The organism is Streptomyces sp. NPDC059832, from assembly GCF_042731715.1.
Classification (GTDB): Bacteria; Actinomycetota; Actinomycetes; order Streptomycetales; family Streptomycetaceae; genus Streptomyces.
Map to the genome: position 1 here is coordinate 172,613 of NZ_JBHWIY010000011.1, position 55,741 is coordinate 228,353.

Annotated in this window: 54 protein-coding genes (1 of these 54 only partly in view); 33 read left to right on the top strand and 21 right to left on the bottom strand. The window is 70.7% G+C overall.

The window, feature by feature from the left end:
• The first annotated feature begins 424 nt into the window (after window positions 1-424).
• The 18 genes from ACFV8T_RS21360 (at window position 425) to ACFV8T_RS21445 (ending at window position 16,903) form a co-directional block, all read left to right on the top strand.
• Window positions 425-1,528, top strand: coding sequence for an LCP family protein (locus ACFV8T_RS21360; protein WP_385329597.1), 1,104 nt, complete (start codon window positions 425-427; stop codon window positions 1,526-1,528).
• Between the two features lie 142 nt (window positions 1,529-1,670).
• A complete protein-coding gene (gene rpmE / locus ACFV8T_RS21365) occupies window positions 1,671-1,895 on the top strand; it encodes a 50S ribosomal protein L31 (protein WP_019764351.1) in 225 nt (74 codons plus the stop codon).
• 155 nt (window positions 1,896-2,050) lie between these two features.
• Entirely contained in the window at window positions 2,051-3,127 is a 1,077-nt protein-coding gene (gene prfA, locus ACFV8T_RS21370; RefSeq protein WP_266426485.1) for a peptide chain release factor 1, read from the top strand.
• A 40-nt stretch (window positions 3,128-3,167) separates the two neighbouring features.
• Complete coding sequence (gene prmC / locus ACFV8T_RS21375) at window positions 3,168-4,013, top strand: peptide chain release factor N(5)-glutamine methyltransferase (protein WP_189542181.1); 846 nt, start codon at window positions 3,168-3,170, stop codon at window positions 4,011-4,013.
• 64 nt (window positions 4,014-4,077) lie between these two features.
• A complete protein-coding gene (locus tag ACFV8T_RS21380) occupies window positions 4,078-4,725 on the top strand; it encodes an L-threonylcarbamoyladenylate synthase (protein ID WP_385329601.1) in 648 nt (215 codons plus the stop codon).
• A complete protein-coding gene (locus ACFV8T_RS21385; RefSeq protein ID WP_266426498.1) occupies window positions 4,722-5,363 on the top strand; it encodes a protein-tyrosine-phosphatase in 642 nt (213 codons plus the stop codon). Before ACFV8T_RS21380 ends, ACFV8T_RS21385 begins: the two co-directional genes overlap by 4 nt.
• 170 nt (window positions 5,364-5,533) lie before the next feature.
• Window positions 5,534-6,799, top strand: coding sequence for a serine hydroxymethyltransferase (gene glyA / locus ACFV8T_RS21390; RefSeq protein WP_385329605.1), 1,266 nt, complete (start codon window positions 5,534-5,536; stop codon window positions 6,797-6,799).
• Window positions 6,800-6,927: 128 nt separating this feature from the next.
• Window positions 6,928-8,313: an MraY family glycosyltransferase gene (locus tag ACFV8T_RS21395; RefSeq protein ID WP_385329607.1), complete on the top strand. Its 1,386-nt coding sequence runs from the start codon at window positions 6,928-6,930 to the stop codon at window positions 8,311-8,313.
• Window positions 8,314-8,574: 261 nt separating this feature from the next.
• On the top strand, window positions 8,575-9,012 hold the full coding sequence (locus ACFV8T_RS21400; protein ID WP_385329610.1) for a hypothetical protein: 438 nt from the start codon (window positions 8,575-8,577) through the stop codon (window positions 9,010-9,012).
• Between the two features lie 210 nt (window positions 9,013-9,222).
• Window positions 9,223-10,059 (top strand): F0F1 ATP synthase subunit A, encoded by an 837-nt coding sequence (gene atpB, locus ACFV8T_RS21405; RefSeq protein WP_385329874.1) that lies wholly within the window; start codon window positions 9,223-9,225, stop codon window positions 10,057-10,059.
• Window positions 10,060-10,131: 72 nt separating this feature from the next.
• Window positions 10,132-10,365, top strand: a complete 234-nt coding sequence (locus tag ACFV8T_RS21410) for a F0F1 ATP synthase subunit C (RefSeq protein ID WP_072483720.1) — start codon at window positions 10,132-10,134, stop codon at window positions 10,363-10,365.
• A 37-nt stretch (window positions 10,366-10,402) separates the two neighbouring features.
• A complete protein-coding gene (locus tag ACFV8T_RS21415) occupies window positions 10,403-10,948 on the top strand; it encodes a F0F1 ATP synthase subunit B (protein ID WP_385329613.1) in 546 nt (181 codons plus the stop codon).
• The gene (locus ACFV8T_RS21420; protein WP_385329616.1) at window positions 10,945-11,760 is read left to right on the top strand and encodes a F0F1 ATP synthase subunit delta; all 816 of its coding nucleotides are present in this window, start codon (window positions 10,945-10,947) and stop codon (window positions 11,758-11,760) included. The genes ACFV8T_RS21415 and ACFV8T_RS21420 overlap by 4 nt, the downstream gene beginning before the upstream one ends.
• Window positions 11,761-11,898: 138 nt before the next feature.
• Entirely contained in the window at window positions 11,899-13,470 is a 1,572-nt protein-coding gene (atpA, locus tag ACFV8T_RS21425) for a F0F1 ATP synthase subunit alpha (RefSeq protein WP_385329619.1), read from the top strand.
• Between the two features lie 3 nt (window positions 13,471-13,473).
• Window positions 13,474-14,388, top strand: coding sequence for a F0F1 ATP synthase subunit gamma (locus tag ACFV8T_RS21430; RefSeq protein ID WP_385329622.1), 915 nt, complete (start codon window positions 13,474-13,476; stop codon window positions 14,386-14,388).
• A complete protein-coding gene (gene atpD, locus ACFV8T_RS21435) occupies window positions 14,388-15,830 on the top strand; it encodes a F0F1 ATP synthase subunit beta (RefSeq protein WP_385329625.1) in 1,443 nt (480 codons plus the stop codon). The genes ACFV8T_RS21430 and atpD overlap by 1 nt, the downstream gene beginning before the upstream one ends.
• A 110-nt stretch (window positions 15,831-15,940) precedes the next feature.
• Window positions 15,941-16,315: a F0F1 ATP synthase subunit epsilon gene (locus ACFV8T_RS21440; RefSeq protein ID WP_093898532.1), complete on the top strand. Its 375-nt coding sequence runs from the start codon at window positions 15,941-15,943 to the stop codon at window positions 16,313-16,315.
• A 141-nt stretch (window positions 16,316-16,456) separates the two neighbouring features.
• Window positions 16,457-16,903 (top strand): DUF2550 domain-containing protein, encoded by a 447-nt coding sequence (locus ACFV8T_RS21445; protein ID WP_266431277.1) that lies wholly within the window; start codon window positions 16,457-16,459, stop codon window positions 16,901-16,903.
• Between the two features lie 126 nt (window positions 16,904-17,029).
• On the opposite strand, the gene ACFV8T_RS21450 is transcribed toward ACFV8T_RS21445, so the two are convergent.
• The 3 genes from ACFV8T_RS21450 to ACFV8T_RS21460 all read right to left on the bottom strand — a co-directional run bounded on the left by ACFV8T_RS21450 (window position 17,030) and on the right by ACFV8T_RS21460 (window position 20,988).
• A complete protein-coding gene (locus ACFV8T_RS21450) occupies window positions 17,030-18,907 on the bottom strand; it encodes a glycosyl hydrolase family 18 protein (protein ID WP_385329628.1) in 1,878 nt (625 codons plus the stop codon).
• A 237-nt stretch (window positions 18,908-19,144) separates the two neighbouring features.
• Entirely contained in the window at window positions 19,145-19,795 is a 651-nt protein-coding gene (locus ACFV8T_RS21455) for a response regulator (RefSeq protein ID WP_385329631.1), read from the bottom strand.
• The gene (locus ACFV8T_RS21460; RefSeq protein ID WP_385329633.1) at window positions 19,792-20,988 is read right to left on the bottom strand and encodes a sensor histidine kinase; all 1,197 of its coding nucleotides are present in this window, start codon (window positions 20,986-20,988) and stop codon (window positions 19,792-19,794) included. The genes ACFV8T_RS21455 and ACFV8T_RS21460 overlap by 4 nt, the downstream gene beginning before the upstream one ends.
• A 151-nt stretch (window positions 20,989-21,139) precedes the next feature.
• Between ACFV8T_RS21460 and ACFV8T_RS21465 the strand changes: the two genes are divergently transcribed.
• Window positions 21,140-21,670: a hypothetical protein gene (locus ACFV8T_RS21465; protein WP_385329636.1), complete on the top strand. Its 531-nt coding sequence runs from the start codon at window positions 21,140-21,142 to the stop codon at window positions 21,668-21,670.
• Window positions 21,671-21,721: 51 nt separating this feature from the next.
• Here the strand turns inward: ACFV8T_RS21465 and ACFV8T_RS21470 are convergent, their stop codons facing one another.
• The 3 genes from ACFV8T_RS21470 to ACFV8T_RS21480 are packed head-to-tail and all read right to left on the bottom strand — an operon-like array spanning window position 21,722 to window position 23,844.
• On the bottom strand, window positions 21,722-22,294 hold the full coding sequence (locus ACFV8T_RS21470) for a cob(I)yrinic acid a,c-diamide adenosyltransferase (RefSeq protein WP_385329639.1): 573 nt from the start codon (window positions 22,292-22,294) through the stop codon (window positions 21,722-21,724).
• Between the two features lie 9 nt (window positions 22,295-22,303).
• Entirely contained in the window at window positions 22,304-23,053 is a 750-nt protein-coding gene (locus ACFV8T_RS21475) for an ABC transporter permease (RefSeq protein WP_385329641.1), read from the bottom strand.
• Window positions 23,053-23,844 (bottom strand): ABC transporter ATP-binding protein, encoded by a 792-nt coding sequence (locus ACFV8T_RS21480; RefSeq protein WP_385329878.1) that lies wholly within the window; start codon window positions 23,842-23,844, stop codon window positions 23,053-23,055. Before ACFV8T_RS21480 ends, ACFV8T_RS21475 begins: the two co-directional genes overlap by 1 nt.
• 82 nt (window positions 23,845-23,926) lie before the next feature.
• Between ACFV8T_RS21480 and ACFV8T_RS21485 the strand changes: the two genes are divergently transcribed.
• From ACFV8T_RS21485 to ACFV8T_RS21500, 4 genes are all read left to right on the top strand, one after another.
• On the top strand, window positions 23,927-24,568 hold the full coding sequence (locus tag ACFV8T_RS21485; protein WP_385329644.1) for a TetR/AcrR family transcriptional regulator: 642 nt from the start codon (window positions 23,927-23,929) through the stop codon (window positions 24,566-24,568).
• A gap of 165 nt (window positions 24,569-24,733) precedes the next feature.
• Entirely contained in the window at window positions 24,734-25,582 is an 849-nt protein-coding gene (locus ACFV8T_RS21490) for a 3-hydroxyacyl-CoA dehydrogenase family protein (protein WP_266426553.1), read from the top strand.
• Between the two features lie 235 nt (window positions 25,583-25,817).
• Complete coding sequence (locus ACFV8T_RS21495) at window positions 25,818-26,141, top strand: STAS domain-containing protein (protein ID WP_072486732.1); 324 nt, start codon at window positions 25,818-25,820, stop codon at window positions 26,139-26,141.
• A gap of 273 nt (window positions 26,142-26,414) precedes the next feature.
• Window positions 26,415-28,904, top strand: a complete 2,490-nt coding sequence (locus ACFV8T_RS21500) for an ATP-binding protein (protein WP_385329647.1) — start codon at window positions 26,415-26,417, stop codon at window positions 28,902-28,904.
• 73 nt (window positions 28,905-28,977) lie between these two features.
• Here ACFV8T_RS21500 and nucS read toward each other — a convergent pair whose 3' ends face one another.
• A complete protein-coding gene (nucS, locus tag ACFV8T_RS21505; RefSeq protein WP_385329649.1) occupies window positions 28,978-29,649 on the bottom strand; it encodes an endonuclease NucS in 672 nt (223 codons plus the stop codon).
• A 270-nt stretch (window positions 29,650-29,919) separates the two neighbouring features.
• On the opposite strand from nucS, the gene ACFV8T_RS21510 reads away from it, so the two are divergent.
• Window positions 29,920-30,312, top strand: coding sequence for an SCO5389 family protein (locus tag ACFV8T_RS21510; protein ID WP_072486734.1), 393 nt, complete (start codon window positions 29,920-29,922; stop codon window positions 30,310-30,312).
• A gap of 74 nt (window positions 30,313-30,386) precedes the next feature.
• Here ACFV8T_RS21510 and ACFV8T_RS21515 read toward each other — a convergent pair whose 3' ends face one another.
• Complete coding sequence (locus ACFV8T_RS21515; RefSeq protein WP_385329652.1) at window positions 30,387-31,424, bottom strand: LLM class flavin-dependent oxidoreductase; 1,038 nt, start codon at window positions 31,422-31,424, stop codon at window positions 30,387-30,389.
• A 211-nt stretch (window positions 31,425-31,635) separates the two neighbouring features.
• On the opposite strand from ACFV8T_RS21515, the gene ACFV8T_RS21520 reads away from it, so the two are divergent.
• Window positions 31,636-31,965, top strand: coding sequence for an ATP/GTP-binding protein (locus ACFV8T_RS21520; RefSeq protein WP_266426571.1), 330 nt, complete (start codon window positions 31,636-31,638; stop codon window positions 31,963-31,965).
• A 21-nt stretch (window positions 31,966-31,986) separates the two neighbouring features.
• Here ACFV8T_RS21520 and ACFV8T_RS21525 read toward each other — a convergent pair whose 3' ends face one another.
• The 7 genes from ACFV8T_RS21525 to mce all read right to left on the bottom strand — a co-directional run bounded on the left by ACFV8T_RS21525 (window position 31,987) and on the right by mce (window position 41,593).
• Window positions 31,987-32,859 (bottom strand): ABC transporter permease subunit, encoded by an 873-nt coding sequence (locus ACFV8T_RS21525; protein WP_385329655.1) that lies wholly within the window; start codon window positions 32,857-32,859, stop codon window positions 31,987-31,989.
• Window positions 32,856-33,977 (bottom strand): ATP-binding cassette domain-containing protein, encoded by a 1,122-nt coding sequence (locus ACFV8T_RS21530; protein WP_385329657.1) that lies wholly within the window; start codon window positions 33,975-33,977, stop codon window positions 32,856-32,858. Before ACFV8T_RS21530 ends, ACFV8T_RS21525 begins: the two co-directional genes overlap by 4 nt.
• 145 nt (window positions 33,978-34,122) lie before the next feature.
• Window positions 34,123-34,902: an ABC transporter permease subunit gene (locus ACFV8T_RS21535; RefSeq protein ID WP_385329659.1), complete on the bottom strand. Its 780-nt coding sequence runs from the start codon at window positions 34,900-34,902 to the stop codon at window positions 34,123-34,125.
• A 5-nt stretch (window positions 34,903-34,907) separates the two neighbouring features.
• Window positions 34,908-35,900 (bottom strand): ABC transporter ATP-binding protein, encoded by a 993-nt coding sequence (locus ACFV8T_RS21540; RefSeq protein ID WP_385329661.1) that lies wholly within the window; start codon window positions 35,898-35,900, stop codon window positions 34,908-34,910.
• A gap of 116 nt (window positions 35,901-36,016) precedes the next feature.
• On the bottom strand, window positions 36,017-36,955 hold the full coding sequence (locus tag ACFV8T_RS21545) for a cellulose-binding protein (protein ID WP_266426585.1): 939 nt from the start codon (window positions 36,953-36,955) through the stop codon (window positions 36,017-36,019).
• Between the two features lie 184 nt (window positions 36,956-37,139).
• Window positions 37,140-41,000: a polarized growth protein Scy gene (gene scy / locus ACFV8T_RS21550; protein WP_385329663.1), complete on the bottom strand. Its 3,861-nt coding sequence runs from the start codon at window positions 40,998-41,000 to the stop codon at window positions 37,140-37,142.
• A gap of 164 nt (window positions 41,001-41,164) precedes the next feature.
• Window positions 41,165-41,593 (bottom strand): methylmalonyl-CoA epimerase, encoded by a 429-nt coding sequence (mce, locus tag ACFV8T_RS21555; protein ID WP_124716340.1) that lies wholly within the window; start codon window positions 41,591-41,593, stop codon window positions 41,165-41,167.
• Between the two features lie 134 nt (window positions 41,594-41,727).
• Between mce and ACFV8T_RS21560 the strand changes: the two genes are divergently transcribed.
• The 4 genes from ACFV8T_RS21560 to ACFV8T_RS21575 all read left to right on the top strand — a co-directional run bounded on the left by ACFV8T_RS21560 (window position 41,728) and on the right by ACFV8T_RS21575 (window position 48,945).
• The gene (locus ACFV8T_RS21560) at window positions 41,728-42,930 is read left to right on the top strand and encodes an acetyl-CoA C-acetyltransferase (protein ID WP_385329666.1); all 1,203 of its coding nucleotides are present in this window, start codon (window positions 41,728-41,730) and stop codon (window positions 42,928-42,930) included.
• Between the two features lie 61 nt (window positions 42,931-42,991).
• Window positions 42,992-43,951: a methylmalonyl Co-A mutase-associated GTPase MeaB gene (gene meaB, locus ACFV8T_RS21565; protein WP_385329668.1), complete on the top strand. Its 960-nt coding sequence runs from the start codon at window positions 42,992-42,994 to the stop codon at window positions 43,949-43,951.
• A gap of 181 nt (window positions 43,952-44,132) precedes the next feature.
• Window positions 44,133-46,604: a protein kinase gene (locus ACFV8T_RS21570; RefSeq protein ID WP_385329671.1), complete on the top strand. Its 2,472-nt coding sequence runs from the start codon at window positions 44,133-44,135 to the stop codon at window positions 46,602-46,604.
• Between the two features lie 31 nt (window positions 46,605-46,635).
• Window positions 46,636-48,945, top strand: a complete 2,310-nt coding sequence (locus ACFV8T_RS21575) for a protein kinase (protein WP_385329674.1) — start codon at window positions 46,636-46,638, stop codon at window positions 48,943-48,945.
• Window positions 48,946-48,968: 23 nt separating this feature from the next.
• Here ACFV8T_RS21575 and ACFV8T_RS21580 read toward each other — a convergent pair whose 3' ends face one another.
• A complete protein-coding gene (locus ACFV8T_RS21580; RefSeq protein ID WP_385329676.1) occupies window positions 48,969-49,571 on the bottom strand; it encodes a PepSY domain-containing protein in 603 nt (200 codons plus the stop codon).
• 119 nt (window positions 49,572-49,690) lie between these two features.
• Between ACFV8T_RS21580 and ACFV8T_RS21585 the strand changes: the two genes are divergently transcribed.
• On the top strand, window positions 49,691-50,353 hold the full coding sequence (locus tag ACFV8T_RS21585) for a response regulator transcription factor (protein ID WP_385329679.1): 663 nt from the start codon (window positions 49,691-49,693) through the stop codon (window positions 50,351-50,353).
• Window positions 50,350-51,828, top strand: a complete 1,479-nt coding sequence (locus ACFV8T_RS21590) for an ATP-binding protein (protein ID WP_385329681.1) — start codon at window positions 50,350-50,352, stop codon at window positions 51,826-51,828. Before ACFV8T_RS21585 ends, ACFV8T_RS21590 begins: the two co-directional genes overlap by 4 nt.
• An 18-nt stretch (window positions 51,829-51,846) precedes the next feature.
• On the opposite strand, the gene ACFV8T_RS21595 is transcribed toward ACFV8T_RS21590, so the two are convergent.
• The 4 genes from ACFV8T_RS21595 to ACFV8T_RS21610 form a co-directional block, all read right to left on the bottom strand.
• Entirely contained in the window at window positions 51,847-52,323 is a 477-nt protein-coding gene (locus ACFV8T_RS21595; RefSeq protein WP_385329684.1) for a MarR family winged helix-turn-helix transcriptional regulator, read from the bottom strand.
• 125 nt (window positions 52,324-52,448) lie between these two features.
• The gene (locus ACFV8T_RS21600) at window positions 52,449-53,213 is read right to left on the bottom strand and encodes an AIM24 family protein (RefSeq protein ID WP_385329687.1); all 765 of its coding nucleotides are present in this window, start codon (window positions 53,211-53,213) and stop codon (window positions 52,449-52,451) included.
• A complete protein-coding gene (locus ACFV8T_RS21605; protein WP_385329689.1) occupies window positions 53,210-53,860 on the bottom strand; it encodes an AIM24 family protein in 651 nt (216 codons plus the stop codon). The genes ACFV8T_RS21600 and ACFV8T_RS21605 overlap by 4 nt, the downstream gene beginning before the upstream one ends.
• The gene (locus tag ACFV8T_RS21610) at window positions 53,860-54,492 is read right to left on the bottom strand and encodes an AIM24 family protein (RefSeq protein WP_385329881.1); all 633 of its coding nucleotides are present in this window, start codon (window positions 54,490-54,492) and stop codon (window positions 53,860-53,862) included. The genes ACFV8T_RS21605 and ACFV8T_RS21610 overlap by 1 nt, the downstream gene beginning before the upstream one ends.
• Before the next feature lie 259 nt (window positions 54,493-54,751).
• Here ACFV8T_RS21610 and ACFV8T_RS21615 point away from each other — a divergent pair, with 259 nt between their 5' ends.
• On the top strand, window positions 54,752-55,102 hold the full coding sequence (locus ACFV8T_RS21615) for a DUF3817 domain-containing protein (RefSeq protein ID WP_266426613.1): 351 nt from the start codon (window positions 54,752-54,754) through the stop codon (window positions 55,100-55,102).
• Window positions 55,099-55,392 (top strand): MTH1187 family thiamine-binding protein, encoded by a 294-nt coding sequence (locus ACFV8T_RS21620; protein ID WP_030971479.1) that lies wholly within the window; start codon window positions 55,099-55,101, stop codon window positions 55,390-55,392. Before ACFV8T_RS21615 ends, ACFV8T_RS21620 begins: the two co-directional genes overlap by 4 nt.
• 117 nt (window positions 55,393-55,509) lie before the next feature.
• Here the strand turns inward: ACFV8T_RS21620 and ACFV8T_RS21625 are convergent, their stop codons facing one another.
• On the bottom strand, window positions 55,510-55,741 hold the 3' portion of the coding sequence (locus tag ACFV8T_RS21625) for a DUF5937 family protein (protein ID WP_385329692.1). Its footprint extends 767 nt past the window's final position; the window shows 232 of its 999 coding nt (coding positions 768-999); its start codon lies beyond the right edge, outside the window — the gene reads right to left on this strand; the stop codon is at window positions 55,510-55,512.

Genomic DNA, 55,741 nt, shown 5'->3' on the forward strand with positions numbered 1-55,741 from the left:
GGTTTCTTTTCCAGGTCCAGAGGGAGGATTTCGCCTCGGGGAAGGGGAAAGGGTGGTTGTGGGCAGGGGGGGGGGAAACCGGGGGCCCCCCCTGGTGGTTGGGGGGAGGGGTTCGGCCCTGTGCCGTGCGCAGGCTACGCAGCCGACCCGGTCGCCGTGGTCGATCCGAGACCTTTGCCACATGCCGGACGTGCCGCCGGGCCCGTCGCGATGCCTGTACCGGACAAGAAACCGCAGGTGAGCGGGGAATCACCGGCTGTTCACCAAGGTCGGGTGTCCGTTTCGTCCTCACATGGAAACAACAGGTGGCTGTGCAACCCTTCTTCGTGCCGAGGCGTCGTACGCAGTACCGACAAATCGACGATCCAGTGCCCGAACACCGCTGCTGGGGGTAGCCGGGGAAGCTGACGACCGAAGGAGATCCATGACCGAGCAGAACGGGAGCGGCGGCCGAATACGCCCCACCGGCAAGCGCCGGAAGAAGCCTTCCCGTCGCCGCAGGGCGACGGTGATCGCCGCCTGGACCGTGGCCGGTGTCGTGGTCGTCGGCGGTGCCGGACTGGGATACGCCTACGTCAAGCTCAACGGCAATCTCAAGGCCGTCGACATCAACGCCGCACTCGGCAAGAACCGCCCCGACAACGTCGACAACGGCTCCCAGGACATCCTGGTGCTCGGCTCGGACTCCCGGTCCGGCGCGAACTCCGAGTACGGCGCCGACGAGGGCGCGGCCCGCTCCGACACCGCGATGGTCCTGCACGTCAACAAGGGCCACAAGACGGCCTCCGTCGTCTCCATCCCGCGCGACACCCTCATCACCCGCCCCGACTGCACCAGCGACACGACCGGGCAGACCGTCGCGGGCCAGCAGCGCGCGATGTTCAACACGGCGTACGAGGTCGGCGGGCCGGCCTGCGCGGTCAAGACCGTCGAGGCCATGTCCGGCATCCGCATGGACCACTACCTCGAAGTCGACTTCACCGGCTTCAAGAAGCTCATCGACGAGCTGGGCGGCGTGAAGATCACCACCACCGAGGCGATCGACGACCCGAAGAGCCATCTGAAGCTCGCACCCGGCACCCACACCCTCGACGGGGAGCAGTCGCTGGGGCTCGTCCGTACCCGCAAGAGCGTCGGCGACGGCAGCGATCTCGGCCGCATCCAGCTCCAGCAGGCCTTCATCAAGGCGCTGATGGAACAGGTCAAGACCGTCGGGGTGTTCTCGAACCCGAAGACCCTCTACGACCTCGCGGACACGGCCACCAAGACCGTCACCACCGACTCCGACCTGGGCTCGGTCACCGAACTCACGTCCTTCGCGAACGGTCTCAAGGGGCTCGGCTCGAAGAACGTCCACATGGTCACCCTGCCCGTGCAGTACGACCCGGCCGACCCGAACCGCGTCGTACCGCTGGAGGCCGCCGCCCGGCAGGTGTGGGACGCGCTCGCCCAGGACAAGGCCATCCCCGCCTCCGCCACCGAGAAGTCGGCCGGCGACAAGGGCGACGCGGGCAGCGTCGTACGGTGACCGGGCGGGCCGGGAATAGTTGCGGCCCGCCCCCGGTTTTGGGAGATACGGCCGGTCCTGGCAGACTGGTACGTCGGCCCCGGTTCACGGACGCGCAATCCGCGCGTACGACCCGGCGCCCTCCCGAACCGAGGAGAAACCCTTGAAGCGCGACATCCACCCCGAGTACGTCGAGACGCAGGTCAGCTGCACCTGTGGCGCGTCGTTCACGACCCGGAGCACCATCGACGGCGGCACCATCCGCGCCGACGTCTGCTCCGAGTGCCACCCGTTCTACACGGGCAAGCAGAAGATCCTCGACACCGGTGGCCGTGTGGCCCGCTTCGAGGCCCGCTTCGGCAAGGCTGCCGGCTCCGCCAGCAAGTAGCGAGCCACTGCGCCGGTTCCTGGCGCCCTCTTCCGGGGGCGTCGGGACCGGCGTTTTTTCCGGCCGGGGGTACGCGGCCCCGTTCCGTATCCCCGCCCGGCCGGCATCACGCCGTCCAGCAGGCACGCCCGAGTGAAGAAACCAGGAGCCCGAAGATGTTCGAGGCGGTCGAGGAACTGATCGGCGAACAGACCGATCTGGAGAAGAAGCTCGCTGACCCGGCGGTCCACGCCGACCAGGCCAACGCGCGCAAGCTCAACAAGCGCTACGCCGAGCTGACCCCGATCGTCGCGACGTACCGCTCCTGGAAGCAGACCGGGGACGACATCGGGACGGCCCGCGAGTTCGCCGCCGACGACCCCGACTTCGCCGCCGAGGTCAAGGAGCTGGAGAAGCAGCGCGAAGAGCTCACCGAGAAGCTCCGCCTCCTGCTGGTCCCGCGCGACCCCAGCGACGACAAGGACGTGCTCCTGGAGATCAAGGCGGGCGCGGGCGGCGACGAGTCCGCCCTGTTCGCCGGCGATCTGCTGCGCATGTATCTGCGCTACGCCGAGCGCGTCGGCTGGAAGACCGAGATCATCGACTCCACCGAGTCCGAGCTCGGCGGCTACAAGGACGTCCAGGTCGCCGTGAAGACCAAGGGCGGCAACGGCGCCACCGAGCCCGGCCAGGGCGTGTGGGCCCGGCTGAAGTACGAGGGCGGGGTGCACCGCGTGCAGCGGGTGCCGTCCACCGAGTCGCAGGGCCGCATCCACACCTCCGCCGCCGGTGTGCTCGTCACGCCCGAGGCCGAGGAGGTCGACGTCGAGATCCACGCCAACGATCTCCGTATCGACGTCTACCGCTCCTCGGGTCCCGGCGGCCAGTCCGTCAACACCACGGACTCGGCGGTCCGCATCACCCATCTGCCGACCGGCGTCGTCGCGTCCTGCCAGAACGAGAAGAGCCAGCTCCAGAACAAGGAGCAGGCCATGCGCATCCTGCGTTCGCGACTGCTCGCCGCCGCCCAGGAGGCCGCCGAGCAGGAGGCCTCGGACGTACGGCGCAGCCAGGTGCGCACGGTCGACCGTTCCGAGAAGATCCGTACGTACAACTTCCCGGAAAACCGGATCTCGGACCACCGCGTCGGCTTCAAGGCGTACAACTTGGACCAGGTGCTCGACGGCGACCTGGATTCCGTGATCCAGGCGTGCGTCGACGCCGACTCCGCCGCCAAGCTCGCCGCCGCGTAAGCAAAGCCCGCCCAGCCCGTAAACCGTACGGAGAACCGCGATGAACCTGCTGCTCGCCGAGGTGGCCCAGGCCACCCAGCGGCTGGCCGACGCCGGTGTGCCCTCGCCGCGATTCGACGCGGAGGAACTCGCCGCGTTCGTGCACGGCGTCAAGCGGGGCGAGTTGCACCGGGTGCCGGACGCGGACTTCGACGCCCGCTACTGGGAGGCCATCGCCCGCCGCGAGGCCCGCGAGCCGCTCCAGCACATCACCGGCCGCGCCTTCTTCCGCTACCTGGAGCTCCAGGTAGGACCCGGTGTCTTCGTCCCCCGCCCGGAGACCGAATCGGTCGTCGGCTGGGCGATAGACGCCGTGCGCGCGATGGATGTCGTCGAGCCGGTCGTCGTCGACCTGTGCAGCGGATCGGGCGCCATAGCCCTGGCCATGGCCCAGGAGGTGCCGCGCTCGCGCGTGCACGCGGTCGAGCTCTCCGACGACGCCATCGAGTGGACCCGGAAGAACGCCGACGGATCCCGGGTCACCGTCCACCAGGGAGACGCGCTGACCGCCCTCCCCGAGCTGGACGGCCAGGTCGACCTGGTCATCTCCAACCCGCCGTACATCCCGCTCACCGAATGGGAGTACGTGGCACCCGAGGCCCGCGACCACGATCCGGAGATGGCCCTCTTCTCCGGCGAGGACGGCCTCGACACCATCCGCGGCATCGAACGCACCGCACACCGCCTGCTGCGCCCCGGCGGCCTCGTCGTCATCGAGCACGCCGACACCCAGGGCGGCCAGGTGCCGTGGATCTTCACCGAGGAGCGCGGCTGGGCGGACGCGGCCGACCACCCGGACCTGAACAACCGGCCGCGGTTCGCCACGGCCCGCAAGGCCATGCCGTGACCGGCGGCCACCACGCGCACGACCCGTACCCGTCATACCCGTACACGCTTGAGGAGGCCGGCTGATGGCACGGCGATACGACTGCAACGACGCGACCGACCGCACGACGGGTCTGCGTGAGGCCGCGTCGGCCGTCCGCCGCGGCGAACTGGTCGTGCTGCCCACCGACACCGTGTACGGCCTCGGTGCGGACGCCTTCAGTGCCGAGGGCGTCGCCGATCTGCTGGACGCCAAGGGCCGCGGCCGCAACATGCCGACCCCCGTCCTGATCGGCTCCCCGAACACCCTGCACGGCCTGGTCACCGACTTCTCCGAGCAGGCCTGGGAGCTCGTCGACGCCTTCTGGCCCGGCGCCCTCACGCTCGTCGCCAAGCACCAGCCGTCGCTCCAGTGGGACCTCGGGGACACCCGCGGCACCGTCGCCATCCGGATGCCGCTGCACCCGGTCGCCATCGAGCTGCTCACGGAGGTCGGCCCGATGGCCGTCTCCAGCGCCAACCTCACCGGCCACCCGGCCCCCGAGGACTGCGACGCCGCCCAGGAGATGCTCGGCGACTCCGTCTCCGTCTACCTGGACGGCGGCCCGACGCCCGGCATCGTGCCCTCGTCGATCGTCGACGTGACCGGCAAGGTCCCCCTGCTGCTGCGCGCCGGTGCGCTCTCCGTGGAGGAGCTCCGCAAGGTGGTACCCGACCTCGAGGTGGCCAATTGACCGCCCCTGAGGGGCGTGGCATAGCGGGGCGGGCCGACTCTTTCCGCATCCTCCACGTCAGCACCGGCAACGTCTGCCGCTCACCGATCACCGAGCGGCTGACCCGCCATGCCCTGGTGGACCGCCTGGGCGATCCGCTCAGCGGCGGACTGATCGTGGAGAGCGCGGGCACCTGGGGCCACGAAGGCGCCCCCATGGAGGCCAACGCCGAGACCGTCCTCGCCGACTTCGGTGCCGACACCACCGGCTTCGTCGGCCGGGAGCTGCTCGACGAGCACGTGATCCGCGCCGACCTGGTGCTCACGGCCACCCGCGACCACCGTGCGCAGGTGATCTCGATGGGGCACTCGGCCGGCCTGCGGACGTTCACCCTCAAGGAATTCACCCGGCTGGTCCGGGCGATAGACCCCGCCACGCTGCCCGACCCGCGGGACGAGGGCGTCGTCGAGCGCGCCCGCGCCCTGGTCCGCGCCGCGGCGGCGCTGCGCGGCTGGCTGCTGGCCCCCACCGCCGAGGCGGACGAGGTGTTCGACCCGTACGGCGCCCCGATCACGTTCTTCCGTTCCATCGGCGACGAGATCAACCAGGCCCTCGACCCGGTCGTCACGGCCCTGACCGGCGTACCCGCACCGCACTGACGGGCGCCCCCGCGCCATCGCGTCAGCGCCACTCCGACGGGCGTACGCACCGGCCGGGCACCCAGGGCCCAACGGGTGCACCACGGCGCCGCACAGCAGGCAGGAGGCCCTTCGCGGGCCTACATTGGAGCTGACGCCAGCGCACCCCTCCCCAGGCCCGGAGCCCATCGATGCCGGTCACCACTCCAGCCGCACCGCCCTCCGCCCCCGGGTCCGCCCTGCCGCAGGACTTCGACGCCCTGCTCCGGGAGGATCCGGAGATCGCCGCCGTGCTGCTCGGGGAGCTGCACCGCCAGTCGAGCACCCTGCAGCTGACCGCCGCCGAGAACTTCACCTCGCCCGCGGTCCTCGCCGCCCTCGGCTCACCCCTCGCGAACAAGTACGCCGAGGGCTACCCCGGTGCCCGCCACCACGGCGGCTGCGAGCAGGCCGACGCCGCCGAGCGCATCGCCTGCCGCCGCGCCACCTCGCTCTTCGGCGCCGAGCACGCCAACGTCCAGGCGCACTCCGGCTCCTCCGCGGTCCTCGCCGCGTACGCCGCCCTGCTCCGCCCCGGCGACACGGTGCTCGCGATGGGGCTCCCGTACGGGGGACATCTCACCCACGGTTCGCCCGCCAACTTCTCCGGCCGCTGGTTCGAGTTCGTCGGCTACGGGGTGGACTCCGAGAGCGGCCTGATCGACTACGAACAGGTGCGCGCCCTGGCCCGTGCCCACCGCCCCAAGGCGATCGTGAGCGGCTCCATCTCGTACCCCCGCCACCCCGACTACGAGCTGTTCCGGGAGATCGCCGACGAGGTGGGCGCGTATCTCATCGCCGACTCCGCGCACCCGATGGGGCTGATCGCCGGGGGAGCGGCGCCGAGTCCGGTGCCGTACGCCGACGTGGTCTGCGCGACCACGCACAAGGTGCTGCGCGGTCCGCGCGGCGGGATGATCCTGTGCGGTGCGGAGCTGGCGGAGCGGATCGACCGGGCGGTCTTCCCGTTCACCCAGGGCGGTGCGCAGATGCACACGGTCGCCGCGAAGGCCGTCGCGTTCGGGGAGGCGGCCACCCCGGCGTTCACGACGTACGCGCACCGGGTGGTCGCGCACGCCCGTGTGCTGGCGGCGGGTCTGGAGGCGGAGGGCTTCGAGGTCACCACGGGCGGCACGGACACCCACCTGATCGTCGCGGACCCGGCCCCGCTGGGCGTCGACGGACGGACCGCCCGCGCCCGCTTGGCGGCGGCGGGCCTGGTGCTGGACACCTGCGCGCTGCCGTACGGGGACGCCCGGGGCATCAGGCTCGGTACCGCGGCCGTCACCACCCAGGGCATGGACGACGGCGACATGGCCCGGCTGGCGGTGCTCTTCGGGACGGCGGTGCGTGAGGAGGACGACATCAGCGCGCAGGTGCGGGAGCTGGTGGAGAAGTATCCGCCCTACCCGGGGTAGCGGCCCCGGCGTACGGTGCGGAACCGATCGGCCCGCTCACTGTGTCTTCGGTCATGAGGCCCGCGCAGCGCGACCGTCCCTGATTGCCGGACGGTTTAAGGTGTGGGCTGAGATGGCCGGCGAAATCTATGGGGCAGCCCGTGCGTGATTACCTGCTGACGCTCTGTGTCACGGCCGCGGTGACCTATCTGCTGACCGGTCCGGTGCGTAAGTTCGCCATCGCGATCGGGGCGATGCCCGCGATCCGTGCGCGTGACGTCCACCGAGAACCGACACCGAGGCTCGGTGGCATCGCCATGTTCGGCGGGCTGTGCGCCGGACTGATCGTCGCGGCCCATCTCCACAACCTCGACTGGGTCTTCCAGCTCTCCACCGAGCCGCGGGCGCTGCTCTCCGGCGCCGCGCTGATCTGGCTGATCGGTGTCCTGGACGACAAGTTCGAGATCGACGCCCTGATCAAGCTCGGCGGGCAGATGATCGCCGCCGCGGTCATGGTCATCCAGGGTCTGACGATCCTGTGGCTGCCGATCCCCGGTGTCGGCACCGTCGCGCTCACCCAGTGGCAGGGCACGCTGCTCACGGTCGCCCTGGTCGTCATCACCATCAACGCGGTCAACTTCGTCGACGGTCTGGACGGTCTCGCGGCGGGCATGGTGTGCATCGCCTCCGCCGCGTTCTTCCTCTACACGTACCGGCTCTGGTACGGGCACATGATCGAGGCGGCGGCCCCGGCGACGCTCTTCACGGCGATCCTGATGGGCATGTGCCTGGGCTTCCTGCCGCACAACATGCATCCCGCGCGCATCTTCATGGGTGACTCGGGCTCGATGCTGATCGGCCTGGTGCTCGCGGCCGGGGCGATCTCCGTGACGGGCCGGGTCGACCCGGACACGATGACGCTCTTCGCGGGCAGCGAGCGCGAGGCCACCCACGCGATGCTGCCGGTCTTCATCCCGTTGCTGCTGCCGCTGACGATCATCGCGATCCCGGCCGCGGACCTGGTGCTGGCGATCGTGCGCCGCACGTGGAACGGCCAGTCGCCGTTCGCGGCGGACCGCGGCCATCTGCACCACCGGCTGCTGGAGATCGGCCATTCGCACAGCAGGTCCGTGCTGATCATGTACTTCTGGTCGGCCCTGATCGCCTTCGGGGCGGTCGGCTACTCCGTGCACTCGGCGTCCCTGTGGATCGTGCTGGTGATCATGGGGATGAGCACGCTGGGTCTCGTACTGCTGCTGATGCCCCGTTTCACCCCCCGGGCGCCGTACTGGGCGGAACGCTTCGTACCGCCCCGCTACCGCCGTAGGCGTGGCAAGGGCCAGGCTCCCGAGGCGGAAGCCGCATCGGCGTCCGAGGCCCAACAGGGGCCGCTGGAAAGCCGGATGGGGCAGACGGGACCCGAGTCGCAGGAGCGCGACCCGGTCGTCGTGGGAGTCTCCGGCGTCAACGGGGCGACTGCCATCGGCCCTCGTTCGCGTTTTTCGGACAGAGACCGGGCTGAATCCGCACGCTGAGAACCGGGCATCAAGGGGCATTACCAGACAACGAATTGAGTTGCCTTGCTCACATGCGCGAATTCACTCTCACGTGTGACAGTAAGCACACTTTCTTGGTAAAGACCTCATCAAATAGTTTGTGATACCGTTCACGAAGCCCGGTGACGGAGCCGAAGGACCTGAGTAGCACGGTCCATTGGCGTGAGGCATCGACTCAAACCGGGCCTACGCTCGTCCATGACGACACACTGCCCACCCCCAGCAAGCGGAGCTGCCGCCATGCCGTCCAACGACGCCCGGACTCTCCTTCAAGCCGCCGTACCCACCGCTGTCGCCGGTGCTGTTGCCACCGCCGTCAGCGCTGGCGTAGCCGGCGGCAAGGGAGCTGTGGGCGCGGGCGTTGCGACGATCGTGGTGATCGTCTTCATGGGGATCGGACTCGTGGTCCTGCAGCGCACCGCGCGGTCCCTGCCCCACCTGTTCCAGGCGATGGGGCTGATGCTCTATGCGGCTCAGCTTCTCCTGATGTTCATCTTCGTCGCCGCATTCAAGAACACGACGATGTTCAACCCGAGGGCATTCGCGATCACGCTGGTCGCGACGACTCTCGTGTGGATCGGCGCACAGACGCGTGCACACATGAAGGCCAAGATCCTTTACGTCGAACCCGAGTCCGACAAGGCGGAAAAGCCCAAGAACACGGGCTCGAAGCCGTGAAGGGTAGGGGCGGGATAAGTGCAGGTTCGAGACCCTGCTATCGTCCGGTTCCAACTGCGGCACTGCGGGCGCGGGCATGTGAGCTGACGCCTGCTCGATCGCGAGGCTCAATGCCTGACTGCCGCTCACACATCCGTAACACCAGTCCAGTGCCGAACCGCGGCTGCGCGCCGCGCCGACACAACGAGGTTGCCGTACCTATGCGCCACGCTGAAGGAGCCCGCGGTGAGTGCTGACCCGACACAGGTGCTCGCCTTCGAGACCGATTGCCACATCTTCTCCGGTTGTGGTTTCCCGGGTCCTGGCTTGCACTCTTTCCTGTTCGAGCCGATCTTCGGTGACGCGGACAGCAACATCTACTTCAACAAGACGATGCTGCTGGCGCTCCTCGGTACGGTCATCATCGTCGGCTTCTTCTGGGCCGCCTTCCGTAAGCCGAAGGTCGTTCCGGGCAAGCTGCAGATGGTCGCCGAGGCCGGATACGACTTCGTCCGCCGCGGCATCGTCTACGAGACGCTCGGCAAGCGCGAGGGCGAGAAGTACGTCCCGCTGATGGTCTCGCTCTTCTTCTTCGTGTGGATGATGAACCTCTGGTCGATCATTCCGCTCGCCCAGTTCCCGGTGACGTCGATCATCGCGTACCCGGCCGCTCTGGCGCTGACCGTCTACATCCTCTGGATGAGCATCACCTTCAAGCGGCACGGCTTCGTCGGCGGCTTCAAGAACCTGACCGGCTACGACAAGTCGCTCGGCCCGGTTCTCCCGCTGATCATGGTCATCGAGTTCTTCTCGAACGTCCTGGTCCGGCCCTTCACGCACGCGGTCCGACTCTTCGCGAACATGTTCGCCGGTCACACGCTGCTGCTGCTCTTCACCATCGCCAGCTGGTACCTGCTGAACGGCATCGGTATCGCCTACGCGGGCGTCTCGTTCGTGATGGTCCTCGTGATGACGGCCTTCGAGCTCTTCATCCAGGCTGTTCAGGCGTACGTCTTCGTGCTCCTGGCGTGCACCTTCATCCAGGGCGCTGTCGCCGAGCACCACTGATCGCGCCTCCCATACCCCCAGTCGTCCGGTGGCCAACCCCCGCCGGTCCGTGAAAGAGAAGGAAGAACTGGCATGTCCCAGACCCTTGCCGCCGTCACCGGTTCCCTCAGCTCCGTCGGTTATGGCCTGTCCGCCATCGGCCCCGGCGTCGGCGTCGGCATCATCTTCGGTAACGGCACCCAGGCTCTCGCCCGTCAGCCCGAGGCTGCCGGCCTGATCCGCGCCAACCAGATCCTCGGCTTCGCCTTCTGTGAGGCGCTCGCCCTGATCGGTCTGGTCATGCCGTTCGTCTACCCGACCTCCTGACTGGTCGGGAACAGACCATTCGACGGAAGGCACTGACGTGAACCCTCTGGTTCAGCTCGCGGCGGAGAAGCCGGAAAACCCGCTCGTCCCGCCGATCCCTGAGCTCGTCATTGGCTTCATCGCCTTTGTCATCGTCTTCGGCTTCCTCGCCAAGAAGCTCCTCCCGAACATCAACAAGGTTCTGGAAGAGCGTCGCGAGGCCATCGAAGGCGGTATCGAGAAGGCCGATGCGGCCCAGACCGAGGCCCAGAGCGTGCTTGAGCAGTACAAGGCTCAGCTCGCCGAAGCCCGCCACGAAGCCGCGCGCCTGCGCCAGGAGGCGCAGGAGCAGGGCGTTGTGATCCTGCAGGAGATGCGGGCGGAAGGCCAGCGGCAGCGCGAGGAGATCATCGCTGCCGGCCACGCCCAGATCGAGGCCGACCGCAAGGCCGCGGCCTCCGCGCTGCGTCAGGACGTGGGCAAGCTCGCCACCGACCTGGCCGGCAAGCTCGTCGGCGAGTCCCTCGAGGACCACGCCCGGCAGAGCGGCACCGTCGACCGTTTCCTCGGCGAGCTCGAGGCGAAGGCCGAGGCTGTCCGATGAACGGCGCGAGCCGCGAGGCACTGGCTGCCGCACGTGAGTCCCTCGACGCGCTGACCGACAACACGTCGGTCGACGCGGCGAAGCTCGCCGAGGAGCTGGCCGCCGTAACGGCGCTGCTCCAGCGCGAGGTCTCACTGCGGCGGGTCCTGACCGACCCGTCGCAGCCCGGCGAGGCCAGGGCGGAGCTGGCCGGACGACTGCTGCGCGGTCAGGTGGGCGGCGAGACCGTCGACCTGATCTCCGGCATGGTCCGCGCCCGCTGGTCGCAGTCGCGTGACCTGGTCGACTCGGCCGAGGAACTGGCGAACATCGCAGACCTCACCGCCGCCCAGCGCAGCGGAGACCTCGACGACGTCGAGGACGAGCTGTTCCGGTTCGGCCGGATCGTCGCCTCCGACAAGGAGCTGCGCGCCGCGCTCACCAACCGGTCCGCGTCCGCGTCCGCCAAGAGGCAGCTGTTGCACAGCCTGCTCGGCGGCAAGGCACGGCCCGCCACCGAGCGCGTCGTCACGCGGCTTGTCACCCAGCCGCGTGGACGTAGCCTGGAAGAGGGACTCGAGTCCCTCTCCAAGCTGGCCGCGGAGCGCCGGGAGCGGATGGTCGCCGTGGTCACCTCGGCGGTTCCGCTGAGCGATCGGCAGAAGCAGCGCCTCGGCGACGCACTGGCGAAGATCTACGGCCGCCCGATGCACCTGAATCTCGATGTGGACCCCACGGTCCTCGGCGGGATCGCGGTGCGGGTCGGCGACGAGGTCATCAACGGCACCATCTCGGAGCGCCTCGAAGAGGCGTCCCGTCGCATGGCCGGCTGACCAGCGCCGAGCAGCAACAGAACAGAGCAAGACCAGCGGCCCGGTTGGGCCGTGCAGAAATTGCAGAAGATTCCTGGGGGTCGGCCCCCAGACCCCCTTAAGAAACTTCGGGCCCAACAAGGAGAGCAGGGAACCCAGATGGCGGAGCTCACGATCCGGCCGGAGGAGATCCGGGACGCGCTGGAGAACTTTGTCCAGTCGTACAAGCCGGACGCGGCCTCGCGCGAGGAGGTCGGTACGGTCAGCGTTGCCGGCGACGGCATCGCGAAGGTCGAGGGTCTTCCCTCGGCCATGGCGAACGAGCTGCTGAAGTTCGAGGACGGCACCCTCGGTCTCGCCCTCAACCTCGAGGAGCGCGAGATCGGTGCGATCGTCCTCGGCGAGTTCAGCGGCATCGAAGAGGGCCAGCCGGTGCAGCGCACCGGTGAGGTGCTCTCCGTCGGCGTCGGCGAGGGTTACCTCGGCCGCGTCGTCGACCCGCTCGGCAACCCGATCGACGGTCTCGGCGAGATCGCGACCGAAAGCCGCCGCGCCCTCGAGCTGCAGGCCCCTGGCGTCATGGTCCGTAAGTCGGTGCACGAGCCGATGCAGACCGGCTACAAGGCCGTCGACGCCATGGTGCCGATCGGCCGCGGCCAGCGTCAGCTGATCATTGGTGACCGTCAGACGGGTAAGACCGCTCTGGCCGTCGACACGATCATCAACCAGCGCGACAACTGGCGCTCGGGCGACGTGAACAAGCAGGTGCGCTGCATCTACGTCGCCATCGGTCAGAAGGGCTCCACCATCGCCTCTGTGCGCGGTGCCCTCGAAGAGGCCGGCGCGCTCGAGTACACGACCATCGTCGCCGCCCCGGCGTCCGACCCGGCCGGCTTCAAGTACCTGGCGCCGTACACCGGTTCGGCCATCGGCCAGCACTGGATGTACCAGGGCAAGCACGTCCTGATCATCTTCGACGACCTCTCGAAGCAGGCCGACGCCTACCGCGCCGTGTCGCTTCTGCTGCGCCGTCCGCCGGGCCGTGAGGCCTACCCGGGCGACGTGTTCTACCTCCACTCGCGTCTGCTGGAGCGCTGCGCGAAGCTCTCCGACGAGATGGGCGCCGGTTCGATGACGGGCCTCCCGATCGTCGAGACCAAGGCGAACGACGTGTCGGCGTTCATCCCGACCAACGTCATCTCCATCACCGACGGCCAGTGCTTCCTGGAGTCCGACCTGTTCAACGCCGGCCAGCGTCCGGCCCTGAACGTCGGTATCTCGGTCTCCCGTGTCGGTGGCTCCGCCCAGCACAAGGCGATGCGCCAGGTCTCCGGCCGTCTCCGTGTCGACCTCGCCCAGTACCGCGAGCTGGAGGCGTTCGCCGCCTTCGGTTCCGACCTGGACGCGGCCTCGAAGGCGTCGCTGGAGCGCGGTAAGCGCATGGTCGAGCTGCTGAAGCAGCCGCAGTACTCCCCGTACCCGGTCGAGGAGCAGGTCGTCTCCATCTGGGCCGGCACCACCGGCAAGATGGACGACGTCCCGGTCGAGGACATCCGTCGCTTCGAGAGCGAGCTGCTGGAGTACCTGCGCCGTGAGCGCAAGGACCTCCTGACCAGCATCGCCGAGGGCGCCAAGATGTCCGACGACACGCTGCAGTCGGTCGCCGACGCGGTCGCCGCCTTCAAGCAGCAGTTCGAGACCTCGGACGGCAAGCTCCTGGGCGAGGGCTGATCGATGGGCGCTCAGCTTCGCGTTTACAAGCGCCGCATTCGCTCCGTCACCGCCACGAAGAAGATCACCAAGGCGATGGAGATGATCGCCGCTTCGCGCATCGTCAAGGCGCAGCGCCAGGTGGCGGCGTCGACGCCGTACGCGACCGAGCTCACCCGTGCGGTGACCGCGGTGGCGACCGGCTCCACCACCAAGCACCCGCTGACCACCGAGGCCGAGACTCCGGCACGGGCCGCGATCCTGCTCATCACGAGCGACCGCGGTCTGGCCGGCGGTTACTCCTCCAACGCCATCAAGGCCGCGGAGCGACTGACCGAGCGGCTCCGCGGTGAGGGCAAGGAGGTCGTCACGTATGTGATCGGCCGCAAGGGTGTCGCCTACTACGGCTTCCGTGAGCGCAAGCTCGCGGATTCGTGGACGGGCTTCACCGACAGCCCGACGTACGCGGATGCGAAGCGGGCTGCGGCCCCGCTGATCGAGGTGGTCACCCAGGAGACCGCCGAGGGCGGCGTGGACGAGCTGCACATCGTCTTCACGGAGTTCGTGTCGATGATGACGCAGAACCCGGTCGACGACCGGATGCTGCCGCTCAGTCTCGATGCCACGAAGGACGAGGACGGCAAGGGCGAGATCCTGCCGCTGTTCGACTTCGAGCCGTCGGCGGAGGACGTCCTCGACGCCCTGCTTCCGCGGTACGTCGAGAGCCGGATCTACAACGCGCTGCTGCAGGCCGCTGCTTCCGAGCACGCTGCCCGCCGCCGCGCGATGAAGTCGGCCACCGACAACGCCGGTGAGCTCATCAAGACGCTCTCCCGGCTTGCCAACGCGGCCCGCCAGGCCGAAATCACCCAGGAAATCAGCGAGATCGTCGGTGGTGCCAGTGCGCTGGCCGACGCGACCGCGGGGAGTGACAAGTAATGACGACCACAGTTGAGACGGCCGTTGCCACGGGCCGCGTCGCCCGGGTCATCGGCCCGGTCGTCGACGTGGAGTTCCCCGTCGACGCGATGCCGGAGATCTACAACGCGCTGACCGTCCAGGTGGCCGACCCGGCCGAGGACGGCAAGCTCAAGAAGCTGACCCTTGAGGTCGCCCAGCACCTCGGCGACGGCCTGGTCCGCGCGATCTCGATGCAGCCCACCGACGGTCTGGTCCGCCAGGCCGCGGTGACCGACACGGGTACCGGCATCACGGTCCCCGTCGGTGACATCACCAAGGGCAAGGTGTTCAACACCCTCGGCGAGATCCTGAACAAGCCCGAGGCCGAGGCCGAGGTCACCGAGCGCTGGCCGATCCACCGCAAGGCGCCCAACTTCGACCAGCTCGAGTCGAAGACCGAGATGTTCGAGACCGGCGTCAAGGTCATCGACCTTCTCACCCCGTACGTCAAGGGTGGAAAGATCGGTCTGTTCGGTGGTGCCGGTGTCGGCAAGACCGTTCTGATCCAGGAAATGATCTACCGCGTGGCCAACAACCACGACGGTGTGTCGGTGTTCGCCGGTGTCGGTGAGCGCACCCGTGAGGGCAACGACCTCATCGAGGAAATGGCCGACTCGGGCGTCATCGACAAGACGGCGCTTGTCTTCGGTCAGATGGACGAGCCGCCGGGCACGCGTCTTCGCGTCGCGCTGGCCGGTCTGACCATGGCGGAGTACTTCCGCGATGTGCAGAAGCAGGACGTGCTCTTCTTCATCGACAACATCTTCCGGTACACCCAGGCCGGCTCCGAGGTGTCCACCCTGCTCGGCCGTATGCCGTCCGCGGTGGGTTACCAGCCGAACCTGGCCGACGAGATGGGTCTGCTGCAGGAGCGCATCACGTCGACCCGTGGGCACTCGATCACCTCGATGCAGGCGATCTACGTCCCCGCGGACGACCTGACCGACCCGGCCCCGGCCACCACCTTCGCCCACCTCGACGCGACGACGGTTCTCTCCCGTCCGATCTCCGAGAAGGGCATCTACCCGGCCGTGGACCCGCTGGACTCCACGTCCCGCATCCTGGACCCGCGTTACATCGCGGCGGACCACTACGCGGCCGCCATGCGCGTCAAGGGGATCCTCCAGAAGTACAAGGACCTCCAGGACATCATCGCGATCCTCGGTATCGACGAGCTGGGCGAGGAGGACAAGCTCGTTGTCCACCGTGCCCGTCGTGTCGAGCGCTTCCTGTCGCAGAACACCCACGTCGCCAAGCAGTTCACCGGCGTGGACGGTTCGGACGTTCCGCTCGACGAGTCGATCGCCGCGTTCAACTCGATCTGTGACGGTGAGTACGACCACTTCCCCGAGCAGGCGTTCTTCATGTGCGGTGGCATCGAGGACCTCAAGGCCAACGCCAAGGAGCTCGGCGTCTCCTGAGCCCATGGCTCACCGAGGGGGGCGGGTGTGTCCCGTCCCCCTCACCACGCCCCGTAGAATTGACCCAACACCCGGCTCGAACGGCCGGGTGGTGACCCGAGGAGCCACCCTTGGCTGCTGAGCTGCACGTCGAGCTGGTCGCCGCGGACCGCAGTGTCTGGTCCGGCGAGGCCACCCTGGTCGTCGCGCGCACCACGTCCGGCGACATCGGCGTCATGCCCGGTCACCAGCCGCTTCTGGGTGTGCTGGAATCGGGCCCGGTGACGATCCGTACGAGCGATGGCGGCACCGTGGTCGCCGCTGTGCACGGCGGTTTCATCTCGTTCGCGGACGACAAGCTCTCGCTGCTCGCGGAGATCGCGGAGCTGGCGGACGAGATCGATGTCCAGCGCGCCGAGCGTGCGCTGGAGCGCGCGAAGTCGGACACGGACGCCGCCTCCGAGCGGCGCGCCGAAGTGCGACTGCGTGCGGTGGCGGTGCGCTAGCGCACCGCGACAACATAGCTTTACCCTCAGCCGCGGCCCGAGCTGGAGACCACTCCAGACCGTGCCGCGGCTGAGGCGATGCAGGTGCGGTTGTAGTTCTGGCGGTATCCGTTACTCGACGACGCGAGGAGGTCGGTGGAGATGTTCCTCGCGCTGTGGGTGGGCGGGCTGGTCGTCGCACTGGTTCTGATGGGACTCTTCGTCTTCGGTCTGCGCCGGCGGCTGATTCAGCGCTCCGGCGGGACCTTCGACTGCAGCGTGCGATGGAACGTTCCGGAGGAGCCCGATCTCTCGGGCAAGGGCTGGGTGTACGGGGTCGCCCGCTACAGCGAGGACCGGATCGACTGGTTCCGGGTCTTCTCCTACGCCCCTCGCCCGCGCCGGGTCCTGGAGCGTTCCGCGATCGAGGTGGTCGCCCGGCGGCTGCCCGAGGGCGAGGAGGAGCTGGCGCTGCTGTCCGACGCCGTGGTGCTCGGCTGTCTCCACCGGGAGACCCGCCTGGAGCTGGCCATGAGCGAGGACGCGCTGACCGGATTCCTCGCCTGGCTGGAGGCGGCGCCGCCCGGCCAGCGGGTCAACGTGGCCTGACCGACGAAGAGCTGAAGAAAGCCGGGGAGACAGGGGGCGGACCTGTCTCCCCGGCTGCTTTTCGGGGTGATGCGCGGTGCTGGTGGGGGTTTGCTCAGGCCGTGGGGGCCGTTTCGGGCGGCGGGGTCACTTCAGGCCGCTGTTGATGGCGCCGACGAGTTCGCCGTTGGTGGTGTCGCCGCTGAACTCCCAGAAGAACGCGCCTCCCAGGCCCTGGCTCTTCGCCCAGGTCATCTTGGACGCGATGGTGGCGGGGGTGTCGTAGCTCCACCAGTTGGTGCCGCAGTGGGCGTACGCGGTGCCGGCGACGGTGCCGGTGGCCGGGCAGCTGTTCTTGAGGACCTTGTAGTCCTCGATGCCGGCCTCGTAGGTGCCGGGAGCGGCGCCGGTGGCGGTGCCGCCGGGTGCGTCCTGGGTGACGCCGGTCCAGCCGCGGCCGTAGAAGCCGATGCCGAGCAGCAGTTTGGCGGCGGGGACGCCCTGGGCCTTCAGCTTGGCGATGGCGTCGGCGGAGTTGAAGCCGTCCTTCGGGATGCCGTTGTACGAGGTGAGCGGGGAGTGCGGGGCGGTCGGCCCCTTGGCGTCCCAGGCGCCGAAGAAGTCGTACGTCATCACGTTGTACCAGTCCAGGGACTGGGCGGCGCCGGCGTAGTCGGCGGCGTCGATCTTGCCGCCCGCGGAGCCGTCGGCGGTGATGGCGGCCGTCACCAGGTTCTTGCTGCCGAACTTCGAGCGCAGCGCCGAGGTGATGCCCTTCAGCGCGGCCGGGCCGCTGGTGTCACAGGTCAGACCGCAGGCGTTGGGGTACTCCCAGTCGATGTCGATGCCGTCGAAGACATCGGCCCAACGCGGGTCCTCCACCAGCTGGTAGCAGGAGTCGGCGAACGCGGCCGGGTTCTTCGCGGCCTCACCGAAGCCACCGGACCAGGTCCAGCCGCCGAAGGACCACAGGACCTTGATGTGCGGGTACTTCGCCTTGAGCTTGCGCAGCTGGTTGAAGCTGCCGCGCAGCGGCTGGTCCCAGGTGTCGGCGACGCCGTCGACGGACTTGTCGGCGGTGTACGCCATGTCGTAGTCGGCGTAGGAGTCACCGATCGTGCACTTGCCGCCCTGGACGTTGCCGAAGGCGTAGTTGATGTGCGTGATCTTCGCGGCGGAACCCGAGGTGTCCAGGTTCTTGACGTGGTAATTCCGGCCGTAGACACCCCAGTCGGTGAAGTAGCCGAGGTTGACCTTGCCGCCGGTGCCGGGGTCGGGGTTGCCGCCACCGCCGGTGGTGCGGACCTTGACCGCGCCGCTGACCGGACCGGTCTGGCCGGCGGTGTCACGGGCCTGCACGGTGTACGAGTAGTCGGTGCCGGCCTTGAGGCCGGAGTCGGTGTACGTCGTCCCAGTGACCGTCGAGACGACCGCGCCGTCCCGCAGCACGTCGTAGTTCTTGATGCCGTTGTCGTCGGTCGCGGCGGTCCAGCTCAGCTTGGCCGAGGTGTCGGTGACGGCGCTCGCGGTGGGGGTGCCCGGCGCCGAGGGGGCGTTGTCGCCGGGGACGCTGCCGCCGTCGCAGGAGGCGCCGTTCAGCTTGCAGCCGGTGGGGGCGCCGGCGCCGGTGCCGTTGAAGCCGAAGCTGACGGAGGCGCCGGGGGCGACCGAACCGTTCCAGCCGAGGTTCTTGGCGGTCCAGTGGGTTCCGGAGCTGGTGACGGTGGCGTCCCAGGCGGAGCCGACCGCGGTGCCGGAGGGGAAGTCCCACTCGATGGTCCAGGAGGACAGGGCGGTGGTGCCGGTGTTCTTCACCGTCCACTGGCCCTCGAAGCCGCTGCCCCAGTCGGACTTCTTGACGAAGGACGCGGTCGCCGAGGTGGCGGCCTCGGCGGGGGAGGCCAGGCCGACCATCGCGGCGAGGGGAAGCAGCAGCGCGGTGAGGCCGGCGACCGCTCTGGATCTGGTGGCTCTTCCGGTCCCGAGTCTGAATCGGGTCCGGCGTAGGGGGGTTTCAGTGCTCAACGGTGCTCCTCGGGTGAGGTCCGGACAAACGGGGGTGGTCCGTGGACTGCAAACCCTGCGCCGCCCTGAGCACGCCATTGTCATGGCGTGCTCACCGCAGTGTGCTCGGTGAGATTAGGAAGGTCTGGACCAACCGTCAAGAGGTCTGGACCAAAGTTCGTGGCTGAGGTCCTTCGTCGGGATCAGGCCGGACCCCGCTTCCCGACCCGGCCGGAACCGAACGAAGGACCCTCGACCTCAGACGCCCAACTCCTGCGCCAGGACGGCCGCCTGGACCCGGCTGCGCAGTCCCAGCTTGCCCAGCAGCCTGCTCACATGCGTCTTCACCGTCGCCTCCGCCATGGCGAGCCGGACCGCGATCTCGGCGTTCGACAACCCCTCGCCGAGACAGCCCAGAACCTCCCGCTCCCGCCGGGTGAGAGCGTCGAGCACCGAGGGGTCGGGCGCCTTCACCGGCCGTACGGGAGCGGTCCCGGCGAACTCGGCGATCAGACGGCGCGTCACCGCCGGGGCGATCAGTCCCTCGCCGCGTGCCACCGTGCGTACGGCTTCGAGCAGATCGCGCGCTTCGGTGTTCTTCAGCAGGAAGCCCGCGGCCCCCGCCCGCAGCGCCCCGAAGACGTACTCGTCCAGATCGAACGTCGTCAGCACCAGTACGTCCGCGAGCTGTTCGGCCACCACCCGGCTGGTCGCCGACACCCCGTCCAGCCGCGGCATCTGCACGTCCATCAGCACCAGATCCGGCCGGAGTTCGCGGGCGAGGCGCACCGCCTCCTCGCCGTCCCCGGCCTCTCCCACGACCTCGATGTCGGGCGCGCTGCGCAGAATGAGCACCAGCCCCGCCCGGACGGCCGACTGGTCCTCGGCGACCACAACCCGGATCGTCATGTCCTCGATACCCCTTCGTCCACGGGCAGTTCGGCCCGTACCCGCCAGATCCTCCCACCGCCGTCGGCGCTCGACGGACCGGCCTCGATCGCGCCGCCCAGCAGCGCCACCCGCTCCCGCATCCCCACCAGACCGGCCCCCGAGCCCGGTGCGCGCGGCCCGGGGCGGTCCCCGAGCATGCTGCTGACCTCCACCGTGAGCAGCCGCCCGGACCGCCCGAGCCGCACCGCGACCGGGCCGGGCGCGGCATGCTTGAGCGCGTTGGTCAGGGACTCCTGGACGATCCGGTACGCGGCCAGCTCGACCGGCGCGGCAAGCGGCCCCCGTTCGTCCCGGGTGTCCTCGAACGCGCAGCTCAGACCGCTCGACGCGGCGCTCGTACGGGTCTGCTCGACCAGGGCGTCCAGCGAGGCGAGGGTGGGGGACGCGGCCGGTTCCCGGGAGCCGCCGCCGGTGCGCAGCAGCCCGATCAGCCGGCGCATCTCGGCAAGACCGTCGACGCTGTTCTCCCGGATCACTCCGAGCGCATCGCGCGAGGTGTCCGGGTCGTCGATGGAGAGCGCGGCGGTGGAGTGGATGGCGATGGCCGAGAGGTGGTTGGCCACCATGTCGTGCAGTTCGCGGGCCATCCGGGTGCGTTCCGCGGTCACCGCCTGGGTCCGGTCCATCTCGGCGAGCAGCGCGGTCTGGTCGGCGCGCAGCCGGGCGGCCTCGGCGGCGTTCCGGTGGTTGCGGACGCTGACCCCCGTGATGGCGGGCAGGAACGAGACCATGCCGGTGACCACGCCGATGAGCAGTGCCTGGGGGTTGCGGAACCAGGCCAGGAATCCGATGGTGATGCCGACCGTGATCAGGAACGAGGTCACCGGGATACGGCGGGCGGCGGACGGTGTCCCGTACAGCACGGCCGCGTACATGAGATCCGTGAACATCAGGACCGTCGCGAGGTTCCCGACCGTGAACTGGTCCGCGACCAGCGCGATCGTGCCGATGACCAGGGCCGGCTGCGGGGCGGTCCTGCGTACCAGTTCGAGCCCCGAGACGACGGCGAGCGGCAGCAGGGAGATCCACGGGGCGACGAAGGCCCGGTTGCCCTGCAGGTTCAGGCCGAGCGTCCACAGGGCGAGACCGCCGAGGAGTCCGATGGCGGCCATGAGCACGTCGTGGCGGTGCGGCCGGGTGAGGGAGAACACCCTCCCATCCAACACGGCGGCCCCCGCCCGGACCTCCCTACCGGGGGTGAGGAGCGAGTACATCGAAGGATGCAGTCACGGTTCGTCACTGCCGACGACGATTCCGGGCGACGCGGCCGGAAGGCTGGAGGGAACGGGAAGGAGAAGTGCCGTGATCGTCACGCTGATCGTGCTCTGCGAAGTCGCCTTCTGGGTGCTGCTGGCCGCGGGACTCGCGCTGCGGTACCTGGCGAAGAAGCCCACGCTGGGCGCGGCCGTGCTGCTGTGCGAGCCGCTGCTGGAGGTCGTGCTGCTGGTGGTGACCGCCATCGACCTGAAGAACGGGGCGCAGCCCGACTGGAAGCACGGGCTCGCCGCGGTCTACATCGGCTTCACGGTGGGGCTCGGCCACTCCACGATCCGCTGGGTCGACGCCCGGGTCGCCCACCGCTTCGCGGGCGGGCCGCCGCCGAAGTACGGCATGGCGCGCGCGGCGCACGAGTGGAAGGTCGCGGCGCGCTGGACGGTCGCGGCGGTGACCGCGCTGGCGCTGCTCCAGGCGGCCGTCTGGTACGTGGGCGGGGACGGCGACGTGTCGTCGCTGCAGGCGTGGCAGCAGAAGATGCTGCTGGTCATCGGGATCAACGTGGTCATCGCGGGGAGCTACACGCTGTTCCCGAAACGCGAGCCGGCCGGGCGCTGAGCGGCCGGCCGGGCGCGGCCTCGCACCCGTCCGGCCGCCGGGGCCACGTGGTCAGCGCTCGCCGCCCGGCACCCACAGCACGTCGCCGACCTCCTTGTTCGCCGTCCTCGCGAGGATGAACAGCAGGTCGGAGAGCCGGTTGAGATACGTCGCGGTCAGCGCGTTCATCACGTCGCCGTGCACCTCCAGCGCCGCCCAGGTGGACCGCTCCGCGCGCCGGACCACCGTGCACGCCTGGTGCAGCAGTGCCGCCCCGGGCGTACCGCCCGGCAGGATGAAGCTGCGCAGCTTCTCCAGCTGCTCCAGGAAGTGGTCGCAGTCCGCCTCCAGCTTGTCGACGTACCCCTGCTCCACCCGCAACGGCGGGTACTTCGGGTCCTCGACGACCGGGTTCGACAGGTCCGCGCCCACGTCGAACAGGTCGTTCTGCACACGGACGAGGATCTTCACGACGTCCTCGGAGAGCTGCCCGAGCGCGATGGCGGTACCGATGACGGCATTGGCCTCATTGGTGTCGGCGTACGCGGAGATCCGCAGATCGGTCTTGGCGGTACGGCTCATGTCGCCGAGGGCGGTGGTGCCCTGGTCGCCGGTGCGCGTGTAGATACGTGTCAGATTGACCATGCCGCCAGGCTAGTGCCCCTCCCGGCGGAAGACCCGGGCGCCCACCGCCACGGCCGCGACCGCGAAGGCGGCCGCCACCACCGCCCCGTACAGCATGTGCGAGGTGGCGTACGAGCCCACGTACGCGTCCCGTACCGCGTCCACGAGATAGCGCAAGGGGGTGAAGCGCGACGTGATGTCCAGCCACGCCGGCCCCAGTGTCATCGGCAGCATCAGGCCGGAGAGCAGCATCACCGGCATGGCCACCGCGTTGATGACGGGTCCGAACTCCTGCGGCGTCGCGACCTTCATGGCCAGTGCGTACGACAGCGAGGCCAGCGCGACCGTGAGCAGACCGACGAACGCGAAGCCGATCAGCACCCCGGGAAGGGGCGCGCGCAGGCCCATGACCAGGGCGGCCAGCACCAGCAGCACGGCCTGGACCATGAAGAGCAGGGCGTCCCGCAGGACCCGGCCCAGCAGCAGCGCCAGTCTGCTGACCGGCGTCACCCGCATCCGTTCCACCACCCCGGTGGACTTCTCGACGATGATCGAGAAACCGGCGAACGAGGCTCCGAACAGGGCGAGTTGAAGCAGCAGGCCGGGGATCAGGACCTGCCAGGAGTCCCCGGACGAGCCGAGCGGCAGATCGTCGAGGAGCGGGCCGAAGAAGAGCAGATACAGCAGCGGCATCAGTACGCCGAAGAGCATCTGGAAGCGGGAGCGCAGGGTCTGGCGGGCGTACCGCCCGAAGACGAGCGCGATGTCGTGAAGCAGCATCAGAGCCCCTGTACGGAGAGGGGTGCGGCATCGGCGGGCGCGGCGGCGCGGCCGGTGATCGCGAGGAAGGTGTCCTGGAGGGAGGCGGCGGGGGATCCCGCGTACTCGGCCCGCAGCGCGGCCGGGGTGCCCTCGGCCACGACCACGCCCCGGTCGATCACGATCAGCCGGTCGGCGAGCGCGTCCGCCTCGTCGAGGTAGTGGGTGGTGAGGACGACCGTCGTGCCGTGGTCGTCGCGCAGCCCGCGCACCAGGTCCCAGAGGTCGGTGCGGCTGCCCGGGTCGAGGCCGGTGGTGGGCTCGTCGAGGAAGAGGACGGGCGGCCGGTGGGCGATGCCCATCGCGATGTCCAGGCGCCGGCGCTGACCGCCCGAGAGGGTGACCGCCCTCCGGTCGAGCAGATCGCCGAGGCCGAGCCCGCGGGCCAGTTCGGCGGCCCGTGCGGTCGCGTCCGCCCTGCTCAGCCGGTACAGCCGTGCCTGGGTGACCAGTTCCTCCCGCACGGTCAGGTGCGGGTCTACGCCGCCGGACTGGGCGACGTATCCGCACTTCGCGCGCACTGCGGCCGGATCGTCGGCGAGATCGTGCCCGGCGACGGTGGCGACGCCGCCGGTGGGGGTGAGCAGTGTGGTCAGCATCCGCAGAGTGGTGGTCTTGCCCGCCCCGTTGGGACCGAGGAGGCCGACGATCTCGCCCTCGGCGACCGTGAGGTCGACGGACCGCACGGCGTGCACCGGTCCGTTCCTGCTGTCGAAGGTCCGGGCGAGCCCGGCCGTACTGATGATTGGCATAGTGGCCACAAAAACAGAGTCGCTTAAAAAATGCAATGACTCTAATTTTTCACCGGCTCCCGCGCGGGCCTACCATGGACGGATGGCCGAGGGACTCAGGGAACGCAAGAAGCGCCAAGCCAGGCAGCACATCTCGGACCTCGCGACCGGGCTGTTCCTGGAGCGCGGTTTCGTCACGGTGACCGTCGCCGAGATCGCCGAGCTGGCGGACGTCTCCGTGAACACCGTCTACAACTACTTCCCGGCCAAGGAGGACCTCTTCCTCGACCGGATGAACGGCGTCACCCAGCGAGTGGCCCGCTTCGTCCGCGCCCGCGACAAGGGCGAGTCGGCGGCCGAGGCGGTCCTGCGGGAGCTGCGGTCCCTGGTCGTCGCGGTGTCGCCGGAGCTCGGGCTGATGGACGGCTTCGCCGACTTCATGCGGGTCATCGAGGAGGCGCCCACGCTCCAGGCCCGTCTCGGCCGCCTCCAGCGGGAGGTCCTGGACGCCGTCGTCACGACCCTGCGCGAGGAGACGGGCGCGCCGGCGGACGATCCGCTGCCGGACCTGGTCGGCGGTCAACTCGCCTGGATCGAAGGGGCACTCGTCGGCCACATCAGCCAGGAGATGCTGGCCGGGCGCAAGGCGGCCGAGGTCTCGCGCGACGCACTCGTCCTGCTCGACGAGATCGAGGACCTCCTCGGCGAAAAGGTCCTCAACTACGCCCGACGCGCCGCTGAATGACGTGTGCCGGTGTGATGTCCGTCATGTGAGACGTGACGCGCATCTCTTCACGGCCCCAGCGCCCCTCACGGGTACTAATCTCCGCCGGAGAGCATGTGAACAACCGTTAAGACCGGCCGTGCAGGGACCAGCTGCAGAGGCGAACAGAAACCAAGGGGTGCACACGTGGCCAGGAAGCTCGCCGTCATCGGAGCCGGACTCATGGGGTCCGGCATCGCGCAGGTCTCCGCCCAGGCGGGCTGGGACGTGGTGCTGCGCGACGTCACCGACGAAGCCCTGACCCGTGGACGTGACGGCATCAAGGCCTCGTACGACAAGTTCGTCTCCAAGGGCAAGCTGGACGCGGCCGACGCCGAGGCCGCGCTCGCCCGCATCACGACCACCACCGACCTCGACGCGGTCGCCGACGCGGATGTCGTCGTCGAGGCCGTCTTCGAGAAGCTGGAGGTCAAGCACGAGATCTTCCGGGCCCTCGACAAGATCGTCCGGGACGACGCCGTCCTCGCCTCCAACACCTCCGCCATCCCGATCACCAAGATCGCGGCCGTGACGGAGCGCCCCGAGCGCGTCGTCGGAGTGCACTTCTTCTCGCCGGTCCCGATGATGCAGCTCTGCGAACTCGTACGCGGCTACAAGACCAGCGACGAAACCCTCGCCACCGCACGGGAGTTCGCCGAGTCCGTGGGCAAGACCTGCATCGTCGTCAACCGCGACGTGGCCGGCTTCGTCACCACCCGGCTGATCTCGGCGCTCGTCGTCGAGGCCGCCAAGCTGTACGAGTCGGGCGTCGCCTCGGCCGAGGACATCGACATCGCCTGCAAGCTGGGCTTCGGCCACGCCATGGGCCCGCTCGCCACGGCGGACCTGACCGGCGTCGACATCCTGCTGCACGCCACGAGCAACATCTACACCGAGTCGCAGGACGAGAAGTTCGCCGCGCCGGAGCTGATGCGCCGGATGGTGGACGCAGGTGACATCGGCCGCAAGAGCGGGCAGGGCTTCTACACGTACTGATCGTTTTCGGTCCTCCGGTTTGCCTGATCCGCCGTCGATCAGGCCCGGAGGTCCGGGGGAGTCTCCCGGAAGCAGTGGATCCGAGTGGCCCTCGCCGCACCTCGGTCACTCCACGGGGTGAATTCGGTATCGGTTCGCTTACAGACGGAAACTTCCCTGTCTCCGCCGGAGTCAGTTGTGGCAGAGACAGAACAGACAGACGAACCTTGCTACGGAGCATTCCAGGGGAGCGCATATGCACATCAGGGGCGACCACGCCGAGCTGGTCGTCGGGGGCCGCCTCGACGTCCGAAGCGCGGCGGACGCCCGTACGGCCCTGCACTCGGCCCTCGACGACGGCGTCGGCGACCTGGTGCTCGACCTGACCGAGCTGGATTCCTGGGACGCCACCGGACTCGGCGTGATCATGGGCGCACACCGCCGGGCCGGCCGGGCCGGGCGGCGGCTGGTGCTCCGTGGCGTGCCGCCACAGATGCAGCGCCTGCTGGTGGCGACCCGGCTGCACCGCATCCTGGCCATCGAGGGCGGAATCGCCGCGGACTCGCTGCCGCGCGTGTAGGGGCGTCCGACCGGTGAGTGACCGACCGGCGGGAGCGTCCGATCCGGCGAACGGCCACCGGCCGTGCGCCGCGGCCGAAACCGTACAATCCGCACGAGAACGTGCGCTTCGGGCGGCGTGACCCCCCGACTGTGCGGGGACCCCGTGCGACGGTCTAGGGTTCGGCCGTCCGCCGATTGACGAACCCACCGGGCGGACACCGGACCAGAAGCGACAGCGGGGCGTGCGAGGCCGGAGGGGCAATCGTGCGCGACGCGTCTGGGGGCTTTGGCGATGGACCCGACACACCGGGGACCGGAACAGTACGGCCGGGACAACGACAGCTTCGGTGAGGGGCCCGGCCGCAGACGGCCGGCCCGCGACCAGCTGACCCCGGATCCCGGTCAGCCGACGCCGCCGCAGGCGCGCGTCGTCCGGCTCATATCGGGCGACTACCTCCTCACCGTCAACCCGGTCGACGGCAGCGAGGTCGAGCTGTGCCCGCCGGGGGAGCAGCCCGGTCCTCCGGCCCGGCGCACCGCGGCCGGGCGCGCCGCCCGCGAACGCGCCACCGCGCCGCCCGTACCGCCGGGCCCGCCCGCCCCCCAACTGCCTCTCCTGGAGCGCGCACAGGAGCGCGAACGGCTGGTGCGCCTGCTGGCCCAGGGCCGCTCGGTGCGCCTCACCGGACCGGCCGGATCGGGCCGTACGGCACTGCTGGACGCCGTCGCGGCCGACTGCGCGGACCTCGCACCGGACGGAGTCGTACGGCTCAGCGGCTACAAGCGCACCGCCGCCGACCTGCTGCACGGGCTCTTCGAGGCCGTCCACGACTCGCCGCAGCACCGCCCCGACCGCGCCGGGCTGCTCGACAAGGTCCGGAGCATCGGGGCCGTCGTGCTGATCGACGACCTGGAGTTCGGCGGGGCCGCGCTGGAGGAGCTGCTCGACGCGACGCCGGAGTGCGCCTTCCTGTTCGCCACGGTTCCCGATGTCGCCGCGCCCACCACGGACTCGCACCTCGAAGAGGTCTTCCTCGCGGGCCTCGGCCGCGGTGCCGCGGTCGACCTGCTGGAGCGGGCCGTCGAGCGTCCGCTCACCGAGGAGGAGGCGAACTGGGCGGGGGACCTCTGGTTCGAGTCCGAGGGGCTGCCGCTGCGCTTCGTCCAGGCGGGCGCCCTGCTGCGCCAGCGCGACCTGCTGCGTACCGACCCCGAGGCGTACGGCGTGTTCGGCGGCGGCGACGGCCGGCCCGCGGACGTCCCCTTCGGGCACGACCAGGACGTCGACGGTGTCCACATACCGCTGCCCAGCCTCGGGGAGGGCGCTGCCCCGGCCGCGCTGCTCGCCTCACGGCTGAGCGGGTCCGCCCGCGACACCCTGCGCTTCGCGGTGGCCCTCGGCGGCGAGGTGCCGCACCAGGCGCATCTGCCGGCGCTCATCGGGGACACCCACGCGGACGCCGCGCTCGGCGAGCTGGCCGGCTGCGGGCTGCTCTCCCCGGCAGGCCCCCGCTACCGGCTGGCCGCCGGTGTCGTGACCCAGCTGGAGGCCGCCGGATACGGCGAGGACGCCACCGACCGGGCGCGGACCGCGGCCCAGCACTACGCCTGGTGGGCCGGTCACCCCTCGGTCACTCCCGAGCGGGTGACGGCCGAGGGCGACGCGGTCGTCGCGGCGATGGCGCAGTTGGTGCCCGGCGACGGGGCGGGACAGACCAGCGTGGCCGTGCTGCTGGCCCGCAGCGCCTCGCCGGCCTTCGCGGCGGGCCTGCACTGGGGAGCCTGGGAGCGGGCGCTGCGGATCGGCCAGGAGGCGGCCAGGATCGCCGGAGAGGTCGCCGAAGAGGCGTACTTCCACCACGAGCTGGGGGTCCTCGCGCTCCTCGCCGGCAATCCGGACCGGGCCAGGGCCGAGCTGGAGACCTCGATCAGCATGCGCGGGGCGCTCGCCGACAAGTCCGGCGCGGTGGCCGGACGGCGCGCGCTCGCCCTGGTCGCGGACCGGTCCGGCGGCCCGCTGCCCGTCGTCCTCACCCCGCCGGGCGAGGAACTGCCGGTCCCACGGGCCGAGGAGCCGCCGGCGCAGTCCACCCGTCCGACGCCTTCGGTGACGCAGACGCTGTCGGGGCCGTACGGCGCCCCCACGGTGATATCGCGGCAGAGCCCCGCCAAGGCCGCCGGGGGCGCCCGGGGAGGCCGCTTCGCGGTGCTCGCCGGGGCCCGGCGCAATCTGGTCGCGACGGCCGCGGGCGTACTCCTGACCGGTGTGCTCGGCACGGTGGTGGCGCTGGGGCTGACCTCCGGCGACGACGACGTCCAGGGGAACCAGGACGTCACGACCGAGCAGTCGCAGAGCCAGGACGACGGCGAGGACGAAGTCCCGGCCGACAGCCCGGCGGACGGCTCGACGCCCGGCGTCCCGGCATCCAGCGGCAGCGCGGCGACGCCCGGCCCGTCGGGCAGCGAGATCACGCCGAGCGGCACCGGTACGCCGTCCACGGACCCCTCGGGACCGAGCGACAGCCCGTCGTCGGACACCCCGTCCAGCAGCAGGCCGCCGTCGCACAAGCCGACCAAGTCGCCTCGCCCGACGAAGTCGCCCACGCCGACGAAGTCGCCCAGCCCGACCGGGAGTCCGACGGACACCGACTCCCCGACGCCGACGGACACCGCCACCGAGCCCGAACCGTCCTCGCCCGACACCTCCGACTCGGCGAGCGGGCCCTCCTCCTCGTCGTCCTCGGCCACGGCGAGCGCGGACAGCAGCCCGACGGTGACCTGAGCGGCCCCGGAACCGACGAACGCCGGACGTGACACACACGTCCGGCGTTCGGGAGCGGAGGGAGCGGGAGAGGTCAGAACAGCCGCAGCTTGTCGTCCTCGATGCCGCGCAGCGCGTCGTAGTCGAGAACGACACAGCCGATCCCGCGGTCCGTCGCCAGCACCCGCGCCTGCGGCTTGATCTCCTGGGCCGCGAAGATGCCCTTGACCGGGGCGAGATGGGGATCGCGGTTGAGCAGCTCCAGATAGCGGGTCAGCTGCTCCACGCCGTCGATGTCGCCGCGCCGCTTCAGTTCCACGGCGACGGTCTGGCCGTCGGCGTCCCGGCACAGGATGTCGACCGGTCCGATGGCGGTGAAGTACTCGCGGCGGATCAGGGTGTAGCCCTCGCCGAGTGTCTCGATCCGGTCGGCGAGCAGTTCCTGAAGATGTGCTTCGACGCCGTCCTTGATGAGGCCCGGGTCGACACCCAGCTCATGGGACGAGTCGTGGAGGATTTCCTCCATCGTGATGATCAGTTTCTCGCCCGCTTTGTTCACCACGGTCCAGATGCCCGCGGTGTCGTCGCTGCCCTCCTTGAGGGTGCAGGGCGGTGACATCCAGTTGAGGGGTTTGTACGCCCTGTCGTCGGCGTGGATCGACACGCTCCCGTCCGCCTTCACCAGGATCAGACGGGGAGCGGAGGGCAGGTGGGCCGTGAGCCGGCCGGCGTAGTCCACGGAGCAGCGGGCGATGACGAGACGCATGGTCGGCAACGCTACTCGACGAGAGGTGTTCCACGCGATTCTCCCCCTGTCACACCCGTCACCGGGGTTGCTCACGAGGGGTGCCGTTCGGGCTTGCCCCTCTTTGCGCCCCTTCGCCAATGGCCGGTTGTGTTCCCAATCTCCTGGTGCGGCCAGGACTGCACCCTTACCGTGGAAGCAGGAGGTCGCCGTCTGTGTACGCTGCGTCGCCGTCCTCCTTCCCTGCCCGTAAGGCCCCGGCCCGGCGTCGGGGTCGCGAGAGGAGAACCCATGTCGCTCGACGTCTCACCGGCGCTGTTGGAACAGGCCGAGCGAGGCGAGGTCGACGAAGCCGACTTCGTCGACTGCGTCCGGACCTCCCTGCCCTACGCATGGGAGATGATCAGCTCGTTGGTGGCTCAGCTGAAGGTCGACGGCGGGGAGTTCGCCGACAACCAGACGCCCCCGCCCAACGAACAGGCACGTGGTCAGCTGCTGCGCGCGCTCGCGAGTGATGCGATACGCGGCGCGCTGCAGCGGCACTTCGGGGTGCGTCTGGCATTCCAGAACTGCCACCGCGTCGCGGTGTTCCCGCTGGATGCCTCGGTCGACGAGCGTCTGGCCCGCTTCACCTCGGTGAGGGGCCAGTTGCTCAATCAGTCGCCCGAACTTCGGGACTGCTAAACGCTTCTGCTGCCGTTCCGGGCGAGATCGTGCAACTCGCTCCGGGGCGGCAGCCCCGCACCTCTCACGACTCGTCAGGTGAGCAGCGGGAGCACTTCGGTGCCCAGCCGCGCCACGTTCTCCTCCGTGGCCGTCAGATCTCCCGACCCCTCCACCAGGAGCGCGAAGCGGGTGATGCCCGTCCGCTCGGCGGTGGCGGCGAGCCGGTCGGCGGCGAGCCGGGGCGGGCCCACCGGATGAAGGCCGCACAGCAGCTCCGTGTACGCGACCGGATCGCGCATCACCCGGTGCCGGTCGTCGACCGTCACATGGGCGTCCAGCCCTTGTCGCAGCCAGCCCGGCATCGCCTTCACGAGCGTCTCCACCGCGTCCTCGGAGCGGTCGGCGATCTGGGCCACCCCGGCGGACACGTGCCCGGCCTCCCGGACGCTCTCGGGCGAGCGGCCCGCGGCGAGCGCGGTGGACCGCCACAGGGCGACCATGTCGGCCTTCTCCTGGTCCCCGCAGTGCATCCCGAGCAGCATCGGCAGGCCGTTCTCCGCGGCGAGCCTCACCGTTCCGGGAGAGGTGCACGCGACGACCACCTCGGGTCCGGAGCCCTCGCCGTCCCCGGCGAGCGGCTCGTCGGCCCGGGGCACCACGGCGACCTCGCGGAAGCCGTACCGCTCCCCGCGCCCGGCCACCCGCGGCTTGCCCAGCCAGTCGAGCAGCAGCTCCAGGGACTCCGGGAAGCCCTTCTCGTAGGCCTCCAGGCCCCCGCCGAACACCTCCAGATCCACCCAGGGGCCGCCCCGGCCGACGCCGAGGGTGAATCGGCCGCCGCTGGTGAGGTGGAGCAGCGCGGCCTGTTCGCCGAGCGCCACCGGATGCTGGGTCGGCAGCACGCTCACCGCCGTGCCCACCCGGATTCTGCGGGTGCGGCCGAGCAGCAGCGCGGCCAGGGTGACGGCGGACGGGCAGACCCCGTACGGCACGAAATGATGCTCTGCCAGCCAGACCGAGTCGAGCCCGGACTCCTCCGCGACCTCGGTGGACCGGATCGCGCGGTGCAGCGCTTCCCCCGGCCCCTGCCCCGGAAACTGAGCTGCCAGTACGAACGTTCCCACGCGCATCGCCAATTGCCTCCTTGCGGCCGACGCGGCTCTCCCCTGTAGAGCAACAACGCCTGACACGTGCCAAAGGCACGGTCCGCAGGCAGGTTGTTGCGATTTTCCGGTAACTCACCCCGCCCGGGACGGCGCCCCGCGAGGCGCCGGACGCCCGGGTCGGCCAAATGGCCCTACGCTGGACGGGAACTGCCCAGACTGCCCCGTGAGGTGTCACGTGTCCCCGCGCCGCAACCGCCCCCGAGGCGGCGAGAGTCCCCACGACAGCACCGCGGCACCGGGGGACCGGTACGGCGGCGGCGGGCGGGCCGAGGAATGGCAGGGCGAGCAGTGGTCGGTCCGCCCGGTCAGCGGCGCGAGCGCGGCGGGCAAGCGGTACCGCTGCCCCGGCTGCGACCAGGAGATCCCGTCCGGCGTCCCGCACCTGGTGGCCTGGTCCGAGTACGGCGGGATCGACGACCGCAGGCACTGGCACAAGGCGTGCTGGAACGCGAAGGACCGCCGCACCACACAGGTGCAGCGGTCCAGGAACGCGCCTCGCTACTGAGCCCCTCCGGGCGGGGACGGGTCAGACGTCCCGGCGGTTCAGGGTGCCGAACGCACCGAGCAGGGCCACGGCCGTGACGCCGAGCATGATCCACAGCGGATCCCAGCCGGACGGTCCCGAATCGGCGACCGAGGTGGAGTAGAACGCGCTGAGCTGATTGGGGATCGAGTACTGGAAGAGCGCCAACCGCAGTTCGGAGAGCGACCTCGCGAACATGAACATGGCCAGCACGAGCGGCAGCAGCACCACTCCGATCATGATCGTGATCGCACCGGCGGAGTGCCGGATGAGAGCGCCGACCGCGAGGGAGAGCAGTCCCAGCGTCGCGGTGTAGAGACCGACACCGACCGTCGCGCGCAGCCATTCGCCGCCGCTGGGCGTCGCGCCGTCGATGAACGCCGTCTGCATCACCGCGACCACCGCGGTCGTCACGGTCGTGATCACGAAGGTGAGCAGGAAGAAGACGATCGCCTTCGCGCACAGCACCCGGGCGCGGCTGGGGCAGGCGGTCAGCGTCGTACGGATCATGCCCGTGCCGTACTCCGACGCGATGGTCATCACGCCGAGCGTGATCACACAGATCGAGCCCAGCAGCACCCCGAAGAAGCCGAGGCTGAGCACCGGCGTCGAGCCGAGATCGGTATCGGAGCTGTCGACCGCGACCGCGGCCAGCAGCCCGATCCCGAGCAGCAGCACGATCATGACGCCGAGCGTCCACATCGTGGAGCGCACCGAGCGGATCTTGGTCCACTCGGAGGCGATCGCATCGCCGAGGGTGGCCCGGCGCACCGGGATCGGCGAGGTGTAGGGACCGGCCGGCGCGGCCCGGGGGCTGTGCTGCGGGGCCGGGGCCTGCCGCTGGGACGGCGCCTGTGGGGTCGGCGGCGTTGTCATCGGGCGTCCTCGCTGGTGTCGCGCTTGGTCAGGTCTGCGGGGGCCGCGGCGGGCTCGGCCGGGGCCCCCGCGTGCGGGATCTGTCCGGGCGGCGGCGGGGCGTACCAGTTCTGCTGGGGCGCCTCGGGGACCGGCGGCTGCCCGTACCCCGGCTGCGCGTACCCGTGGTCCGCCGGCTGCTGGAGACCTGCCTTCTGGTCCGCCGTCGAGCGGTAGTCCACGACGCCCTGGGTCATCCGCATGTACGCCTCCTCCAGCGAGGCCTGGTGCGGTGAGAGCTCCCACAGCCGGACGTCCGACTCGTGGGCCACATCGCTGATCCGCGGCAGCGGCAGCCCGGTGATCCGCAGGGCCCCGTCCGGCTCGGACATGACCTGTCCGCCCGCCTCGGTGAGCGAGGCGGTCAGCTTCTCGCGCCGCTCCGCGAGGCCGTCGGCGACCCGTACCCGGGCGAAGTCGGCCGAGTTCGCCGAGATGAAGTCCTTGACGTTCATGTCGGCGAGCAGCTGACCCCGGCCGATCACGATCAGATGGTCGGCGGTGAGCGCCATCTCGCTCATCAGATGGCTGGAGACGAAGACCGTACGCCCCTCGGACGCCAGCATCTTCATCAGATTGCGGACCCAGAGGATGCCCTCGGGGTCCAGACCGTTGACGGGCTCGTCGAAGAGCAGCACCTGAGGGTCGCCGAGCAGCGCCGCGGCGATCCCGAGCCGCTGGCCCATGCCGAGCGAGAAGCCCTTGGACCGCCGCCGCGCGACGTCCTGGAGGCCGACGACGCCGAGCACCTCGTCGACCCGGGCGGCGGGGATACCGGCGAGCTGGGCGAGCGAGAGGAGGTGGTTACGGGCGCTGCGCCCGCCGTGCACCGCCTTCGCGTCCAGGAGCGCGCCCACCTGGCGCGGGGCGTTCGGCAGACTGCGGAAGGGGTGGCCGCCGATCGTCACATGGCCGGAAGTCGGCTGATCCAGGCCCAGGATCATGCGCATGGTGGTGGACTTGCCCGACCCGTTGGGACCCAGGAAGCCGGTGACGGTGCCCGGCCGCACCCGGAAGGAAAGGTTGTACACGGCCGTCTTCGCGCCGTAGCGCTTTGTCAGGCCGACTGCCTCGATCATGCTTCAGCCCCATCGACTCACAGCTGTCGTCGGGGCCCAGGCCGAGCGGCCGCACACCCCCGTAAGACTTAGGAGGATATCCAGGCTCCGACGGTTCCGGCCAAGCCGTTGCGGGCGCGCGTCGCTGCCCGGACGGGGCGAACGGTCACGCGTCGCGCTTCTTGAGTACGAGATAGCCTCCGACCAGCGCGGCCGCCACCCAGGCCAGGAGGATTCCGAGCCCGCCCCACGGCCCGTACGGAGCCGGGTTGCTGTGCATGGCGTCGGGAACCACCTGCATGATCTTGGACCCGGCCTGGTCGGGGAAGTAGCGGGCGACCTTCTTCGCCCCCGGGACCGCCGACAGGATCTGGGAGACCAGGAAGAAGAACGGCATCAGGATGCCGAGCGACAGCATCGAGCTGCGCAGCATCGTGGCCACACCCATCGAGAAGATCCCGATCAGGCCCATGTAGATGCCACCGCCGACGACCGCGCGCAGAACGTTGTCCGCACCGATGTCGGTGTGGTGGTCGCCGAGCAGGGCCTGTCCGAGGAAGAACGAGACGAAGCTGGTCGCGATGCCGACCACCAGGGCCAGCACACCGGCCACCGCGACCTTGCTGAACAGGAATGAACCGCGCTGGGGCACGGCCGCCAGTGAGGTGCGGATCATGCCGGAGCTGTACTCCGTACCGACCACCAGCACCCCGAAGACGACCATGGCCAGCTGGCCGAGGACCATGCCGGAGAAGCTGATGAGGGTCGGGTCGAAGGTGGCCCGCTGCGCCACCGGGAGGTCGTCGAACTGGGCGTTCATCAGGGCGCAGAGCGCCGCGCTCATCGCGACGGTGACGACGAACGCGGAGATCAGCGTCCAGACGGTCGAGGAGACCGTACGGATCTTGGTCCACTCGGAGGTCAGGACCGCGGGTACCGATGCCATCGTCGTCACACCTCCTTGCCGGTGCCGCCACCGGTCCGCTGGTTCCATTGATCGCCCCACTGCGGGCCCGCGGGCGGTGGCACCGCGGCGTGGTCCGAGTGTGCGTGGTACTCCACGGAGTCCGCCGTCATCTGCATGAACGCGTCCTCCAGCGAGGCCCGCTGGGCACTCAGCTCATGCAGCACGATCTGGTGCTGCGCGGCGAGCTCGCCCAGCGCCTCGGTCGTGGCACCGTCGATCTCCAGCGTGCCGCCGCCCGTCTCGACCACGATCAGGCCCGCCTCGTGCAGCACATCGCGCAGCCTCTCCTGCTGCGGCGAGCGCAGCCGTACGTAACTGCGGGAGTTCTGGTGGATGAAATCGGCCATCGAGGTGTCGGCGAGCAGCCTGCCCTGGCCGATCACGATCAAGTGGTCCGCGGTGAGGGCCATTTCGCTCATCAGATGGCTGGAGACGAAGATCGTCCGGCCTTCCGCGGCGAGCGCCTTCATCAGATTCCGGATCCAGTGGATGCCCTCGGGGTCCAGACCGTTGACGGGCTCGTCGAAGAGCAGCACCTTCGGGTCGCCGAGCAGCGCCGCCGCGATCCCGAGACGCTGGCCCATGCCGAGGGAGAAGCCCTTCGACTTCTTCTTCGCCACCGCGGTCAGGCCGACGGTGTCGAGAACCTCCGCGACCCGGCTCTCCGGGATGCGATTGCTCTGCGCGAGACAGAGCAGATTGTTGTACGCGCTGCGTCCGCCGTGCATCGACTTGGCGTCCAGCAGCGCACCGATGTACTTGAGGGGTTCTTCCAGGTCGCGGTAGTGCTTGCCGTCGATGCGCACCGAACCGCTGCTCGGGTTGTCGAGATCGAGCATCATCCGCATCGTCGTGGACTTGCCCGCCCCGTTGGGCCCCAGAAAGCCCGTCACCATTCCGGGTCTGACCTGGCAGGAAAGCCGGTCGACGGCAACCTTGTTGCCAAAGCGCTTGGTGAGGCCATCGAGCTCGATCATGCGTTCACGCTAGAACGGCCGCGCGCCCGGCGCCACCACAAGGGCGGAACCGGGCGCGCAAGGAGGATGCTGAAGATCTTCAGTGTCCTCCTGGGGCACAGCTGCGGTACTCGGGGTCAGCGGCCCTGCTGGGCCGGGACGCCACGGGTGACCGGCTCGTCGTCGGCGGGGGTGCCCGCCGCGGCGACCGCGGCACCGGTCAGCGTGGCCAGCATCTCGCGGACGTTGGTCAGCTGGGCGTTGATCGAGTCGCGGCGGTTGGTGAGAGCCGCCAGCTCGCGCTCCGACTCGCTGCGGATCCGGTCGGCCTTGGCGTTCGCGTCGGCCACGATGTCCTCGGACTGGCGCTGCGCGGTCTCCACCGTCTGGCGGGCCCGGCGCTCGGCGTCCGTACGGAGCTTCTCGGCCTCCAGGCGGAGCTGCTCGGCGCGGTGCTCGATCTCGGCGAGGCGCTTCTCGGCCTTGGCCTGACGGGACGCGAGGTCGCGCTCCGACTGGTCGCGGCGCTTGGCCAGGTTGGTCTCGAAGTCCGCGGCGGCCTGGGCGGCCTTGGCGCGGGTCTCCTCGAAGAGGGCATCCGCCTCCTCGCGCTTCTGCGCGGCGTCCTTCTGGGCCTCCGTACGCAGCGAGCCGGCCTCACCCTTGGCCTTCTCGACGATCCGGACGCCCTCGTCCTCGGCCTTCGCCTTGCGCTCGGCGGCGAACGTCTCGGCGTCGTTGCGCACCTGCTGGGCGGCCGACTCGGCGAGCTCACGGTGCTGCTCGGCGGCGCGACGGGCCTCCTCACGCAGGTCCTTCGCCTCCTCCTCGGCCAGGCGGAGGATCTTCTCCACCCGCGCGCCGAGGCCGGCGTACGACGGCTCGGCGTCGCTCACCTGGGCCTGAGCGTTCTGCGTTTCGAGGTGGAGCTCCTCGATGCGCTTTTCCAGAGACGTGATGCGGGTCAGGGCACTATCACGGTCGGCGACGAGCTTGGTAATGCGGTCATCCACCTGACCGCGGTCGTATCCACGTCGCACGAGCTCGAAGCCGAAGGGGGAGGAAGGGTCGCTCATGGGGTTCCTGTCGAATGAGACCGGTGAGGTGTTAGAGGGAATCCTAGGGGCCCGGACGGCGTGTCACCGAGCGGATGCCCTTTTGATCTGGAGAATGACACCTCTTTCGAGTGGCTGACCCCCGCAACTCTTGCCACTCGGAGGGTTGAACGTTCCTGTCGGAGCACGGGACCTGACAACGCGACTACCCTTCGGACGACTTGCCACTCGATCGAGTGCCCGCCGAGGCCCCGGCCTTGACGCCACCGGAGGAGCCGCCCGCGCCCTTGCCGCCGCCGGTGGGGGTCTCGAAGGACTCCAACGCCTCCAGCACGTCCTGGACTCGGGAGATCTCGGTGTTGATGTCCTCGCGCCGGCGCACCAGCAGATCGAGCTCGCGCTTGCCCTCCTCGACCGTGCGCTTCGCCTCGGCCTCGGCGTCGGACCGCAGCTTCTCGGCCTCGCGGACCAGCGTGGCCTTCTTCTGCTCGGCCTCCTTCAGCAGCGACTCGGCCCGCTTCACCGCGGCGATCCGGACCTTGCTCGCCTCCGAATTGGCGTCCGCCAGCAGCTCCTTGGCCTTGGCCGCCGCCTCGTCGCGCTGCTCCGTCGCCGCCTTCATCAGGTTGTCGACGCGCTCGCCCGCCGTCTTCATCTGCTCGGAGGTCTCCCGCCGGGCCCGGTCGTGCAGCTCCTCGATCTCGCCCTCGATCCGCGTCCGCAGCTCCTCGGCCCGCTCCCGGATCGCCGTGGCGTCCCGGCGCGCGCCGACCAGCAGCTCGTCCGCGTCCGTACGGGCCCGCTCCACCAGGGAGTTGCCCTCGACCGTCGCCTCCGAGGTGATCCGCACGGCTTCCTTGCGGGCCGCGCCGACCATCGTGTCGGCCTGCTCCTCGGCCTCGGTGGCGGCGCGCAGCGCCTCCTCCTGGGCCTTGTCGACCAGCTGATCGGCCTGTTCGGCGGCATCGGCCCGGCGCTTCGCCGCGGCCTCCCGCGCCTCGTCGAGCAGCCGGTCCGCCTCCTGGCGGGCCTCCGCGCGCATCTGCTCGGCCGCCGACTCCGCGTCGGCGCGCACCCGTTCCGACTCCTCGCGGGTGCGGGCCGCGTGCTCCTGCGCCGAGCCGACGGTGGCCGCCGCCTCCGCACGCAGCCGCTCGGCCTCGTCCGCGGCCTCGCCCGACAGCCGGGCCGCCTGCTGCTTCGCCTCGTCGACCAGCGCGGTGGCCTGCTGCGTCGCCTCGTCGACGAGCCGGGTGGCCTGCTGCGTCGACTCCGTGCCGATCCGCTCGGCCTCGCTCGTCGCCTCGCCCACCAGCCGGTCGGCCTGGGTCGCGGCGTCGGAACGCATCCGGTTGGCGTCCTCGCGGGCCTCGGCGCGGCTGCGCGAGGCGTCCTGCTCGGCCGAGGCCAGCGCGTCGGAGGCCTCGGTACGCATCCGCTGGCTGTACTCGGCGGTGTCCGCCCGCAGCCGCTCCGACTCGCTGATCGCGTCGGCGACGGTCCGCTCGGCCATCGCCTTCGCGGCCTCGGACTCCTCCCGCGCCTCCTGGCGGATCCGGGCCGCGTCCTCGCCGGCCCGCTCCCGCTCGGCGTGCGCGTCGGTGCGGACCCGGTCCGCCTCCTCCTGCGCCTCGGACTTCGTCCGCTCCGCGACATGTTCGGCGGTCGAGCGCAGCCCGGCGATCTCCGCCTCGGCCTGCTCCTGCAGCCCGCTGACCGAATCCCGTACCTGCTGGGCGGTCTGCTCGGCCGCGGAGACCAGCTCGGTCGCCCGGCTGTCCGCCTCCTCGACCAGCCGCTGCGCCTCGGCCTGCGCCTGCTCGACCCGCTTGCGGGCGGAGGCGAGCAGCTCCTCGCTCTGCTCGCGGGCCCGCTCGCGCTCCTGGTTCGCCTCGGTGCGCGCCGCGTCGAGGGTCTCCTCGGACTCCCGGCGGCGCCGGTTCGCCTCCTCCTGGGCGGCGGCCAGCGCCTCGGCGGCCTCCGTGCCGACCCGCTCCGCCGCGGCGGCGGCCTCGGACCGCACCCGGTCGGCGCTCTCCTGCGCCTCGGACTTGAGCCGCTCGGCCTCGGCGGCGGCCTCGGAGCGCAGCCGTACGGCGACGGATTCACCCTCCGCACGGGACTGCGACGCATCCGCCGCGGCCTCGTCGCGCAGCCGCTCCGCCTCGGTCTCCGCCTGCTCCCGCAGCGTCCGGAGCCGCTCGGCGGCCTCCGTCCGCAGCCGCTCGGACTCCTCGTTCGTCTCGCGCCGGAGGCGCTCCGCCTCGGCGCGCGCGTCCGTGAGCGCCTGCTCGGCGGTGGCGACCCGGGCCTTGGCCTCGGTGTGCAGCCGGGTCAGCTCCTCGGCCGCCTCCGCCTGCCGGGCCGCGACCGCGCGCTCGGTCTCCTCGCGCAGCTCCGCCGCCGCCCGCTCGGCCGCGGTGGTGGTCGAGCCCGCCTGCTCCTCGGAGTCGGTACGCAGCTGCTCGGCCTCGGCACGGGCGCGCTCCAGGGCCTCCTCGGCCTGCTTGCGCAGCGTGCCGGCGCGCTCGGCCGACTCGGTGCGGACCCGCTCGCTCTCGGTGCTCGCGGTGGAGCGCAGCTCCTCCGCGTCCGCCCTCGCCTTGGCCAGCAGCTCCTCGGCGGTCTTCGCGCCCTCCTCGATCTGCTGGACGGCCTCGCGGCGGGCCTCGCCACGGATTCGCTCGCCCTCGGCGACCGCCTCGGAGCGCAGCTGCTCGGCCTCGCCGCGCAGCCGGCGCGCCTCCTCCTGGAGCTCGACCGTCTTGGCCCGGTACTCCTTGGTGTCGTCCTTGGCCGCGCCCTTGAGCTGATCGGCCTGCTCGGCGGCCTCGCCGCGCAGCCGGTCCGCCTCGGCCTCCGCCTCGCGGCGGATCCGGTCGGCCTCCTCGCCCGCCGCCCTGGTGGTGGACTTCGCGTCCTCGGACGCCTTGGTCAGCACCTCCTCGGCGCTCCTGGCGGCCTTGGCGAGCTGGGCCGCGGTGTCCTCGGCGGCGGCCGTGCGGGCCTTCTCGGCGGCCTCGGACTTCAGCCGGTCCGCCTCGGCGCGCGCGTCGGCGAGCGCCTGCTCGGCCTCCGCCTTGAGCGTCTCGGCGTCCTTGGTCGCCTCGCCGACCAGCCGGGCGATCTCCGACTTGGCCGTACGGGTGCGCTGCTCGTTCTGCGACTCGGCGGCGGCCAGCCGCTTGACCGCGGCCTCCTTCGCCTCGCCGGTGACCTTCTCGGCCTCCAGCCGGGCCTCGCGCAGCTGGGTCTCGGCCTCCTGCATGCGCTGCTCGGCGGCCCGGTTCAGCTCGGCGGTCTGCTGGCGGGTCTGCTCGGTCTCGGCCGACGTCGACGTACGCAGTCGCTCGGCGTGGCTGGTGGCCTCCTGCGCCTGGCTGGAGGCGGCGTCCAGCAGCCGCTCGGCGTCCTTGCGGGCACGCAGCAGGATCGCCTCGGCCTCGGCCCGTGCCGATTCCGCCTCGGAACCGAGCCGCTGCCTGGTCTCGTCCGCAACCCGGTTCGCCTCGGCGCGCGCGGCCGTCAGGGACTGCTCGGCCTCGGCCCGCGACTCCTCCAGCAGCCGGCGGGCCTGGGACTCCGTCCTGGCCCTGAGCTGCTCGGCCCAGGCGACGTTCTCGTTGACATGGGACTCGACGGTCTGGCGGCGCTCCGCCAGCTCCTGGTCGAGCCGCTGGCGCCGCTGCACCGCCTCGTTGTGCAGCTCGGCCTGGAGCCGCGCCTGGTGCTCGGCGTGCTCCTGGAGGATCCGCTGCGTCTGCGCGCGGGCGTCACGGAGCTCCCGCTCGGCGTCGGTCCGCAGCTGATCCGCCTGGACCTGGGCGTTACGGAGCAACTGGTCGGCCTGATAGCCGATGTCCGCGCTGTCGTACGCGGGACGGGTCGCGAGATTGCGCCGAGCCTCGTGCAGCTTGGCGCGCAAGACCTCGACCTGGTAACCGAGGTCCTCGGCGTGCTGGACGGCCTTCTCCCGGTCGGTCTTCAGCCGGTCCATCTCGGCTTCGAACCGCGAGAGATGGTCGTCGTCAGCTCGGTGGCTCTCCTGGCGTTCGTAGCCCCGCACTGCGCGGTCCCATCCGTCCCCTGGTCGCAACTCTCCAACGAGTACCGTTCACCGGTGAACGGTCCCCCGGGGAATGGTGACAGATCAACGGCTGGGGACGCGGCGCGGCCCCGACCCGGCCCCGGCCCGGAACAGCCCACTCTACCGGGCCGGGTATCCGGAGGTCAGTGCTCCGCTGCGGACGTGACCAGTTCGGTGAGGACTCCATGGCAGTCCTTGGGGTGCAGGAAGGTGATCCGGGACCCCATCGAACCGGTCCTGGGCTCCTCGTACAACACCCTGACCCCCTTCTCCCGGATGTCCGCGGAATCGGCGTCGACATCCGCGGTGCCGAAGGCGATGTGGTGGACGCCCTCCCCGTTCTTCGCCAGCCACTTGCCCACGGCCGAGTCCTCCCGGGTCGGCTCCAGGAGCTGGAGGTAGGAAGCGCCGCCGTCGGACGTATCGTTGATCTTGAGCATGGCTTCACGTACGCCCTGCTCCTCGTTGATCTCGGAGTGGTACACCTCGAACCCGTAGGTCGAGCGGTAGAACTCGACGGTCTTGTCGAGGTCGAAACAGGCGATCCCGATGTGATCGATTCGCGTCAGCATGGAACCAGTGCAGCGCCACACGGATGGTTACGCAACGTGCGCGCCGTCACACCCGCTGCCGGATGACGGGCGAGGTACCGCTCAGTACATTCAAGTAAACCCTCGTTCACTCCTCATCCCAAGGGGCGCCCCTCATGTCTGGAACGACCGGTACCACCTCAGTGATCGTCGCGGGCGCGCGGACGCCCATGGGCCGCCTCCTCGGCTCGCTGAAGAGCTTCTCCGGGGCCGACCTCGGCGGCTTCGCCATCAAGGCCGCGCTGGACCGGGCCGGCATCGGCGGAGACCAGGTGGAGTACGTGATCATGGGCCAGGTGCTGCAGGCCGGTGCGGGCCAGATCCCGGCCCGCCAGGCCGCGGTCAAGGCCGGCATCCCGATGAACGTTCCCGCGCTCACCGTGAACAAGGTGTGTCTGTCCGGGCTCGACGCCATCGCGCTCGCCGACCAGCTGATCCGCGCCGGTGAGTTCGACGTCGTCGTCGCCGGCGGCCAGGAGTCCATGACGAACGCCCCGCACCTGCTCCCGAAGTCCCGCGAGGGCCACAAGTACGGCGCCATCGAGATGCTCGACTCCATGGCGTACGACGGTCTGACCGACGCCTACGAGAACATCCCGATGGGCGAGTCCACCGAGAAGCACAACTCCCGCCTGGGACTGAGCCGCGCCGACCAGGACGAGATCGGCGCCCTCTCGCACCAGCGCGCCGCCGCGGCCCAGAAGAACGGCATCTTCGAGGCCGAGATCACCCCGGTCGAGATCCCGCAGCGCAAGGGCGACCCGGTCCTCTTCGCCAAGGACGAGGGCATCCGCCCGGAGACGACCGCGGAGTCCCTCGCCAAGCTGCGTCCGGCGTTCGCCAAGGACGGCACGATCACCGCGGGCACCTCCTCGCAGATCTCCGACGGCGCGGCCGCGGTCGTCGTCATGAGCAAGACCAAGGCCGAGGAGCTGGGCCTGGACTGGATCGCCGAGATCGGCGCCCACGGCAATGTGGCGGGCCCGGACAACTCGCTCCAGTCGCAGCCCTCCCACGCGATTCTGCACGCCCTCAAGAAGGAGGGCCTGGAGGTGGCGGACCTCGACCTCATCGAGATCAACGAGGCCTTCGCCGCGGTCGCCGTCCAGTCGATGAAGGACCTCGGCGTCACCCCGGAGAAGGTGAACGTCAACGGCGGCGCCATCGCGCTGGGCCACCCGATCGGCATGTCCGGCGCCCGCGTGGTGCTGCACCTGGCGCTGGAGCTGAAGCGGCGCGGCGGCGGCACCGGCGCGGCGGCGCTGTGCGGTGGCGGTGGTCAGGGCGACGCGCTGATCGTCCGCGTCCCGGGCAAGTAGTACGTTCCGGGCCAGTGGTACGCGGTACACGTAGAGCACGCAGCGAGTGAACGGAGCGGTGATGGTGGACGTCCCCACCCTGGTCGAGCAGGCACGTGCGGGCCGGCCGCGGGCCGTGGCCCGGCTCATCTCCCTGGTGGAGGGGGCGTCGCCGCAGCTGCGCGAGGTGATGGCGGCCCTGGCGCCGCTGACGGGCAACGCGTACGTCGTCGGCCTGACCGGCTCGCCCGGTGTCGGCAAGTCGACATCGACGTCGGCGCTCGTCTCGGCGTACCGGCGGGCCGGCAAGCGGGTCGGCGTCCTGGCCGTCGACCCGTCCTCGCCGTTCTCCGGCGGGGCGCTCCTCGGCGACCGGGTCCGGATGTCGGAGCACGCCTCCGACCCGGGCGTCTACATCCGCTCCATGGCCACCCGCGGCCACCTGGGCGGCCTCGCCTGGTCGGCACCGCAGGCGATCCGGGTGCTGGACGCGGCGGGCTGCGAGGTGATCCTGGTGGAGACGGTCGGCGTCGGCCAGTCGGAGGTGGAGATCGCCTCCCAGGCCGACACCTCCGTCGTCCTGCTGGCACCCGGCATGGGGGACGGCATCCAGGCGGCGAAGGCCGGAATCCTGGAGATCGGCGATGTGTACGTCGTCAACAAGGCCGACCGGGACGGCGCGGACGCCACCGCGCGCGAGCTCAACCACATGCTGGGCCTCGGCGAATCACGGGGCCCCGGCGACTGGCGGCCGCCGATCGTGAAGACGGTCGCCGCCCGGGGCGAGGGCATCGACGAGGTCGTCGAGGCACTGGAGAAGCACCGGGCGTGGATGGAGGAGCACGGAGTGCTCGCCGAGCGGCGCGCGGCCCGCGCCTCCCGCGAGGTCGAGACCATCGCCGTGACGCGGCTGCGCGAGCGCATCGGTGATCTGCACGGCGACCGCCACCTCGGCGCGCTCGCCGAACGTATCGTGGCGGGCAGCCTGGACCCGTACGCGGCGGCGGACGAGCTGGTGGCGGGGCTCACCGGCGAGGTGTGATCCGGACGGGACGACGGGCGGGTCCGGGGGCGGTGTGCGGGCCGCTCCGGGACCCGCCCGGTCGTGCGTCCCGGCCGTCCCGCCCGACGCTGCCGCCGATGACGTGTCCGTGGCAGGATTACCGCCGGATACGTGCAGGCGGTGTCCGCCGATTCATGCGTACCGACGGGGGGAGTGGCGCATGCTGGGTCCGCTGCGGGAGGACTCGCCCGGACGGATCGGCCCGTACACGATACGGGCCCGGCTCGGCGCGGGCGGCATGGGAGAGGTCTTCCTCGGCGCCCGGGACGGCGGCGGCGACCCGGTCGCCGTCAAGACCGTCCGCCGCGACGTGGCCCGGGACCCCGGCTTCCGCAGCCGCTTTTGCCGCGAGATCGCCGTCGCCCGGTCCGTCGCCGGCCCCCATCTCGCCCCGTTGCTCGACGGGGACGCCGACGCCGAAGTGCCCTGGCTCGCCACCGGATACGTGGCCGGGCCGACCCTGTCCGCCGCGGTCCGCCGGGCGGGCGCGATGGACGAGGCCGAGGTGCGGATGCTCGGCGCCGGACTGGCCCGCGCCCTGGCGGCCGTCCACGCGGCCGGGATCGTCCACCGCGACGTGAAGCCCGGCAATGTGATGCTCGCGGCGGACGGCCCGCGCCTGATCGACTTCGGGATCGCCCGTGACTCCGGTGCGACCCCGCTCACCACCACCGGCCGCATGGTCGGCAGCCCGGCCTTCATGTCCCCGGAACACGTGGCGGGCAGCGGACGCGTGGTCCCCGCCTCGGACGTCTTCTGCCTCGCCTCCGTGCTCTGCTACGCCGTCACCGGACGCGATCCCTTCGGTGACGGACCGGTCGCCGCCGTGCTCTACCGGGTCAAGTACGTCGAGGCCGGCCTCGACGACGTTCCCGACGCGCTGCGTGCCGTACTGGAGCGCTGCCTGGTGGCCGACCCGGCCGCCCGCCCGACCGCCGCCGGACTCGCGGAGCTGCTCGACCCCGGCGCGGCGGAGCGGTGGCCGGACCCGATGGCGCAGCACATCGCCGAGCACGCGCGCGAACTGGCCCGCGTCATGGCCCTGGACGGCCCCCTGCTGCCCGGGTACACACCGACCGAGGTATCCGCAGGAAGCCGCCCCGCGCCTCACCAACTTCCCACCCGGGGAACCGACTTCGCCCCGGGCCTGCACATCGCCCCCACTCAGGGCCCCGGCCTCGCCCCGCCCCCGCGCCGCTCCCGGCGCGCCCTGGGCGTCGCCCTTGCCGCGCTGATCGTGCTGGGCGCGGCGACAGGGGGAATCCTGGCCTGGCGCAACAACCAGAAGACCCCCGAAGGGACCGCGCGCGGGGGTGGTCCACCCGCCGTCCGCATCGTGGCGGGCGTGGACGAGAACGGCGGCCCGGACGCCTCGGGCACGGTCCCCTACGGTCGCGACGTCCGTCCGGCGGGGTGGAAGAAGCCCTGGAAGGGCAAGTTCTCCGGATCGCCGATCGGCTGTTCGGCGGGCCGGGACGTCGTGGTCTGCCGGAAGACGGACGGTACGTACGAGGCGTTGTCGGCGGCGGACGGACACCGGTTGTGGACACTGGACGCGGGGGAGACCACCCGCTCGGCGGGCTGGGGGCCCCGGGGCCAGTTCTTCATGCCGGCCGGGTCCACCCGCCCCGTCGTCCACGACGACACCGTCCTGCTCGCGGCGGGTGACCGGCTGCAGTCGCTGGATGCCCGGACCGGCACGGTCCGTTGGGAGGCCCGGTCCGGCGGCGCGCACAACATGGAGAGTGCGCCGCTCGTGGCCGACGGCCTGGTCTTCGCCTCCACCGCACCGACGTTCGACCATGCGTCCCTCGCTGCCTACGACCTGAGAACCGGCGCCGAGAAGTGGCGGGAGCCGCTGTCCCCGCAGGGCGTCTCCAACGCCCAGGGGGGCAACTTCTGGCCGGTCGCCACCGACGACGGCGTGGTGTACGCCATGGGCGAGGAGGCGCCCAAGGCCTTCCGGCCGAAGGACGGCACCCTGCTCGGGACGGCCGGTGGCGAGGCCGTTCAGGGGGCCGGCGAGCGGACGAACTCGGGGTGCGGGAACCTCCGGGTGCGCGGTGGTTCCGCCTTCTGTACGGCCTACTTCACCAACGAGGACCCTTCGGGCTTCGGTAGTGACATGCACCTGCTGCGGTTTTCGGCGGGGACGCTCAAGACGCTGGGGCGGGTGCCGGTGAACCCCGCGCTCGTTGCCGAGGCCACGCTCACCGCCTTGGACGACCGGGTGATCACGTTGCGCAGAAGCGGCGAAGGCGTGCACGACGAGCTCGTGGTCGTGAGCAGCGACGGCAGCCGGATCCTCGGCAGGTTCCCGCTCGGCGGGAAGCCGGCCCAGGGCATGAGCAACCCGGTGTCCGCCCCGCTGATCGTTGCCGACACCGTGGTCTGGGCGGACAGCACGACGTTGTACACGGTCCCGATCCGCTCCGACGGATCCCTGGGGCCACAGTCCAGGACCCCGGTTCCGGGCGCTCCCGGCCCGACCAGGACACCGGCCTACGACTCCGTCACCAACGGCATCGATCTGGAGCAGGAACTGCTCGACCCGCAGGTGCTGCCGGTCGGCGGCGTCGTGCACATCGTGTACGACGACGGCACCACGGTCTCCGTACCGCTGCCCGAGTGAACCGTCCGGCGAACGGCAGAGGAGCCGCGCAGTGATCGAGCCGCTTCCGCCCGGCCGGGCCCGGCTGATCGGCCCCTACCAGCTGCTCGGACTGCTCGGCGCGGGCGGCATGGGCGAGGTGTATCTGGCCCGGCCCGCCGGTGCGCCGGATCCGCTCGGCGGGCTGGTCGCGCTGAAGACCGTACGCGCCGATCTCGACCTCGACGACGGCTTCCGGATCCGCTTCCGGCGTGAGATCGACGCGGCAGGAGCCGTGCGCAGCCCGCACACCGCGGCGCTCGTCGGTGGCGACGCGAGCGGCCGGCTGCCCTGGCTGGCGACCGAGTACGTCCCCGGTCCCTCGCTCGCCGAGGCGGTGATCCGCGGCGGGCCGATGTCCGAGCCGGTGGTGCGCGAGATGGGCGCCGGTCTCGCCCGCGCGCTCGCCGACATGCACGCGGTACGCGTACTCCACCGCGACCTCAAGCCGGGCAACGTGCTGCTCGGCGCCGACGGGCCGAAGGTGATCGACTTCGGGATCGCCCAGGCCTTCGACGCCACCCAGCTCACCCGGACCGGTGTGGTCGTGGGCAGCCCCGGCTACATCTCGCCCGAGCACGTCAACGGCTCACGGTCGCTGGTACCGGCCTCGGACGTCTTCTGCCTCGGTGCGGTGCTCGCCTTCGCGGCGACCGGGCGGGGGCCGTTCGACGACTCCGACATGGCCGCCGTGATCTTCCGGATCGCCCATGGCGAGGCGGAACTGTCGGGCGTGCCACCGCGGTTGCGCGCGGTGGTCGAGGAGTGCCTGCGCAGCGACGCCGAGGACCGGCCGTCACCTCGGCAGCTGGCCGGCATGCTGCTGCCGGGGGACCGGGCGGGCGCGGCGGCGGGCGGACCGTTCCCCTGGACGGAAGCGATACGGGGGCAGCTCGCCGCGCACGCGGCGGGGGCGCGCGCCGTCGTGGAGGCCGCCGCACCGTCGGCCGCCGCCCCGCCGGTCCCGTCCGCCGCCCCGCGCCCCGGCGCTCCCGCCCTCGCCCCGACGCCCGTCGTGCCGGTGGCCGTACCGGGCGACCGGCGGGGCAACAAGGGACTGTGGATCGCGTTGGCGGCAGCGGCCACGGTGGTGTGCGTGGTGCTGGGGGCGGTGCTGCTGCCGGGACTCCTCAAGGGGGACGGCGGGGGCGGCGACCAGGCGGGCGGAGCCGGTGGTGGTGGCGCGCAGCCGACCGCTTCGGCCTCCGACGCCGTGCGGACGAAGGCCGGGCCGGCCGTCATCCCGGGCGCGGACGCGGGTCGCACCGGCGATTTCGGGACGGCCGCCGCGGATGCCTCCGGGAAGCCCGCGGGCTGGCGGCCGTGGCACGTCAGGATCGCGGACGGTCGCGTCGAGTGCGTACTCGCGGACACGTCCCTGGTCTGCGGCGGCCCGGAGCGGATCACCGTGCTGGACGCGGCGAACGGCAGGCAGCGGTGGCGGACCGGGCCGGGAAGGGCGGGCACCGGACCGGCCTCGGTCGCCGCAGTGATCGGCACCACCGTCTACGCCTTCGAGGACGGCGCCCTGGTGGCGCTCGGGCTGGCCGACGGTGCCGAGAAGTGGCGGGAGCCGCTGGCGGGCGGGGCACGGGTGACCGACTCCGTCCAGTCGGGCGGAGTGCTGTACTACGCCACGAGGGCCACCGGCACGGGTGCGGCCCGGATCTTCGCCCACCGGCTCAACGGCACGCACACCCGCACGTGGGACAAGCCGTGGGACGACCCGGCCGACGAAGGGGAACTGCTCTTCGCCGACGGCCGGCTCGTCGCGGTCGGCGATGCCGTCACCGTCCTGAAGGGCGTGGACGGGACGCGGTCGGGGAGCACCGGGCCCGGGGACGTCACCTGCCGCACGCCGGTCCTGAAGGTGCGGGCACTGCTCTGTACGGGGCCGAACGGTCTGACGGTCGTCGATGTGACCGCCCCGCACAACCGCCGGACCGTCGCCGGCGGGGTGGACATCGCCTACCGGCCCGCCGTCACCCGCGACGGCACGGTCGTGCTGAGCTCACCGGACCGGGTGTACGCGTTCGGCCTCGCCAACGGGCGGCAGGACTGGGCGACGCCCGAAGCGGTGGACTACTCGGGCGCACCGGTCATCGTCGGCGACCATGCCTACCTCGTCACGGAGGGACTCCTGGAGTCCTACGAGTTCGCCCGGGGAAGCCAAGAGAGCCCGGTCAACATGAAGGGGTACTCCGGCTGGTCGGATGGCCCGAACAGCAGGGTCGACCCGGAAACCGTCTCCCTTCTCGCGAAGGGAGACGTGCTCTTCATGACCTTCGAGAACGGAACCGTCCTCTCCGGCTACGCACCCTGACGGACCGCCGGGACGGGGTGCCCTCAGTCGTCGTCCCCGTCACGGTCGTCCCCGTGGTCGTCGTCCGACCGGTCCACCGTCACCTTGCCCGACTTCGCGTCCACGTTCAGCTCGTGCTGCTTGCCGTCCTTGCCCCGGACATCGACCTCCCAGTGCAGCGCCCCGCCGCTCCGGCCGTCGTGGTCGTCCAGGTCGATCGATGTCACGGTCCCGGGGTTCGCCTTCAGCGCGGTGTCGACCGCGGCGTCCAGCGACACCGGGGCCGACCGGGGCGCGTGCCGGTCGCGGTCGTCGTCATCGTCGGAGACGTGCTTGCCGAGCACCTTGCCGTTGCCCGCGTCCACCGTCACCTCGTGCCATGCCTTGTCGGAGCCGTACACGTCGAGCTCCCAGACGAGCCCGCCGTCCTCGTCGTCCAGCTCGGCCTCGGTGACCGTGCCCGGGACGGCCTTGACGGCGGCCGTGATGGCGTCCGCCACGTCGACGCGGGCGGTGCCACCGCTCGGCGCGCCGGACCGGGTCTCGCGGTCGTGGCTGTCGTCGTCCGCGAAGGCGACCGCCGTGGCGGCTCCGCCGCCGACGAGCACGGCCGCGGTGACTGCGGCGATGACGATCTTGCGCTTCATGTGGGTTCCTCCCCGATCGGGTGGCCGGTTTCGACGAGGTCCACAGTGCCGGGGTGATGCTGAACGCAGCCTGAAGCCACCTGAAGCCGTCTTCAGGTTCGGTTTGCGACCCTGTGCGTATGCGCCTGTTGATCGTGGAGGACGAGAAGCGGCTCGCGACGGCCCTGGCCGCGGGGCTCACCGCCGAGGGCTTCGCCGTGGACGTGGTGCACGACGGTCTCGAAGGGCTGCACCGGGCCGCCGAGGGCGCGTACGACCTGGTCGTCCTCGACATCATGCTGCCCGGGATGAACGGCTACCGCGTCTGCGCCGCCCTGCGTGCCGCCGGACACGAGACACCGATCCTGATGCTGACGGCGAAGGACGGGGAGTACGACGAGGCGGAGGGCCTCGACACCGGGGCCGACGACTACCTGACCAAGCCCTTCTCGTACGTCGTGCTGGTGGCCAGGATCCGGGCGCTGCTGCGGCGCCGAGGAGGCGGCTCCGGCTCCCCGGTGGTCACCGTCGGCGCCCTGCGCATGGACACCGCCGCCCGCCGCGTCCACCTCGGCGAAGCCGAAATCACCCTCACCACAAAGGAGTTCGCGGTGCTGGAACAGCTCGCGCTGCGGGCCGGACAGGTGGTGAGCAAGGCGGACATCCTGGAACACGTCTGGGACTTCGCCTACGACGGCGACCCGAACATCGTCGAGGTGTACGTGAGCGCGCTGCGGCGCAAGCTCGGCGCGGCGGCCATCCGCACGGTGCGCGGCGCGGGGTACCGGCTGGAGGCGCTGTGAGGTCGGTACGGGCCAGGGCCGCGCTGGGTGCCACGGTGGTGGTCGCCCTCGCGCTGATCGGCGCCGGGCTCTCCGTGCTCCTCGTCCTGCGCGCCAACCTCACCGACCAGGCGGGCCTGCAGGCCGAGGTGGTGGCCCGGGAAGTGGCCGGGCAGCTGGCCCTCGATGTGCCGTACGACCGGCTGGAGATGCGCGACGAGGAGGACCATCCGGTCCAGGTGACCGACGAGGACGGGCGCGTGGTCGCCGTCTCCAAGGACCTCCGGGCGATCTCCGGCACCGGTACGGACCGGGTCACGCCGGTCCCGTCACCGACCGCCGGGGGGTCCGGCGGCGGGAGCGACGACGACAACGGGGGCGACGACGGAAGCGATGACGACGACCGGCACGCCACGCCCGCCCCCGGTCGCGGCGAAGTCGACTCCGACGAACCGGACTTCGGCAACGGCACCGCCGACGTCGACGGCGAGACGGCCGACTACCGTTTCGCGTCCGTGCAGGCGACGACTCCCGCCGGGGTGACCCTGACCGTCCACGCGGGCGCCCCGCTGGCCGCCGAGCAGGAGGCGGTGGGCACCGTGCGCGGTGCGATGCTGATCGGGCTGCCGGCGCTGCTGCTCGTCGTCGCCGGGGTGACGTGGCTGGTGACCCGGCGGGCGCTGCGCCCGGTCGAGGGCATCCGGCGCGAGATGGCCGCGATCACCGCCTCCGAGGACCTGAGCCGGCGGGTGCCGGAGCCCGGCTCGCGCGACGAGATCGCCCGGCTGGCCCGTACGACCAATGAGACGCTCACCGCTCTGGAGGCCTCCGTCGAGCGTCAGCGGCGCTTCGTCGCGGACGCCTCGCACGAACTGCGCAGCCCGATCGCCTCCCTGCGCACCCAGCTGGAGGTGGGGGCGGCCCATCCGGAGCTGCTGGACGTGCCGGGCGCGGTCGCCGACACCGTACGGCTCCAGGCGCTGGCCGCCGATCTCCTGCTGCTGGCCAGGCTCGACGCGGGGGAGCGGCCGGGCCGTACGGCGCTGGACCTGGAGGCGCTGGTCCACGAGGAGGTCTCGCAGCGTACGGGCGCCCGGATCGCGGTGACGGTGTCGGTGCCGGACTCCGGACCGGACTCCGGGCAGTTCGAAGTGGCCGGTTCGCGTGGGCAGTTGGCGCGGGTGATCGGCAATCTGCTGGACAACGCGGAGCGTCATGCGCGGAGCACGGTGACGGTCTCGGTGCGTGCGGCGGAACGGGGCGGCGTGGTCGTCGCCGTCACCGACGACGGGGCGGGAGTGCCGCCGGAGGAGCGTGAGCGGATCTTCGAACGTTTCGTACGGCTCGACGACGCCCGCACCCGGGACGACGGCGGCGCGGGCCTGGGCCTGGCCATCGCCCGGGACGTCGCCGCCCGGCACGGAGGGCGGCTGACGGTGGACGGTGCGCGGGAGGGCGGCGCCCGGTTCGAGCTCTGGCTGCCCGGAACCCGCTGAACGCCGCCCCGCCGGGGGTCACACCTTGCCGCGTCGTCCCCGCAGGTGTTCCGCGACCGGGGTCAGCGCCGCGTACAGGTTCGCCAGCGCCTCAGGCGTCAGCAGGTCCATGAAGTGCTTGCGGACCGACGCCACATGGTGCGGCGCCACCTTGCGCATGGTCTCCGCGCCGTCCTCGGTGAGGACCGCGTACAGACCGCGCCGGTCGGACTCGCAGTTCTCCCTGCGGACCAGGCCGGCGTTCTCCATGCGGGTGATCTGGTGCGAGAGCCTGCTCTTGGACTGCAGCGTCGCGGCGGCGAGGTCGCTCATGCGCATGCGCTGGTCGTCCGACTCCGAGAGGTTGACCAGGATCTCGTAGTCGTTGTTGGTCAGGCCGAACGGCTGGAGATCCTTCTCCAGCTGGTGCATCAGCAGCCTGCTGACGTCCAGGTGGGTGCGCCAGGCGCACTGCTCCGCGTCGTTCAGCCAGCGGGTGGCCGTCTCGGTCTCCATATATGGATTCTACCTAAGAAGTTGAAAGCCGGACGAAGTGGGGAGGTGTGACGGTCGGCACCCGTCCGGAGACGGGTCCGGGTGCGGGGTGCGGACGTTCGACGTCACACTCCGCAGACTACCGTTCACAAACCGAAGCGACGCTGGAGGTCCCCGAGCTGACCGGGCATACGGGGTGAGGCGCCAGGTTGACCCGCGCCGCCCGGGACCCCGGTCTGACCCGGCACCGCGCCCGTCGGCTGTTCGGCCATCAGGATCTCCGTCGACTGGAGCAGCACCGTACCCGCGCCCACGAACTCGAACTGGTGCTCCTCGCCCGAGGTGCCCCCGAGGCCCGTCAGCGACCGCAGCCCGCCCAGCACGCCCGTCATGTAGCCGTGGTCGTAGTGGTGGCACGGCGAGGGGCAGTCCGCCCAGCCCACCAGGGCCTGCGGGTCGACCCGCAGCGGCGGCTCCATGAAGACCACCGGACCGTTGGAGGCGGCCACGAACTTCCCCGTACCGATCAGGGTCAGAAAGCCCGGCACGATCGACTGCTTGAGTGCCAGTGACGGCTGGTACGCGAGGAGATTGCCCGACCGGATGGTCAGATTCCCCTCGTCCAGGTCGTAGGAGTTCACATCGAAGGCCCGGTCCGCGAGCAGCATCTTGCCGCTGCCCTCGGCCACCACCCAGTCGCTCGCGTGCAGCGGCGAGTGGAAGCTCGTACGGATCAGCCGCTCGAAGCGGCCGTGGCCGATGCCGTTGAAATCGATCCGCCCGTAATAGGCGATCATCTTGCCCTTCTGCAGGAACCACTGGCTCCCCTTGAGCTCCACGCAGAAGGTGTACGAGTTGACGTTGTCGTCCGACGGCAGCGTCATCGGGTCGAAGACCACGGGCGTGCTCACAGCTTCTCCTCCGAGGCCTGGACGTACACCGCGCCACTGCCGCTCAGCTCCAGCTGGAACGCCTCGCCGGAGCCGCGCCCCACCATGTCGCGCCAGCCGAGCGCGGTCGAGAGCTTGTTCCGTACGTCGCCGTGGTGCGCGACATACGCCTGCGGGTCCACATGCACATCGCGGCCGGGGGTGATCGGCAGCTCGATCACCCCGCCGTGGGCCATCACCGCGACCGCGCCATGGCCCTTGAGCGTGGTGGTGAACAGGCCCTGCCCGGTCACCTGGCCGCGCACCATGCCCATCACGCCGCCCTGCGAGCCCATGAACATCGTGCCCTGCTGGAGCGTCCCGTCGAAGGCGAGCAGCCGGTCGGCCTCCACGTACAGGGTGTCCCCGGTCATGTTGATCACCTGGATGTGATGGCCGCCGTGGCCGAACATCACCGTTCCGCTGCCCTCGACCGTCATCAGCGGGGTCGCCTCGTTGGCCACCCGCCGGCCGATCATCGACATCACGCCGCCCTGGCCGCCCTGGATGTTCGGCGTGAACGACACCTCGCCGCGGTAGGCGAGCATCGCGCCCCGCTGGCTGTACATCTTCTGGCCGGGAACCACCGTCGCCTCGACCATCTTCGAGTTGATCTCACGGAACGGCATCAGACATCGCCCCCGATGGTGTTCCGCTCGCTCGGCTGGACGTAGACGACGCCCTCGCCCTCGAACCGGATCTGGAAGGACTCCCCGGAACCCTCGCCGATCAGCGTCCGGAAGTTCACGCCGGACTGGAAGTGCTGCTGGAGGCTGCCCTGGTGGGCGATGTAGGCGCCGGGGTCGACGAACAGCGGGTACTGGGCCGAGACCCGCAGCGCCACCGCCGAGCCGTCCGACATGATCGCCACCTGGCCGGTGCCCTCGACGGTGGTGGTGAACAGGCCGTTGCCGCTCGCCCCGCCGCGCAGGCCGGTGAAGGTGGTGCCGGTGCGCAGCCCCGCGTCGGTGCACAGCAGATTGCTCGCCTCGACGTAGAGCTTGTCCCCGTGCAGCGAGACGAGATTGATCTCGCTCGCGCGGTCCGCGAAGTAACAGGTGCCCTGACCTGTCACCTCCATCACGGACATCTGCTCGCCGGTCAGGCGTCGGGTCACCATGCCGCGCAGCCCGTCACCGCCGCCGGTCATCTTCTTGAACGTCATCCGGCCGTCGTAGGCGACCATCGAGCCGTTCTTCGCCTTGACGGCGTCGCCGGCCAGGTCGACGGCGAGCGTCCTGCTGCCTTGGAGTCGGAACATTGCCACGGGGCGACGTTAGCGGCAGGCCCCCCGGCCGGGACAGGGCCCGGAGGAGGATCCGGCCCCCTGAGCGGTCCCTGATACGCATCCGGTACGGGACCCGTACGCAACCGGGACGTATGCCCTGCCGGCGCGGACGCGTTCTTCACCCGGCCGATACGGCCCCCGGCGCCGAGCTCCGTCCGCGCCGATGCCACAATGGGTCGAGCTTGTGCCCGTATTCACAAGCTGTCACCGTCCTCCCACCGAAGGTGCCCTCGTGGACATCAAGACCGCTACCGCCCTGCACCGGCTGCGCCTCATCTCGATTCCCGAGGCGCTCTCCTTCCCGGCGCTGATCATCTTCGGCTCGATCCTCAGCCGGGTCTCCGACATCGACTTCCTGATGATGCCGCTCGGCATCCTGCACGGCGTGCTCTTCGTGATCTACGCCGTCCTGCTGCTCGATGTCTGGTCCAAGACCAAGTGGCCGCTGAAGCGTGTCGCGTTCTTCTTCCTGCTCGCGCTGCTGCCCTTCGGCGGCCTGTACGGCGACAAGCTGCTCAAGCGCTACGAGGCCGACGGCGTCATCGCCGCCCGCGCCCGCCGCGAGGGCGTGGTCAGCGCATGATCGTCGCGTTCTCGGTCAGCCCGCTGGGGGTCGGCGAGGACGTCGGCGAGTACGTCGCCGACGCCGTCCGGGTCGTCCGCGAGTCCGGCCTGCCCAACCGCACGGACGCCATGTTCACCTCCATCGAGGGCGAATGGGACGAGGTCATGGACGTCGTCAAGCGGGCCGTCGCCGCCGTCGAGGCCCGCGCCGGACGTGTCTCCCTCGTACTGAAGGCCGATATCCGCCCCGGCGTCACCGACGGACTGACCTCGAAGGTCGAGACGGTCGAGCGGTACCTCGCGGACTGACGCCCCGCCGCGCAGTGCCCCCGTGACGAGTCCCCGGCCCCCGGCCGGGGGCTCGTCTCATTCCCGCCCGCGGTGCTCCGCCGACACATCGGCCACCCCGTCGAACCGCCGCGGAACTCATTCCCGCGCGCGGTGCTCCGCCGAGGCCAGCGCGATCCCGAGCGGCGTCCGCTCGTACAGCACCTGGTGTCCGTAGCGGCGCGAAGTGAGCAGTCCCGCCGCACGCAGCACCGACAGATGCTCCGACACCGAGGAGGGCGCGAGGCCCAGCCGGTGCGCGAGCGCGCTCGTTCCGGCCGGTTCGTCGAGCGCGCACAGGACATCGGCCCGGCCCCGGCCGAGCAGCCGC

What these genes read in the sequence shown, in the direction of transcription:
- ACFV8T_RS21360 (WP_385329597.1), top strand. Translation starts at nt 425, where the DNA reads ATGACCGAGCAGAACGGGAGCGGCGGCCGAATACGCCCCACCGGCAAG.
- ACFV8T_RS21480 (WP_385329878.1), bottom strand. Translation starts at nt 23,844, where the DNA reads ATGCCAATCATCAGTACGGCCGGGCTCGCCCGGACCTTCGACAGCAGG.
- ACFV8T_RS21510 (WP_072486734.1), top strand. Translation starts at nt 29,920, where the DNA reads ATGTCGCTCGACGTCTCACCGGCGCTGTTGGAACAGGCCGAGCGAGGC.
- ACFV8T_RS21620 (WP_030971479.1), top strand. Translation starts at nt 55,099, where the DNA reads ATGATCGTCGCGTTCTCGGTCAGCCCGCTGGGGGTCGGCGAGGACGTC.
- ACFV8T_RS21515 (WP_385329652.1), bottom strand. Translation starts at nt 31,424, where the DNA reads ATGCGCGTGGGAACGTTCGTACTGGCAGCTCAGTTTCCGGGGCAGGGG.
- ACFV8T_RS21470 (WP_385329639.1), bottom strand. Translation starts at nt 22,294, where the DNA reads ATGGTCAATCTGACACGTATCTACACGCGCACCGGCGACCAGGGCACC.
- ACFV8T_RS21545 (WP_266426585.1), bottom strand. Translation starts at nt 36,955, where the DNA reads ATGAGCGACCCTTCCTCCCCCTTCGGCTTCGAGCTCGTGCGACGTGGA.
- ACFV8T_RS21605 (WP_385329689.1), bottom strand. Translation starts at nt 53,860, where the DNA reads ATGCCGTTCCGTGAGATCAACTCGAAGATGGTCGAGGCGACGGTGGTT.
- ACFV8T_RS21430 (WP_385329622.1), top strand. Translation starts at nt 13,474, where the DNA reads ATGGGCGCTCAGCTTCGCGTTTACAAGCGCCGCATTCGCTCCGTCACC.
- ACFV8T_RS21530 (WP_385329657.1), bottom strand. Translation starts at nt 33,977, where the DNA reads ATGATCGAGGCAGTCGGCCTGACAAAGCGCTACGGCGCGAAGACGGCC.
- ACFV8T_RS21535 (WP_385329659.1), bottom strand. Translation starts at nt 34,902, where the DNA reads ATGGCATCGGTACCCGCGGTCCTGACCTCCGAGTGGACCAAGATCCGT.
- ACFV8T_RS21400 (WP_385329610.1), top strand. Translation starts at nt 8,575, where the DNA reads ATGCCGTCCAACGACGCCCGGACTCTCCTTCAAGCCGCCGTACCCACC.
- mce (WP_124716340.1), bottom strand. Translation starts at nt 41,593, where the DNA reads ATGCTGACGCGAATCGATCACATCGGGATCGCCTGTTTCGACCTCGAC.
- meaB (WP_385329668.1), top strand. Translation starts at nt 42,992, where the DNA reads ATGGTGGACGTCCCCACCCTGGTCGAGCAGGCACGTGCGGGCCGGCCG.
- ACFV8T_RS21475 (WP_385329641.1), bottom strand. Translation starts at nt 23,053, where the DNA reads ATGCTGCTTCACGACATCGCGCTCGTCTTCGGGCGGTACGCCCGCCAG.
- ACFV8T_RS21540 (WP_385329661.1), bottom strand. Translation starts at nt 35,900, where the DNA reads ATGATCGAGCTCGATGGCCTCACCAAGCGCTTTGGCAACAAGGTTGCC.
- ACFV8T_RS21500 (WP_385329647.1), top strand. Translation starts at nt 26,415, where the DNA reads ATGGACCCGACACACCGGGGACCGGAACAGTACGGCCGGGACAACGAC.
- atpD (WP_385329625.1), top strand. Translation starts at nt 14,388, where the DNA reads ATGACGACCACAGTTGAGACGGCCGTTGCCACGGGCCGCGTCGCCCGG.
- ACFV8T_RS21395 (WP_385329607.1), top strand. Translation starts at nt 6,928, where the DNA reads ATGGGGCAGCCCGTGCGTGATTACCTGCTGACGCTCTGTGTCACGGCC.
- ACFV8T_RS21560 (WP_385329666.1), top strand. Translation starts at nt 41,728, where the DNA reads ATGTCTGGAACGACCGGTACCACCTCAGTGATCGTCGCGGGCGCGCGG.
- ACFV8T_RS21420 (WP_385329616.1), top strand. Translation starts at nt 10,945, where the DNA reads ATGAACGGCGCGAGCCGCGAGGCACTGGCTGCCGCACGTGAGTCCCTC.
- ACFV8T_RS21580 (WP_385329676.1), bottom strand. Translation starts at nt 49,571, where the DNA reads ATGAAGCGCAAGATCGTCATCGCCGCAGTCACCGCGGCCGTGCTCGTC.
- ACFV8T_RS21585 (WP_385329679.1), top strand. Translation starts at nt 49,691, where the DNA reads ATGCGCCTGTTGATCGTGGAGGACGAGAAGCGGCTCGCGACGGCCCTG.
- nucS (WP_385329649.1), bottom strand. Translation starts at nt 29,649, where the DNA reads ATGCGTCTCGTCATCGCCCGCTGCTCCGTGGACTACGCCGGCCGGCTC.
- prfA (WP_266426485.1), top strand. Translation starts at nt 2,051, where the DNA reads ATGTTCGAGGCGGTCGAGGAACTGATCGGCGAACAGACCGATCTGGAG.
- atpA (WP_385329619.1), top strand. Translation starts at nt 11,899, where the DNA reads ATGGCGGAGCTCACGATCCGGCCGGAGGAGATCCGGGACGCGCTGGAG.
- ACFV8T_RS21455 (WP_385329631.1), bottom strand. Translation starts at nt 19,795, where the DNA reads ATGACGATCCGGGTTGTGGTCGCCGAGGACCAGTCGGCCGTCCGGGCG.
- ACFV8T_RS21610 (WP_385329881.1), bottom strand. Translation starts at nt 54,492, where the DNA reads ATGTTCCGACTCCAAGGCAGCAGGACGCTCGCCGTCGACCTGGCCGGC.
- ACFV8T_RS21570 (WP_385329671.1), top strand. Translation starts at nt 44,133, where the DNA reads ATGCTGGGTCCGCTGCGGGAGGACTCGCCCGGACGGATCGGCCCGTAC.
- prmC (WP_189542181.1), top strand. Translation starts at nt 3,168, where the DNA reads ATGAACCTGCTGCTCGCCGAGGTGGCCCAGGCCACCCAGCGGCTGGCC.
- ACFV8T_RS21380 (WP_385329601.1), top strand. Translation starts at nt 4,078, where the DNA reads ATGGCACGGCGATACGACTGCAACGACGCGACCGACCGCACGACGGGT.
- ACFV8T_RS21410 (WP_072483720.1), top strand. Translation starts at nt 10,132, where the DNA reads ATGTCCCAGACCCTTGCCGCCGTCACCGGTTCCCTCAGCTCCGTCGGT.
- ACFV8T_RS21445 (WP_266431277.1), top strand. Translation starts at nt 16,457, where the DNA reads ATGTTCCTCGCGCTGTGGGTGGGCGGGCTGGTCGTCGCACTGGTTCTG.
- ACFV8T_RS21525 (WP_385329655.1), bottom strand. Translation starts at nt 32,859, where the DNA reads ATGACAACGCCGCCGACCCCACAGGCGCCGTCCCAGCGGCAGGCCCCG.
- ACFV8T_RS21495 (WP_072486732.1), top strand. Translation starts at nt 25,818, where the DNA reads ATGCACATCAGGGGCGACCACGCCGAGCTGGTCGTCGGGGGCCGCCTC.
- ACFV8T_RS21485 (WP_385329644.1), top strand. Translation starts at nt 23,927, where the DNA reads ATGGCCGAGGGACTCAGGGAACGCAAGAAGCGCCAAGCCAGGCAGCAC.
- glyA (WP_385329605.1), top strand. Translation starts at nt 5,534, where the DNA reads ATGCCGGTCACCACTCCAGCCGCACCGCCCTCCGCCCCCGGGTCCGCC.
- ACFV8T_RS21595 (WP_385329684.1), bottom strand. Translation starts at nt 52,323, where the DNA reads ATGGAGACCGAGACGGCCACCCGCTGGCTGAACGACGCGGAGCAGTGC.